This is a genomic window from Candidatus Electronema sp. PJ (genome assembly GCF_048287395.1).
GTDB lineage: Bacteria > Desulfobacterota > Desulfobulbia > Desulfobulbales > Desulfobulbaceae > Electronema.
Map to the genome: position 1 here is coordinate 1 of NZ_JBLWEO010000072.1, position 55,105 is coordinate 55,105.

The following is a 55,105-nucleotide window of genomic DNA, read 5'->3' on the forward strand; positions in this document are numbered from 1 at the left end:
ATCCACGCCAAGCGCAGATGTATTGAAAATACAGCATGTGAGCCATGATTATATGTTTCCATGCTCCCAGCTTAACCTAAGTTCCGCTGAAGCTGCCACCTGAAGGTGGGGGTTTTAACCCTCCCAAGTGAGGACAATAAGGTCAAATATGATTTTCAGATCTCTAGAAAGGCTCACAGCTTCGCTCTTCCTGCTGACCTTCAAGGACTTGAGGAATTCTCTTTTGCCGTGTGGTTGCGGGAAGACTATGGCGAAAGTAATACGTGTCAGCCTTTTTAACAAGGTAGGAAGCGGCCACTTTGTACCATCAGTTTGTACAAAAGCCCCGCAAATAGAAACAGGGCTTTGATATTTTTTAGTAATATCAAAGCCCTGCTATTTTGTTAAAATGGTGCCGAAGGTCGGACTCGAACCGACACGGGAATCCCCACTACCCCCTCAAGATAGCGTGTCTACCAATTCCACCACTTCGGCACACAAAGTCGTATGCGCGATTTTTTATTCTGCCTTTTTCTGCTGCTCGGAAGCCGCTGGCGTAGCGGCCTGAGTCTGTTGTTCTACCGCCGCTGGTGCGGCTTTCTGCTCAACAGGTGCAGCAGCTTTTTCAGCTGGAGGCGCGGCCTGCTCTTGCTTTAGAGCAGACGGCTCAACTGTTTTCTGAGCAGGTTCTACCGCCGGTTTCGCTTCAGTCTTCGCGGCTGGCTGCTCCGTCGGCATTGGGATCGTCACCGGGGCTTCCTTTTTCTCCGGTGCGACGGCTTCTTTCGCGGGCAGCTGGCTCATTACGGAGCCGGTGCTTTTGTGCGCGGAAAGATAGGCCAGCGTCACCGAAGTGGCCATGAAGACTATCGCGGAAATTGTCGTTATTTTGTTCAGCAGCGGCAGGGGGCCTTCGCTTCCGAAGAGCGTCTGGCTTGAGCCGCCGCCAAATGCCGCTCCGGCATCCGCTCCTTTACCATGCTGCAAGAGCACAATGGCAATCAGGAAGAAGCAGACGATAACGTGGATGATAATCAGCAGTGTTGTCATTGAAAATGGATAATCCGCTCAAAGGCCCCGGCGTTGAGCGATGCGCCGCCCACCAAAACCCCGTCGATGTCGGCTTGGGCCATGAGGCTGTCAACGTTTTCCGGTTTGACCGAGCCACCATACAGTATTCTGACGCGCTCGGCAAGTGTTTTTTCATACAAGCGGCTCAAAACAGCGCGGATGAAGGCGTGAACCTCCTGCGCTTGCTCCTTGCTGGCGGTTTTGCCGGTGCCTATGGCCCAGACCGGCTCGTAGGCGATGACCACACTGTCCATCTGCGCGGCAGTCACGTCAGCCAAGCCCTGCGCGAGCTGCTCTTCAACCACGGTGAAGGTGCTGCCCGCCTCGCGTTCGGCCAAAGTTTCGCCGATGCACAAAATAGGCAGCAGGCTGAATTGCAAGGCCGCCCGCAGCCGCCGGTTGATCATCGCGCTGCTTTCGCCGAAAACATGCCGCCGCTCGGAGTGGCCGATGATAACCATCTCCGCGCCTATATCCAAAAGCATCGGCGGCGAGATTTCGCCGGTGAAGGCCCCTTCTTTCTCCCAGCCCACGTTCTGGGCCGCGACCTTGACCGGCGAGCCAGCCACAGCCTCTTTAACTGCGGCCAAGGCGGTGAAGGGCGGGGCAATCATCACCTCGCGGTCAGACAGCCCTTTGCTGGCCGCAGCCACTGCCGAAGCCAAGGCAACGGCCTCAGCCTTGGTCAGATACATTTTCCAATTGCCTGCAATCAGCGGTGTTCTGGTCATCTTTTCCTCCGAAAGAACGGCGCAACGGCTGCCTGTTATTTTCAATTGCTGACAGCCTGTCTTTGCTGCCGAGAAACGTCCAGATGGACATTTTCGCTAAAAGAACTATGATATGGCATAACCGCGCCGCTGGCAACCGAAAACAAGCGGCAGCTCAAGAAGACTGTTCTGGAGACCGCCATGAGTCCCAGCTACGCCCATGCCGCCATCGCGGCCATGCTGCTTCCCCCGACGCAGCAGGCCTTGGAGCTGTACGAGAAAGCCCAGCAGGTCTATCTTCCCGCCGGAATTCAGTCAGTGTGGATTGTGCAGCCGCTGGCGCACACGATTGCCGTGCTGACCAGCGGCGCAGTGAAGCTGCATCACGACGGCATCCTTGAAGATCAGAACCTCAGCATTGACTTGCGGGTTATTTTTGAAGACTGAGCTGCCCAAGGTGCCTCAATTCCATTGAACTGGCTTGCGCAGCTCGGCTACTGAAACCGGCGGCGAAGGAAAATCACGGTGTTGCTCGGCAGGCTTTCGCCCGCGCTGTTGATGGCGATGATGCGGTATTCCAGCGTGTTGCCGTGCGGCTGGCCGGACAGCGCGACGCTCGTGCTGACCGCTGTGCCGATGATCTGCCATGGGATCCACACGCCGTTGTCCAATTTGCGGCGTTCGGCCTCATTCCACGCCAGCGGCCTGCTGCCTTGCCGTATTATACGAAGGAGCCTGCGCAGGAATTTTCCGCCAGGCGCAGCGGGTTCTGGCAGGCAATCTGTGCCTTGAAACATGCGCCTCGGCATACGCTCTGTATGCCGAGGCGCATACGAGGCATATGCCCAGGCGCATACGCACCGTATGAGGAAGCGCATACGCGGCAACCTGCGCTCGTCATGCAGCAGCGACGATTACCCCTGCCGCGCGGCCCGCACCCGTGCCAAGCCCTTGCGGTATTTCTCCAAGGAAGGATGGCCGATGTCCTTTGCAATCTGCCCGGCGCGTGCAATATATTCTTCCGCCTTAGCAAGTTCGCCCATATCTTCGTAGGTAAGGCCGAAGTTCCAACAGCGGTTAGCTTCTCCAGCCCTGTCACCCAGCTCCCGCGCTATCGCCAAGGCTTGTTCGTGATACTCCAACGCCTTGGCAGGGTTGCCATGCGCACGATAGATCGTAGCAATGTTGTTCAAGGTTGCGCCTTCCCCGATCTTATCGCCAACCTCCAGACTGACAGGCAGGCTCTGCTCAAAATACTGCAAGGCTTGCTCGTAATCTTTTTGGTCATAATAAAGCCTGCCGATATTATTCAGCGTCATGCCTTCTCCCGTCCGGTCGCTGATCTCCCGCGCTATGCTTAGGCTTTGCTCATACTGCTGTAAGGCCAGCTCGTGCTTGCCCTGCTGCCAGTAAATCATGGCCATGTTGTTCAGGGTTGTGCCTTTTTCCTTCCTGTCGCCGAGCTGCTGGTGTATCAGCAGGCTTTGCTCATACCAACATAACGCCTGCTCACGCTCCCCGCGCTTCTCGCAGGTGTAGCCAAGGTCGTTCAGGCACTCCCCTTCATCCTTGTGGTCGCCAGCCTGTTGGGCGGCAATCAGTCTCATGCTTAGGGCAGCCAGTTCCTCTGTCCACCAGCCTTGCCGCTCTAAATAGATGTCGACTGCCCTCACTAAGCCTTGCACCCTCTGCCACAGCCCACTTGCCAAGCAGCTCTCAATCAGCCGCAGGCAGTGCGCCCGCTCTTTATCCAAGCAGGCGTATCCGGTGAGTCCAGCCTCGCTCTGTGTCCGGCAGAAGTCTATATAATAGATGGCCAACCACGCAAGTCTCTCCCTGCTCAGTACCAGTTCGCTGCGGGCGTAGGTATGCACCAGCGCATGGCTTATCTGCCAGCGTTCCTCGCGCTTCTCCAGCAGGCCATAATTGACCAGCTCGTTCAGGGCGGCGCGGGCGCGGCGTTCGTCACTATCGAGAATGGCCGCTACCGGCTCGCGGGCTATCGGCGCAAAGGCCAAGCAGCCCGCCAAGCCCAGCGCAAGGCGGGCATCAGCACTCACCGCATCCACGCTGCGCCGCAGCAGCAAGGCCGCATTCTCCTCCTGATGCTGCCCGCCCGCCAGCTCCTTGAACGGCTCCTGCTCCAGCCACTGCAAGTAGTCCGCCGCGCTCTCGCCCGTCGTGCTGAGATACCGCCCCGCAATCCGCAGGGCAACCGGCCAGCCGCCCAGCAGCTTGCAGATGCCCTGCACGCCCGCGTCATCCGCCGCAACGCCGCTGTACAACCGGAAGACCTCCGCTGCGGGCTGCTCGTCCAGCGGCTTCAGGTCGAGGCGGTCAGCCTGCGCGTCGCTCCGCTTCCTGCTGGTGATCAGCACCCCGCACGTGCCGCGCAGATCAAGCACAGCCTTGAGGTTATCGGCCTCCTCCGTCCCATCAAGGATGAGCAAGGCCTGCTTGTTCGCCAGCAGACGGCTGGCAGCAGCAAAGCTGGTGTCCTGCTGCGCTTCGTCATAGCTGCGCACGATGTGGGTAATGGCCTCTTCTACAGAGTGCTTGCCGTAGAACGAGTAGAAGATGATGCCGTCCGGGAAGCGGTCAGGCACATCCTTGCCAGGAGCCAGCGTCCAGGCGGCCTGCGCGGCCAGAGCGGTCTTGCCCATGCCGCCCGGCCCGCACAGCGTGACTGCCTTGCCCGGCTGGAGCAAAGGCAGCAGCTCGTTCAGCACCTCATCCCTGCCTTTGAAGTGCTCGGCCTTGGGAGGACGTTGCAGCGGGATGCCTTGGGTGGTGTGGGAGTAGTGGTGGTGAATCGTTGCATGATCACCTATAACGCCGATATTGGCACCGCGTGCGTCAATATGCTTGGGCTGGTCGCTCATAGTGCTCCTCCCGTAGGGGCGGTTCGCGAACCGCCCCTACAATGCACGCTTATTTCCCACCCACAGTCTGATTCGCGATGCTGACGTGGTCGCCGATTACGCCCACGTTAGCCCCTCGCGCATCCACTTGGTACTTGGCCAGATTGAGGCGGCCTTGCGTGCCGCTCTCCTCTATGGCCTGAATCAATGCCTGTGCCGCCTGGAGCAATTTCTTGTTGCCTGTTGCGCCAGAATTCTTTAGGCTGGTAGCCAAGGCAGTTTGCCATCCCTCCGGCTCTTTTTCAATCATGGCTAAGGCCATCTCTCCGTCCGGCCTCTTGCGCTCAACAAACCACTGCTTCACCTTGGTTTTCAAGCCTTCATAAGCATCCTTGATGACTGCTTTCGCGGTTTCCGTAGCAGCAAACTGTGCCGCCCCTGCCAACAATGCTCCTGTGATCGGATCCATGCTGTGCTCCTTGCTCATGATGATTGTCTGAAAAAAAGGGCCACAGCGGACTGTGACCCTTGCCAGCACCCTGCACCTTAGGCAGAAATCACCTCAGGCTGGCCTCGGCAGACGGCTTGCTCTCGTTGGGCGGGCTGCTCTGGTCAAAGCTGCTGACCGAGTAGAAGACCTTGACCTCTTTCGCGGGCGGATTCTTGTCCTCGTAGAGATTGTACGGTGCCTTGACTTCGCCGAGCAGCTCCGGCTTGCCCTCACCAACGCGGCGATAGACCTTGTGCCCGGCCAAGTCCTTGTCCTCGCCCGCATCCCAGAACACCTTGACTGCGGACGCAGTGCGGGCAGCCGTGACATTGCTCGGCACTTGCGGCGGCGTGCGGTCAACTGCTGCGGCAGGGGCTGCCTCCTGCTTTGGTCTGGCTGACGGCTTCTCCCAGACAAAGGTGATCAGGTTGGAGTCGTCAGACTCGGACAGCCAGCCGGTGCGGCTGCGCAGCTTGAAGAAGTACTTGCGGCCCGGCTGCATCGGCGCGTCCTCCCAGCTTCCCTGGCGGCTGCCTTTGTTCGGCAGGCTGCCACCCGCCACAGTGATGGGCGCAGCAAAGGGAATCGGGCAGGTCTCGCAGTAGTCCTCCACAGGCACCTCGGCCCGGTAAAGCTGGAAGCTGTCCAGCTCAGTCAGCTTCTCGCCGGAAGCTGTGCGATCCGGGAACGTCCAGCGGAGCACCGCACCGTTGCCGGTCAGCTCATAGCTGAGGTCGGTCACAGGCCGTGGAATCATGGCCGACGGCGCGACCGGCAGGGTCTTGTAGCCGCAGCCAGTCAAGCCGCCGGTCAGGAGGAGCAGCGCAGCAGCCCCAAGGCTGCGCAAAACAGTCGTCATACTTTTCATCATGCTATCCCCAGTTGTTGTTCCGCACGCGCAAGGGCCTCAGCAACTCTGACCCCGGCGGTGCCGCCAGCAGAGACCCGGCTGTTGACCGAGCCTTCCACGGTAAGGACTGCAAACACATCGTCGTCAATCAGCGCGGAGAACTGGCGCATTTCAGCCAGACTCAGCTCAGTTAGCTCAATATTACGCTCTTGGCAGAAGGCAACAATTTCTCCCACCACCCGGTGTGCCTGCCGGAAGGGCAGGTTCTTCTTCACCAAGTAATCAGCCAAGTCTGTTGCGGTCATGAAGCCGCCGTGCGTGGCCTCCCGCATCCTTCCGCCGTTGAAGATGCTGTTAGCTAAAAGCTCGGCAGTGATGCTCAGGCTGGCCTTGACCGTGTCGAGCGCGTCAAAGAGCTGCTCCTTGTCCTCCTGCATGTCCCGGTTGTAGGTCATGGGCAGGCCCTTCATGGTCATCAGCAGAGAGACCAGTGCGCCCGCCACCCGACCGCTCTTGCCCCGGATCAGCTCAGGAATGTCCGGGTTCTTCTTTTGCGGCATGATCGAGGAGCCGGTGCAGTACTGGTCGCCGATGCTGATGAAGCCGAACTCCTTCGAGGCCCAGAGGACAAATTCCTCCGCCATCCTGCTCAGGTGAAGCTGCGTCACGCTCAAGCAGAAGAGGAACTCCAAGGCGAAGTCGCGGTCAGCGGTGGTGTCCATCGAGTTGGCCGTGACAGCCGGAAAGCCCAGCTCCTTGGCCACGAAATCCCGATCTATCGGCAGACCAGTGCCCGCCAAAGCCGCCGCGCCGAGCGGCAGCACATTGAGCCGCTTCAGACAGTCGGCCAGCCGTTCGCGGTCTCTGCCAAACATCTCCACATAGGCCAGCAGATGATGCGCCAGCAGCACCGGCTGCGCCCGCTGCATGTGGGTGTAGCCGGGCATGATCACGCCGAGATTGGCGCGGGCTTGGCGGACAAAGGCCCGCTGCACCTCAGCCAGCAGCTTGTCCAGCTCTGCCGCCTCATCACGCAGATAGAGGCGGATGTCAAGGGCCACCTGATCATTGCGGCTGCGGGCGGTGTGGAGCTTCTCGCCCGCAGCCCCGATCTTCTCAGTCAGAGCCTTTTCGATATTCATGTGAATATCTTCCAGCTCCACCCGGAACTGAAAGCGGCCCGCTCGGATGTCCTCCTCAATCTCGCTCAAGCCCGCGATGATCGCATCCCGCTCCTCGCCGCTGATCAAGCCCTGCTTGGCCAGCATTTTCGCATGAGCCTTGGAACCCATGATGTCATGCCGGTACAGCCGCCAGTCATAGCTGACCGATTCGGTGAAGCTCTCCACTGAGGCGGCGGTCTGCGCGGCAAAACGCCCGCCCCAGAGCTTGCCGGAGCACTGCTGCTTCGGGCAATGTGTCTGATCAGCCATTGCTATTTCCGGTTCAGGGCCTGTATCTGAAGGCGCATGGAGTTGAGCCGGATGAAGCCGCCCGCGTCGGCCTGATTATAGACCTGATCGGCCTCAAAGGTGGCGTGGGCCTCAGAGTAGAGCGAGTTGGCGGACTTGCGCCCGACCGGAATGCAATTTCCTTTATAGAGCTTGAGCCGCACCGTGCCGTTGACCGTGGCCTGGCTTTCATCCATCACGCCTTGCAGCAGCTTCATCTCCGGCGAGAACCAGAAGCCGTTGTAGATCAGCTTGGAGTATTCCGGCACGAGGCTGTCACGCAGACGCAGCACCTCGCGGTCAAGGGTGATGGTTTCCAAATCGCGGTGCGCGGCCCGGAGAATGGTGCCGCCGGGTGTCTCATACACGCCGCGCGACTTGATGCCGACAAAGCGGTTCTCCACCATGTCAAGACGGCCTATGCCGTTCGCGCCGCCGAGCTTGTTGAGCTTGGCCAGCAGAGCTGCTGGGGAAAGCCGCTCGCCGTCAACAGCCACCGGATTGCCCTGCTCGAACTCCAGCTCAATGTAGGTCGGGCGGTCAGGCGCGTTCTCCGGTGAGACCGAGAGCTTGAACATGGACTCTTCCGGCTCATTCCACGGGTCTTCGAGAATGCCGCCTTCAAAGCTGATATGCAGCAGGTTCTCGTCCGAACTGTAGGGGCTTTTCTTGGTGGTCGGCACCGGAATGCCGTGTGTTTCGGCGAACTCCATCAGCTTGGTGCGGGAGTTCAGCGTCCAGATACGCCACGGGGCGATGATCTTCAGCTTGGGATTGAGGGCCAGATAGGTCAGCTCGAAGCGCACCTGATCATTACCCTTGCCAGTTGCGCCGTGACTGACCGCATCCGCGCCTTCCTGCTGCGCAATGCGCACCTGCTCTTTGGCGATCAGCGGGCGGGCCAGCGAGGTGCCAAGCAGGTACGAGCCTTCGTAAATCGCATTGGCGCGGAAGGCGGGGAAGATGTAGTCGCGGGCAAATTCCTCGCGCAGGTCGGAGACAATCACCTTCTCCGCGCCGGTGGCCATGCCCTTTTTCCGCACTGCGTCCCAGTCCTCCTGCTGGCCCACGTCTGCCGAATAAGCGATGATCGGACAGCCGTACTCCTCTGCCAGCCACTTGAGAATAACTGAGGTGTCCAAGCCGCCTGAATAGGCGAGCACGATTTTGTTCACGTTCATGATCTTGTTTTGGTAAAGTAATTCAAACGAATTAGTCTGTCGCATAGAATATTAAAATGGTGCTGCTTAAGGGACAATATACCAGTCCTTAGCCAAGAAATCTTCCACAAGAAAAATGGCTGGGACATTATCCGTTTTGTATGTTTTTTTATTAAAACGATCTAACAACATCAATACCACGTATTGAGGCAAAATCACGGCCAACGATTCCAGTCTAGCAATGAGCTGGCGTTCAATATACAATGTTGAATTTGCGTCATGGACTAACTCATGTCTCAGCTCAAAGATTTGAGTAAAATCCTGCCACCAACTTGGAAACGCTGAAAGAGGAAACCCTTGCGTTACTGCTGACCTTGAGGGGACTCCATAAACACACTGTGTGTTTTCGATAAATGAGCGAAATCCGTCTGGCAAGAAGAAAGAATCAAAAATATTAGCGATTGATTCTGAACTCTGTAATGTCATTGTCTCTGCGACAAAGTCATAACGAGTAACACCTTGCTGTGATAGGTCGCCATCGGCTGGCAGTCGAAGACGATGCTCTTTAAGGATTCTATCAAAAAAAGCTACGTCATATTCAAGTGCAAACCGAAATACATCCCGAAAGAAAGTTTCCAGATGACTGGCAAGTGTAATTACATATTGATGAATGCTCGTTTGAATAGAAGCCTTATCATTCGCGTGAAGCCGAAGCACTTCGTGCATATGATGCACGATGGGATACAAACGAGAAAGATATTTAGTCCCGACCTCTCTGAGATCACCACGTGTACGTACTTTGGCTTTTATGTGTTCTATTTTTGGATTGCGAGCCATTGTCCATCAAATATCAACTTGTTAACATAGGAAAAAAGGTTTCCCATCCTTTATGCGGTATGATGGGAAACCTTTGCGGAGAAGACCGGAGGTCATGTGCAATGCGGCTCAAACTGTACCGCAGATCAAAGCCTCGAGAATAGCCTTGTGCATGTGCATCTTGTTCTCAGATTGATCAAAGACCACGCTCTGCGGCCCTTCCAGCACCTCTTCGGTGATTTCCTCATCCCGATGCGCAGGCAGACAGTGGAGGACGATAGCATCTTTTGCCGCTTGCGCCAGCAAGGCCGCGTTGAGTTGATAAGGACGGAACACAGCTAACCGCTTCTCCTTCTCCTTTTCCTTGCCCATTGAAGTCCAGACATCAATGTTGATCACATCTGCCCCTTGCACTGCCTCTGCTGGGTCACGCAACAAAGTGATGGGCTGCGCGGCGATCTTCCGGGCCGCCTCCAGGATCACTGGATCAGGATCATAGCCTGCTGGGCAAGCTAACGTCAAGGAGAAGCCCAGCACCGCAGCAGCCTGAATCCATGAATTGGCCATATTGTTGCCGTCCCCAAGCCAGACGATCTTCAGCTTTTTTGGATCGCCTTTCTTCTCAATCACCGTCATCAAGTCACTGAGGACTTGGCAAGGATGATGCAGATCAGTCAAGGCGTTGATCACTGGCACTTCTGAATAACGGGCCAGCTCTTCTACTACCTGCTGGCCGTATGTGCGTACTACCAAGGCATCGGCATAGCGACAAAGCACGCGGGCCATATCCTTCAGCGGTTCACCTCGATCCAACTGGGTTTCTCGCGCTTGCATAAAAATAACTTGACCGCCTAAGCCGTACATCGCTGCTTCAAAGGAGACCCGCGTGCGTGTTGAGGGCTTTTCAAACAACATACAGATGCTTTTACCAGCCAACTGCTGATGGCGAAGGCTGGAAGCGGTCTCTTTTTTCAATACTGCTGCCCGGTCAAGGAAGGAATGGAGCTGGGCCGGGGTAAAGTCTTGTAACGCTAACAAATGGTTGCTCATGATAGAAAGATCTCGATGTTCTGAAAACAGGCTACGCAGGGCCAGTGCCTTAACCCGCGCTAAGGCAGCGCAAGGCTGTGCAGCCGAAAAAACTATTGATATAAGAAAAAAAGCGGTTTTGCAAAGTAAATTTGCTTTTCATTGATCATTTCTTGTGCAAAGGGGAAAAGGAACAGGTTTTATTGTTCCAAACTCCTTAACCCCTTTTTCAGGCAGAAGAAGGAGGAAAGCGTGCCAATTAAGGCGATAAGAGCCAAGGTAGCAATGGAGAGTAGCACGCCGAACGGGTCAATTTCATAGCCGCGCAGCCAAAAACGCAGCAAACGATAGTTGCCCCTAAAGCCGATAACCAACATCAGCAGCTCCATTGCCAGACTGATGAACATGAAGAGGATCACGCCAAAGCTGCCCTGCACTGCTGCTCTGCTCTCGATCTTAAAGTCAGCATATATCGCGCCAAAGCCAAGAGCCAAAGCCAGTGCGCTCCAGGTAATCACCAAACTCATCCCGATAGAAACCCACCACATCGGGCCAGTGATCTGGAGTAAGGCATTCGAGGCAATGATTAAAAACAAACTGACCAGGGTAAATGGGAGACAATAAAAAAGATACTTGCAGAGGAGATATTTCGGCAAAGGTAGGGGCGAAGAACGGATCACCGCAAAGGCCGGGCCTTCTGCACCAATGGCAGGATAGACAAAGCGTGCTGCCAGCGAAGTAGCAAGAAAGCCAGCCAGCCCGATATTGGCAAAAGCAATCAGGTTGGTAAGATATTCTGTTGGCATGGGCGAGCGGTCAAGGGGCAGTGCCTTAAAGTTATACAGATACACCACGATTAACGCTCCGACCAGAAAGAGCTGCGACCACTCTGCTGAATCGCGAAGAAAGAGCTTGGCCTCTTTATGGAAGATGCGCAGCAAAGGCGAGGGCCGATACCCTCTGTCACCAAAGGTGCGCGAGCCACCAAATGACTCCTGGGCCTTACTCAAGCCGTTAAAGAAGAAACGTCGCATCAACTCTTCTCCGGCCCAAAACAGCATCAGCGGCGTGAGTAAGAGTAGCCCCATAGCGAGCCAATCTACCGTCTGATTTTGCAGATAACCACCCAGGAGCAGATTGGCCCAAGAAGGTGGCAACAAGGCAAAACCCGGTGTTTGCAAACTCGAAAGGTAATCAATGAAGTCAGGATATTTGTCTGGATCAACCAAATCCTCTGGCTTGAGCAAACGGATCACCAGATAGAGCAAAATACCAAAGAGCAGGGAGAGATAAACCACAATATCTTTGGTCTGCTTGGCAGGAAAGAGTTTGACAAGCAGGATGGTTGCGCCCAAGCCAATGCCACTGGCTGTTAAGGCCGTACTGAGAACCGTTATGGCCATGAGCAGATGATACAACCAATCGACTTTGAACACTGTCCCATAGGCTCCGAACACTGGCAAAGAGAAAATAACCATCATCCAGGAGGTATAGAGAACCGAGGTCACAAAACGCATTCGGAATAGCTGCTCTTCTTTAATTGGGGCACTGCACAGGATCTCATTATCCGAAGAAAGATACAAAGAAGACACCGCAGAGACCATTGAGGAAAAAATCAACATCGCGAACATGATCATCCAGGCCATGTCAAATATTCTCAAGCTGAGAATAATGCCTAATTCGCTCTGACTATGAAAATAACCAATCACCCGCAGGCTTACCAAATAGAGGGCTATGAAGAGCACTGCGCCAAAAACGAGGACCGCTGTGGTACGCAACGAACTCTGTTTGCCCCGGAAAAAGCGATTGCGGATACTATAGAAAAAAGGGTGAAAGAGGAGCATGATGTTTTGCCTCTAGGTTCGATTCTGGTTGCTTTGGTTTGCGGCGTGTTGAGCGCGTAATACTTCGTCTTTTCTTTTCTGCTTGGCCAGCTTCAACCGTGGCCTTGCTTGTGTGCAATGTCACGCGGGCTGTTTTCCCTGCCTCAAGTCACGCTTGCCGAGAGACAAAGGAAGCGTTCCGCGTCGTAAAGTAAGCGTGATTTGCCTCAAGTCACGCTTGCCGAGAGGCAAAGTAAGCGTGCCGCGTCATAAAGCAAGCGTGATTTGCCTCAAGTCACGCTTGCCGAGAGGCAAAGGAAGCGTGCCGCGTCGTAAAGCAAGCGTGCTTTGCCTCAAGTCACGCTTGCCGAGAGACAAAGTAAGCGTGCCGCGTCGCAAAGGAAGCGTGCTTTGCCTCAAGTCACGCTTGCCGAGAGACAAAGCAAGCGTGCCGCGTCGCAAAGTAAGCGTGATTTGCGACAGAGAAAGCCTGCTCTTAAGCAGTTAATGCGGGATTAACAAGTTGTAACAGCGCAATTTCTGGATAGCAATTGAAACGCACTGGATAAATGGTCCAACCTAGACCCCGGCTGATAAACAACTTTGTTTTTTCAGTGACAATCAAGCCGCTGGAATATTTCTTATTCTGAACTGGCAGTACCGGCGCACCAAAGAAAGGCAGCACTACTTGTCCGCCATGTGTATGGCCGCTCAAGACCAGTGCCACTGGTGTTTTGAAGCGGGTATCAACAGAATCGGGATTGTGCGAAAGCAGGATTCGGCATTCCTTATCATCGGTGCTGGCAAAAAGATGGTCGATCTTTAATTGATCTTCCCAATAATCACCTGCCCCGCCAAGCAGGATTCTTTCTTTGCCTTTGGTAATTGCTTTGCATTGGTGCCTGAGGTTTTGCCCGCTCCGTTCCAACCAGTACAGCGATCTGTTCGTATCTGCCCAATGATCATGATTGCCTAAGACAGAGAATACGCCGTGCTTTGCCTTTAATTGCATTAAGATTGGCCAGACTTGATCAATCTCCGTCGTGGTGTTCTTTGCATGGACATAATCGCCAGTGCACACTATGGCATCAGGACGAAGCAACATCGTTTCTGCCACTACATCTTGGATAAAGGAAGGAGAGACCAGCGGCCCGAAATGCAGATCGGTCAGATGGGCAAGGGTGAATCCGTGAAAGGAAGGCGGCAGATTGGCAATGGGAATGGTGTATCGGTTGACAACAACAATGTTTCGTTCAATAAAAACCGAATAAGTGCCTGCAAGTGCCGTAGCCAGGACATAACCAGTCGAGCGCAGGAAGGTTCTTCTGTTCATACCCAGTTATTGGCCTTTCAGGGCGGCAATTACGTGCTGCATTTCCCAGGCTCCGGTTAGCTCTAAGAAAATTTCTTCCAGATTGATGCCTTGCTCGGTCTTGCCTGCCTGGTTGCGCAGTTCCTCCATCGTGCCAACGATCCGCAAGGTGCCGTTGGTAATGATGGCGATGCGGCGGCAAAGTTCCTCTGCGATTTCTAAAGAGTGCGTGGAGAGAAAAATGGCTGTGCCTGCGGCTGCCTTTTGCTTAAACAACTCTTTGACGATTCGCGCTGACTTGGGATCAAGGCCAACCATCGGTTCGTCAATGATCATCAGCGGCTGATCCAGCATCAACACGGAAGTCATGATTAACTTTTGGCGCATTCCGTGGGAATAGCTTTCGATTAGATGATCTTGCCACGCGCTGAGGTCGAATAGCTCCAAATGTTTCTGTGATTCTGTCTTGAATCGCTGCACAGGCAGCTGATACAGGCTGGCAATGAACTTGAGGTATTCGCTGCCCGTGAGTTTCTCGAAGAGCCAAGGCCGGTCAGGGACGTATCCTGTGTCCTGCTTGCAGACAAGAGGCTGCTCAGACAAGGAATGGCCATTGATCAGCACGGAACCGCTGTCTGGTTGCAACAAGCCCGCCAGAATCTTGATCGTTGTGGTCTTGCCAGCTCCGTTTGGGCCAAGAAAACCGAAGATTTCCCCTGCGGCAACTTCCAAGCTGATCTTGTTCACAGCAGTGAAGTCGGCGAATGATTTACAGAGGTTGGTTATTTGGAGAATGGGGGGCATATATTTTCTTTTTTCCTCTTGGCAAAGATCAGATTGCGCTTTGAGCCGCATGAGCTAAAAAGGAAGAGCGTGACATGCCTCTTTTTTTTGCTGCCGCATCAATTTGATAAAGCATTTCTTCAGGAAATGTGACCGCAATACGCACTTTCTTCGGTTGCGCGACAGGAACATTGATGACCAGAAATGCCGCAGCATCACGATAGTCTGGATCAGCAACGATGTCCTCCATCTTTGACGGAGCTGGTATTTTTTCGCCAAACTCGATCATGGTGCGAATATGCCCTGCCAGAGCTTCAGTAGCCAGCACCCTAATCTCCTCAAGACTCGTTCCCGAAGAAATACAGCCTGGGAAATCTGGAAAGGACACGCCGAAATCACTTGCAAGATCCTTGTGAACCACAGCGATATATGCAGTCATGAATGGACTCCTTATGTGAATCGTATTCCAGCTTGCCGTTCAATGCTTTTAAGGGTTCCGACAGGAATATCTTTCTTCGGATGTGGAACCGTAACTATTCCAGCTCGTGCCGGATGATGAAAATGCCAATGGTCGCCTGTCGTGCGGATATGAATCCAACCTGCCTTTTTCAAGAGCTTGAGGATATTCCTGCTGTCCATCACATCAGGCGATGCTCATGCACGGGTTAGTTGATGAGAACTGACACCTTGTTCTATTGTCTCAGCCACCCATTTATTTAGGCGGGCAACTGAACCAATTATTTCTGGAGCGGCAAAATCTCAATCTCCAGCTTACCGAGTAATCCGCCGATGGCAATCTGTCCTTCCACATCAGCGCGGGTGAAACGGATGTGATACAGATCAGCAGGCAGCTGCTTGACGGTCGTATCAAGGCTGACCCATTGTCCGTCAAGGCAAACCTCGTTCCAGGCGTGATAATAGAAGGCGTTTTTCTGCAAAGTCACGCCAGCAGCTATTGCCGTTGGAATGCCTAGGCTTCTGCTTAAGGCGGCAAACAGAGCTGCATGTTCGTTACAGTCGCCGATACGGCTGGCTAAGGTGGTAACAGCATCTGGTAGGCCGATCACCGGCCTTTTTTCGAGGTTTTTATACACCCAATCTGTCAGCAACTTGACCTGTTTCGCCTGATCAAGCTCCTTACCCACGATCTCTTTGGCTTGAGCAAGGATTTTGGCATCATTGGCCTGGACATAACGGCTAGGCCGCAGATACTTCTCCTCAGCGCAGGCCGCATCCTGCTCGCCAACGGCGGTAGATGGCGGAAAAGTCTCTTGACTGATAAGCAGTTTGCCGTCCGCAAACTGTTGCCGTCCGCCATTCAGTTCTACCTCTGCCTCTTTGGGGAATTGCAGCCGATAGGCAGCCGAACGACTGTTCTCTGGTAGAAGGGGGCCGGAATACTTCACCGCCACTGCGGCGAGCAACTCATCGCCGCTGTCGATAACATCCATTGCTTTGAACTTTGGCTCTGCCTCAAAGACAAAACCCATAGGCGACTTCTCCTTGATGATCTTGCCTTCCTCATCCAGCCAGAAGCTGGTGTTCATTCCAGAGTAGGTTTCTGTAAACTCATGCAGATTATACACCCGTCCGCCGATAAGTTCCTTGTCCCGACCTTTGTAGGTGATGACTGATTCGCGCTGGCTCAGGGAAAACGGATCGAAAAAGGGCACCTTCAGCTTGTCGCCTTCTTTAGGCATCTTGGCGAGCAAATAAGCCCGCTGGTTGAGCGGCAGCAACGGCTTATCTGGCAGGGTGATGGAGTCTTTAATGACCGTTTGCCCTGTTTGTAAGGAGAAATGCACCGTGTTGCCTTCGGTCTTTCCTTCAGCCTTGGTGCTGTAAAAAAGTGAGGCAAAGGTAAACTGAAAACTCTGCAAGCGCATTGCGCTGTCCAGTTCGGCGTTCAGTTCCATGTTCACCGGTTGGACGGTGTTGATCACCTTGAGCTTCAGCGCAGCCTGCTGCCGAATATGAAAGCCGCCCTTATCAACAGGACGAAAATCTTCCATCACGTAGCCAATGCGCCTGCCATTAAGATGCACGCCGTAATACTGCTGATATCTTGCTTGCAGAACCAACGCAGCCTGCTCGCCGCTTTCCAGATGCGCGACAAAGAAATCCCGCCGCACCAAGAGCAGCAGCAAGAGGAGCCAGCAAAAAATAGCAGCTGTTTTAAAAAGACGGAAAGTCATGGCCAGGTGATGGATAAAGTTGCAGCGAGGATACAGAAGAAGCATACCGCAGAGCGGCATGGCCGTCAACCTGGCAGAAAGACGGCTGCGCTTGCGCTGCTCCACGTTGCTGGGCAATCTGCGCCCCGCGCTTTTCTCTGGGCAAAACGCGCAGACCGTTTACAATGCTGCCGCACCGCAATTCCTTCAGCTCCTCTCTTAGCAACCAGACTGAACAAGATGATCACCATCGGCCCAATCGTCCTGAGCAACCCTTTTCTTCTCGCGCCGCTTGCTGGCTACACTGATTTGCCCTTTCGCTTAGTTTGCCGGGAACAGGGAGCAGCTTTGACGGTCTCGGAAATGATCAGCTGTCACGGTCTGCTCTATGGCCAGAAACAAACATTCGCCATGCTCAAGACCGTGCCGGAAGAACGGCCCTGGTCAGTGCAGCTCTTTGGCAGTGAACCAGAGAGCATGGGCCGAGCAGCAGCTCTGGTCTCGGCCATGCCGGTTGATATCCTGGATATCAACATGGGCTGCCCAGTACCCAAGGTAGTAAAGAAAGGTTCTGGCTCTGCCTTGATGAAAGCAGCGAATTTGCAGCAGGCTGAGGCGATTATCAGGGCGGTAGTCAACAACACCGACCGGCCTGTGACGGTGAAATTCCGCAGCGGCTGGAATGATGCCTCGATCTGCGCCCCTGATTTTGCCCGGATGTGCGAGTCTGCCGGAGCTGCGGCAGTGACGATTCATGCCCGCACCTGGGCGCAGCAGTTTGGTGGCAAAGCTGATCGCCGCGTCATCGCTGCCGTGAAGCAGGCGGTCTCCATCCCGGTGATTGGCAACGGCGATATCCTCTGTTATGCAGACGGCCTAGCGATGATGAAGGAAACTGGCTGCGATGCCGTGATGATTGGCCGGGCTGCACTGGGTAATCCCTGGGTTTTCCAGCCCAGCGGCATTCCAGAAACGCTGGCTGGTCGGCTGCCAGTCATTCTGCGCTATCTGGAATTGGCTGACCAGCACCTGGATACCGAGCGACTCCACTTTCGCATCAAGAATCACGCCAGCCGCTTTCTCAGCGGCCTGCCTGGAGCCGCTGCAATCCGGCAAGAAATCATTGGCAGCGACAGTTTGGCAGAGATAGAAAAAGTGCTCAAGAAGAAGGCAATGCTTGCCTAACAATCTTGGCTGCTTTTTTTCCATAAGCCGCGTTTCCTTCAGCCACTGACTATGGTAGAGTAGGCTTATTGACCTTTTTTCAGGAGTACTTCTATGGCGATATTAGACAAGGTATTCAAGGCAGCGGTTGATCTCAAGGCATCGGACATTCACGTGCTCCCTGGCGAGCCATTCATGGTGCGGCGACTGGGTAAAATGATCCGGCTCAAAAGCCAAGCCCTCACTGATGCGAGTTGCCGCAAGGTAATTCTCGAAATTCTCACCCCAGAACAGCAGCACATCCTCCGCGACGAGCTGCAATTAGACTTTGCCTACGAGATTGACGGGCTGGGCCGCTTTCGTGGCAGTGCTATGTTCCATAACAACGGCATGAGCTGCATCTTCCGGGTCATTCCCAGCAAAATTCCCTCGTTCAAAGAGCTAGGCATCCCGGATGTGATGTATAAAATCCTGGAAAACCACCAAGGCATCATCCTTGTCACCGGCGCAACCGGCCACGGCAAGACCACCACCCTGGCCTCAATGATTGATCACATCAACAGCCATCATTCCCACCACATCCTCACCGTCGAAGACCCAATTGAGTTTATCCATCCCTTGAAAAAAGGGGCTGTGAATCAGCGGCAAATCAAGCGGGACACGATGGCATACGCTAATGCCCTGAAAGGAGCCTTGCGCCAAGACCCAGACGTGATTGTCATCGGCGAATTGCGCGATTTAGAGACGATCTCACTCGCCATTTCCGCGTCCGAAACCGGCCATTTGGTGATTGGCACCCTTTCCACCTCCAGCGCACCCAAGACCGTTGACCGAATCATCGACTCCTACCCCGCAGGCGAGCAGAACCAAATCCGGGCCATGCTCAGTGAGTCGCTGAAAGCGGTTTTCACCCAGCGGCTCCTTCCTGGTATCGACGGCACAACCATGCACATGGCCGCTGAAGTCCTAATCGGCAACCTATCCATCGGTAATCTGATCAAAGACAACAAGACCTTCCAGATTCGCTCCACCATGCAGATGGGTCGCTCGGTTGGCATGAAACTCATGGATGAGTCGATCATGGAGCTGCTCCAAGCAGGCAAGATTAGCTATCAAACTGCTTTGGCTAACGTCGATAAAAAAGAGCTGCTCAAGCCCTTTGCCCCGAAAGCCTAACTCGGCAGGGAGGTTGGCGACCAGTGTGAGTGTGTTGGTGAGGATTGGTCAGCGATTCCTTTCATATTCCAGGAGATTCCCTTCGTAAAAAAGGCGTTTTCACTCGTTGCAATGCTCCATTCAGATGTTTGTTTGGAGCATTCATACGTGTGAATTCTCTATTCAGACATGTAAATACTGCTAACAAACGAGTGAACGGAGCTTTCGGACATTGCAAAGCTCCTAGCAAACGTATAAATGCTCTGTTCAGACATGTAAATGCTGCTAATAGACGAGTGAATGGAGCTTTTGGACCTTGGAAAGCTCCTAGCAAACGTGTAAATTCTCCGTTCAGACATGTAAATGCTGATAACAGACGAGTGAACGGAGTATTTACACGTCTGAATGCTCCATTCACTCGTGTAAAAGCTGTTTTTGGACGTTGGAAAGCTGCTGCGCAAGGAGTGGATCTGCGCAATGGAGAAGAAGGAGGAAGCTGTGAATGAGATAAGCGTCTGGATGACCCAGTATCAGCAACCACTGCTGCTGGCTTGCGGCGGCCTGCTTGTTCTTGCCCTGCTGCTCCGGCAGGTGAAAAAGCGCGGAAGAATGCAGCACGTGGCTTTCCTCGCGCTTTTGCTGGTCATGTTTGTTGTAATTTACCCCGCCAAAGACGACCAGGGCATTTGGATTCCCGCAGCGATTACCATACTGGGTATTGCCGCCGTCGCAATCCAGAGCTGGCAGCCAGAATCCGGGTCAAATCCGGTGAAAGACAAGGCTGAAGGAATCGAGCTGCATGAACAGCGGCTGCGGATTGTTGAACAGCAGCTTTTGGCTTTGCAGGCATCGGGCGCGGTGATGGATGACAAAGGGCGGCATCTGCTGGAGCAGGAGCTAAAGGCCGTGCAGGGAAAACTGGCTAATCTCCAGAAGAGCTATGAGGAAAAACAGCGGCTGCTTGAGGAGACCAGCAAGAAGCTGGAGCAAGTGAAGGGCCTTTTGTCGGAAGAGCGGATCAAACAAGCGCAGGCCGAACTCCTGCAAGACAATCCCGCAGAGGCAGAGCAGGTTTTTGATGAAGTAGTGGACAAGGAGGGCAAGCAAGTTGCCCTTGCCGCCTACCAAAGCGGGCAGCTGGCTGAAGGCCGCGTGGATTTCGCCAAGGCCATGCGCATGTACAAGAAGGCGGTGACGCTGGAGGAGGACAACCCAGACTATTTGCTGGCGGCTGGGAAGATGGCCCGCAAGCTCGCGGAGTACAAGCAGGCGCAGGAATGGCTGGAGCGGCTGCTGGAACTGCGGGAGGCGGAGGGGAAAAATGATGCCGCGCTTGGCGACGCGCTGCACGAGCTGGCTTTGCTGCATAAAGACTTGGGGCAATACGCGGCAGCGGAACCGTTGTACCTGCGAGCGATTGCGGTGAAGGAACAGGCTCTTGGAAAAGAGCATCCTGATGTGGCGGATGTGCTGAATGGCTTGGCTGTGCTGTATTGGCGGGAAGGAAAATATGCTGAAGCGGAGCCGATGTATTTGCGTGCTCTTACCGTGAAGGAACAGGCTTTTGGCAAAGAGCATCTGAGCGTGGCGCAGACGTTGAATGACCTTGGCGTATTTCGTTCTGGGCAAGATTGTCTTGCCGAAGCGGAATCGCTACATCTACGCTCTCTTGAAATAAGAGAAAAACATCTCGGCAAAGAGCATCTTTATATAGCAGAAAGTCTTGGTAATCTTGCTACATTAAACAGGAAAAAAGAAAAATATATAGAAGCAGAGGAGTTGTATCTTCGCTCTCTTGCTATCAAGGAAGCTGTTCTTGGTAAAGAGCATCCAAGTGTAGCTGTAACTATAAACAATCTCGCTATACTGTATCGTCAGCAAAGAAAGTTCAAAGAATCTGAGTCCCTATTTCAGCGCGATCTGATAATAACTGAGAAAGCATTTGGCAAGGAGCATCCAGACGTTGCTGTCACTCTGAACACTCTCGCTGAACTTTACCGACTTCAAGGCAAATACGCAGAAGCAGAGCCGCTGCTTCATCGCGCTCTTCAAATTCGTGAGGACAAGCTCGGTAAAGACCATGCTAATGTGGCAACTACCCTGCGCATCATGGCCGATCTCTACCGCGACCAAGGACGATACGCGGAAGCAGAGCCGCTGTACCAACGCGCCCTGTCCATCTTGCAGGAAAAACTCCCTGCCGGGCATTCGCGCATCAGCGGCTGCCAGAAGGACTACGATGACCTGAAACGCAAGATGGCGGGGCAGTAAGGGCGTTTCGCAAAATGTCCCTGCGAGGCGGTTTGGCAGGTTTTGGCCCGGTTTTTGCTCGTTGCCCAGCTGCTGACAAAGGTTTGTAGCCAAGCCAGAACTCTTTGTTGCTTGGCAAAAGAAGGTTGTGGCCGAACAACAAAATGTTCTTGTTAAGCTACAAAGAGTTGTTGCCGAGTAACAACCTTCTCTTGCCGAGCCGCAACCTTTTGTCACTCAGCCAAACACGGCTTGTACTTGGTCACAATCTTTGTTCATCTTGCCAGACTTCGTTGTCAGCTGATTACAGCTGGTTACAACCTGGCACTCAAAATTGTTGGCCGAGGAAAAACCTCATTCAAGGCGGGACTCACCGGCTGCTAACCCCGCTGCCTGCTGGAGTAGCTCGTCTAACCTGTGTGGTGTTGACAAATATTCCCGACTTAGGCCGCATTCAGCCATCATACCGCAGAAGCGGAGGAATTCTTCCATCAAGCGAGTGCTCAACTTGTCCCGATGCTGGATGATCGAGAGCTGTCGCCGGGTGCTGATGCCCTCGATAGCCAGGCTTTTCAGCCAACCATGCTCGGTTTCTCGGCAGATGGTCAGTTCAGACAGGCAAGATGCGCCAACGCCTGCCTCCACTGCTTTTTTAATGGCCTCGGTATGCCCCATTCGCGTGACGACATTCAGTAGGGCCGCGTGATTACCCAACCTAGTCTTGAAAATCTCGGCTGTGCCTGAGCCTTCCTCGCGCAACACCCAGTTGGTTTTCTCCAAATCATCTGGGATACGGAAAACATCCTGGTCTGCCAAGGGATGAGAGGCACTGACGATGACTCGCAGTTCATCTACAAACCAAGGTGTCCGCTGCACGGCCTCGTCAGTCACGCTTCCTTCGACAAAACCGAGATCCATTATCCCTTGGGCCACTAATCGCTCTGCCTGTTGGGTATTGGCTACCAGCATATTGATCCGCACATCTGGGTGCATCCGCATAAACAGGCCGATTGGATAGGGCAGGACATAATTGCCAATGGAAGAACTGGCAATGATCTCCAACGAACCGGCCACGGATTCCTTATTTTCGATCAGCAGTGATTCGATATTTTTGACTTGGAAGGCGATCTTTTTCGCTAAGGGCAGGAGATAGCGGCCTCGGTCGTTGAGCAGCAGACTGCGGCCATGCCGATCAAAAAGCGGGCCTCCCAACTGGCTCTCCAGTTCTGCTAAAGCCATGCTGACCGCTGATTGGGTCAGGAACATCATCTTGCTGGCCTTGGTCACTTGGGTGGTCTCTGCCACCGCAATGAAAATTTCAAACTGCCTGAGGGTGATGGCCATGCTTACTCCTGTCGCCGCCTGCTTGGGCAGCTGATGTTTGCTGATTCTCTATGCCTGCTGCTGATGTTGTCTGGTATGTAGTTGCAATGCCCCCTTACTGTCAAGATAAAAAGCCGCTAGCAGCTCTGAAGATTATTTTTTCTCTGTGAGCGGCTATTCTACCAAGATACTGCACTCTAGCAACATGAGGTGAAAAAAACATTGCACGAGCAGGCGGCACTGTGTTTTAAGTTATACGAGGCGATATTCCGCAGCAAGTACCAACGATGGAGACCTGTTATGATTAGCCTGCTTACTCTCTATGCCAGTGCCGTCTTTCTCGGCGCACTCCACGCTTTTGAACCGGGCCACGGCAAAACCATGATTGCCGCTTATATGATTGGCACGAGAGGCCGGGCTTGGGACGGCGTGGTACTCGGTACTATCGTCACTGTCACGCATACCTTCAGCGTGATCCTGCTGGGTATCGCGGCCATGTTCCTGTCCAAGACCTATGCAGACGAGGTGCTGCACAATTGGCTTGGCCTGCTCTCAGCAGGACTGATCTTGCTTGCAGGCCTTTGGATGCTCCGGCAGCGGTTTTCCGATACCAACCACGGCCATCACCACCCGCATGACGAACACAACCACGCGCATCCGCACGAACACCCCCATGCTGACCCTGTTCAGCATGCGCACAGCCCAGCAGCTGTCCGACCAAAGAGCAAGCTGGAATTGCTTCTCCTGGGCATGTCTGGCGGCATCATTCCTTGCCCAGCAGCTATCGCCACACTGCTGGCCGCCCTTGCTGTTGGCAAGATCGGCCAAGGCCTGAGCGTTACCCTCTTCTTTAGCCTCGGCTTAGGCGGAGTGATGATCACTATTGGCGTGCTGCTCTCGCAAAGCCGCCATCTCGTCGGCAAGATCAGCGACAACCTGGAGCTTGCCCGGAAAATGGGCATTGCCAGCGCGGTACTGATCATCGTCCTCGGCTGCTATGCCTTGTTCCATTCGGTTAAAGATATCTGGTTCTGACGGGATCTCCCTGAAGAGAAAATAGCTGCATTGCATAAGTTGTTTTCTCGACTTGACTTTAAGTAATTTAATTGATCATTATGACTTGATTGCTATTTTAGTCATGATGATCAGGGGTGTTCATTATCATGTTTTAGGTATGGTAACGTATCTGTAATCAATTCTTCATTATGGATTTTTTTATGGCAACAATTTGCATAAAATTGCTTATGCAGGATATCTATTGCAGAAGGTTAGAATTTCCAGTCCCTGCTTCTGCTCTCCACGAAATCTCCTACCAGATATAATGCAAGTGACAAAATTTGTCACTTGTTCTTGAGAGATAAGAATCATTCTCTCTTTGCAACCATTACCGCTGTCTGCGTATTGATTTGATTATATTCAACAAAAACTGAAAAGTAATCTCGCTTAAAAAACTTGCAAACTGGCATAGATTATGCATATGACTTTTTATCCCGATACTATTCAGGAAAAGGCGGAATTTAACTATCCATGTGCATTATGTAAATTTAATAAAACCTATATAGGAAAATGAATAAAAAGAGATTGTTTTTAATATTTTTTGTATGCGAAATACTATACATGGTAGATTATACAGAGATAGAAGATATTTTTTGCTCTGTAAGTATAATACCGGATATGGCCGCCATCGCAGATGGGATGCATATACCAGAGAGAGAAAAAATAAAAAAAAACGATATAAATTTAGAGTTCAAGCAAGAGGAAATAAGAGAAGTTGAAGAATTTAATTCTATTAAAATAGAAAATTTTTTCGGGGACATTCAAATTAACAGCAATAAAGAAAAACATGCGATTGAAATATTAGCTGGAAACAGAACAATTCAATCAATAACAACAGTGGTTAGTGGTGGCCAACTATTGATTATTTTTAATAAAAAAATAAATACAGCAATGCCAGTAAACATATCAATTAATACTCGTAATATATTTTACCTAGATATTCAGAATAGCTCTGTAACTGTAAACATTAACCATGTTAACTCAAAAGAATTTACCTTCCTTGTAAAAGGAGCATCTTCTGTCTCGGCAGATGGGCATGTTGAAAATCTTTATATCTCAGCATTTGGAAGTGTCGATTTATATTTAAAAGAATTGAAATCTAATAAGTGTCGTATTGTTTTAAATGGGACTTCCGATGCTATCGTCAATGTTTCAGGATTGTTGACAGCAGAAATAAATGGAGCTAGCGATATAGTTTATTTTGGGAAGCCAGCTTCTGTCTCAAAAAAAATAAATGGAACTGGCGACATTTCCCCTATTTCTATAGAAATGTAAAAATTTACATAGTTTGGCAGATAATAACTTCTGCCAGATAACAAAAAACATACCTGGAGGAAAAAAGATGAAAAGGTCTATGACAGTTGCAACAGCCATCGTACTGATGAGTTCATGTGCCGCATTTGCATCCGATAATATCGGAGACGTGACCAACAAAGTCAATGCTGGTTATATAGGTTCAGCCGCATATAATTACGGCGGCTATGACTACGGGTTTGGCCCCGAGGCGGTTGCGGGCGGCGTATCTGTAAAAAATTCTTACAATATCGGTGATGTGACTAATAAAGTCGATGCTGGATGGATTTATGCATACGCGGAAGGCACTTCGGAGACAGAAGACGGGACAACAGCGGTTGCTGGCGGTGTTAGTGTCCGGGAGTCTAGTGATATCGGTGATATTTCCAACAAAGTTGCTGCTGGAGGTCTTGAAGCCTACGCAGGAGGAGATTGGGGCACAAGTGCTGTTGCAGGCGGTGTTGATATAAAGGGTTCTGGATCACATTATATCGGCGATGTGACCAATAATGCAAGTGCAGGATATATAGCAGCATCTGCTTGGGGCTATGGTGCCTCTGCGGCAGCTGGCGGCATTGGGCTTCGAGACGCTTGGTATGTGGGAGACGTGAGCAACAAAGTCAGCGCGGCAAATATCGTCGCCAGTGCGGTGGGGAGTAATGCCACAGCTGCGGCTGGTGGCATCAGCGTCACTGACTACGCTCAATACATCGGCGATATAACCAATAAGGTGACTGCTGGAGGAGATATTATAGCCTATGCATGGCCTGACGGCGCAACCGCAACTGCTGGTGGTGTTGTCGTTAAATCCTCTAATGGCGTGGGAAATATAACCAACAAGATTGACGCAGGAGGCAGTATCTATGCGGAGGCTAATGGCTTCAACTCAATAGCTGCCGCTGGCGGGGTTGACATTCAATATGCTTCTAATGTCGATGATGTGACAAACAGCGTCAGCGCAGGTGATATCTATGCTATAGCATCAGGTGACGGCATGACATCTGTTTCTGGCAGCGTGGTAGTTCGGTAGAGCAGAGCGGTACAACTAGTAGTGATTGCCAAGATTTCATCTTGGCAATCACTGCTATGAATGATTTAATCTTTTTATAAAAAAGTCGATGGTAAAAAATGAAAATATATTTTGTAGTGGCAGCTACATTGATATTCTTTGAATGTTCAATATGCCTTGCGTTAGATTTGGATGATGACATAGATATTGATGATTCTATAGAATCATACCATGAGATGGGAAAAATCCAAAAAAATGTCAACTACGTTGTTCGGAACGCTATCAGCAAAGCTTATGTCAGGATGAATTCTGACGACATGCTAATATATGATCCTGACAATTCGTCTGAGACTAACGCTGTTGGCAGCATAATAGTTGGTCCTGGAAGCAAGGTTCAAGGGGATATTATATTGATTGATCAGTCAAGAGGAAATAAATCAGCTGTATCAAGAAGATAATTTCGTGCAAGCAGAAACCCATAGCGTCTCTGGTTTACAGAGATGCTGCTTTTTTTATACTATGAAAAAAATAACCTATACAGTCTTGTTTGTTTTAATTTTTCTTTCAGGGTGCGCAAAGATTGACCCGCGTCATGTTGAAATCGAGATACCTTCTGGAACTCCAGAGTTGAAGGAAACTGAATTGAGTCAAGCACTCAAGAAACTCGGAATGATGACAGAGGTATACGGAGTTAAAGCGCGGGTAATGATTGACAAGATAAGCGACAACACTGGAAGCGCAGAACATACAAAAGCTGAGATTCCATACGATATTACTCAAATGACTGTCAGTGCCTTGAATCTTATAGGAGGCAATATCATATTCATTCCTTATCGACCAGATTTGATTGTAAACTTAAAAAATTTAGGGTTTAACAATCTTGAAAGAAAAATTAATCCTTCTGTAATTATAACTGGAGGAATCACAGAGTTTGACAGAGGATTAGAAACGCAGGAGGATTCAACAAATATCGGCTACGAAACAGATAAATTTGGAGAGAAGTCTCCATTCGGAATAGATCACATGCAGGGGGAAAAACGGAGTATTGCAAGCATAACCATTGATTATAATATGATAGACATTGAAACGATGAGTGGTCTGCCTGGAATACAAACAGCAAACACCATGCAGGTGCATAAAGGGATCGGCAAGAAAGAGCTTGGATTTACGCTCTTTGGTCCAACGCTTGGTTTAAAGGGGGAAATGAAAAAAGTTGAAGGAAGACATGCCGCCTTGCGTCTTCTTGTGCAGTCAAGTATGATTCAGATCATAGGGAAATATCTCGATCTTCCATACTGGAGATTGCTTCCAGGGGTTAAACCTGATCCTGTAGTTGAAATGTATATAAAAAAAGGCTGGCATTACCAAATGAACGAAGATGCACGTATAAAAAAGATACAAGAACTTTTATTTCTTCATGGGTATGAATATGTAGATAGAACAGGGGTAGTTGATAACTTGACAATAAGAGCGATAGATAATTTTTTAAAGAAAAAAAAAGTAATTATAAAATCTTTCAAAGAAATCTATTTTAGTTTATATAAAATGTTGTACTATTCAGTGCCACTAGATGATGCGGCTCTTAACAGAAGATATATTCTAATAATAAAAAACAAAACACCTCCCCTCCCCAAAATGGGCGGTGCATCAGACCAGCAGCACAGCAATGAAACCAAAAAATAAAAAAATAACTCATGAGATCGGTTTCGTATTGAACGGGCCAACGATTTTTTTATTCAACTGCGTAACTCCTAAGATGAACAGACAATCCCCAAAAGGGAAATGACAAGCATCTGTTCGTAGAACAACTTGGTAGAGGTTAGGCAACGCTTCTGTCGTTGCCTAACATAACGACTGAGGGAGAAACCTACTCTCCCTCCTCTTCGGCGGCCTTACCCCTCTTCTCTTTTGCCTCCTGTTCTATATGGTTGCTGCCAACTAACCACTCTTATTTGCCTGGCCACAAAAGGTTGTTGTTAAGCCGTAAAGAAGTTTGGCTCGGCAAGAGAAGGTTCTTGCCAAGCAACAAAAGGTATTGGCCGAACTCCTTTCTTGTTTAGCCACAAACGAGTTTGGCTCGACAAGAAAGGAGTTCGGCCAAGCAAGACTCCTTTGCGGCTTAACAAGAACCTTCTCTTGCCGAGCAACACAAGGCTATTGCTCGGCCACAACCTTCTTTGGTTAAGCAAGAACCTTCTTCTGTTCGGCAACACACCTCTGTCAGCAGCTTTAGCTCATCCTTAAACTCCCTTTAACCCTTTACTCTGAAAGGACAATCCCCATGCAGCAGGCAGAACTGCGCTTTATTGGTATTGTGCACGGCGACATCCTCCGCCTTGAGGATGCACCGCCCTTTTATGATGAGTCAGAGCACACTGGCACGCTGGAGATTTTCCCTACATACCAGGACGGGCTGCTTGGCATTGCGGCTGGCGATACCATCTTGGTGCTGTTCTGGCTGCATCTGGCAGAGCGCAGCATTCTCCAGGTCTATCCGCGAGGTGACAAAGCACGTGGTCTGCATGGCGTGTTTGCCACCCGCAGCCCAATGCGGCCTAACCCTATTGCGGTTTCCGAGCTGAAGGTACTGGCCGTGCAGGGGAATCGGGTGGAGGTTGCTGGCTTGGATATTCTGGACGGCACCCCTGTGCTGGATATCAAAAGACGAAGTAAACGGTAAGGCACTCTCCTTCTCTACCTTGTTAGCTCCTGCTGCATTTTCCTGTTGCTTTTCAGACAGTCAGCAGTAGAATGACCCCTTCTGATATCAAGACGGCATATTTTGCCGCAGCGGTTCACCAACGTAGAGTTCTCATCCAAGGAGGATGCAGCCATGAAGTACCTATTTGTCTTGCCCGCCGTTGTCTCTCTGGTGTGCAGTTTATCCCCAGCGCAGGCTCATGAACTGCCTGAAGGCGCAGCTCCTCTGGAGAAGTCCGAGCAGTGTGCAGCCTGTCACCCGGCGATTTTCAAGGAATGGCAGGAGTCCTTTCATGCCAAGTCATCGGTACATAAGGACTCAGCCCATAAAACCATGCACCAGGCCTTTGTTAAGGCCATGACGGCTAAGGGCAAGAAGGGCAACTATCACTGCGCCACCTGCCATGCGCCTATGTCTGATAACTTGAAGGCCCTGATGGAAGGAGATGCCGAGCCAGACAGCAGCAACTGGACGCAAGCCGAAGGTGTGGGCTGTACCTTCTGTCATCGGATCGAATCCATCGTAACCAAGAAGAGCTGTTATAATCAGTATAAACTCAATCCAGATGCTACCTACCAGACCAGTCGGCCAGCCAAAGCTGCACCCCACAAGACCGGCCAGAATGCCCTGTTTGCCAGCGGCCAAGTCTGCATGGGTTGCCATAGCCAGTATATCAACCCGCACGAAGTGCCGATCTGCATCATGACAGAGGAAGGCAAAGGCGACTGCCTCGTCTGTCACATGACCCAGGTCGAAGGCAGCCCGGCAGTAGGGTCAGCAGCTAAGACGCATCTTTCCCACCGGGTACTGGGTGGGCATGATCTGGAGATGCTGCAAAAGGCCGCAGAGCTAGAGGTGAAGATCGAGACCAAGGACAAGGAGCGCACCATTAGCGTGACCGTGAAGAACATCACCGAGCATACCTTCCCCTCGACCAACCCGATGCGGATGGCCTTTGTCAAAGTGCGGGCCAAGGATGCCAAGGGTACAGTGCTCTGGGAGAACTTTAAGCAGGATCCGCTACAGGAAGACAAACAGGCCGTGTTCTTCAAGGCGTTTAAGGCAGGTGACAAGGTGGGAGTACCGTCCTGGGAAGCTGAAGCCTTGGCCTTTGATACCCGACTGAAGACGGGCGAGACCCGCACCCTCACCTATCCGATCTACAGCCCAGCTGTCAGTGAGATCGAGGCCGAGCTTATCTACTTGCTCTTCCCTCCCAAGGCGATTGAGGGCTTTGGTATTCCCAAGGATGGGGTGAACGATAAGCGTTACTCAGTGGCCAAGAAGTCGGTGAAGATGTAACGAAGATGCTGTGACGGTTGGTCACAGCACGGTGCGGTCAAAAGTCGCACTCTAGTGCAACCAGCCGTTGCATTACTATGCAACCAACCGTTCGATTACTATGGAACCGGTTGCCTCACTACAGTGAGGCAACCTTGCTTAGGAGTGATAACGCTCAAACTGCACGGCGACTCTTGCGGAGGTAGGCTACCCAATAGACTGCGCCGACCTGCACTGCGCCGCCGACAATGTTCCCTAGGGTAGCCATGATGATATTGGTGATACAGCCGAAGCCTGAGATGAGGTTGTTGTCATCTAGGATAAGACCGTAGGGCAGGAAGAACCAGTTGGCAATGGAATGCTCAAAGCCAAGGGTGACGAAAGCAGCCACAGGCAGGAAGATGGCCATGATCTTGTCCATTACACTGCGGCCACCCATAGCCAGCCAGACCGCCAGACAGACTAGAGCATTGCAGAACATCCCCCGGAGGAAGGCCTCGATCAGAGTGAGGTGCGACTTGCCTGCCGCAATCTTGACGGCAGTCAGGCCGACTGCCCCATCACCGAGGTTATCTACGCCAGCCAGCACCACTAGCACCACCGTGATAACCGCGCCAACCACATTGCCGAGATAGGAGTAGCACCAGTTACGCAGGACGCTACTCGTGCTAATCTGGCCGCTGGCCCAAGCCATGGTCAGCAAGTTGTTGCCCGTGAATAACTCGGCCCCGCCCACTACCACCAGAATCAGCCCAAGACTGAAGCTCAAGCCACCCAGCAACCGGGTTATGCCAAAGCCCAGCTGGGAGTTGGTGATTACCACAGTATAAAAGAGCGAGCCGATGGCGATAAACGCGCCGGCCAGCATTGCCAGCACCAGCAGGGTTAGGGTATCAGCATGGGCTTTTCTGACTCCCATCCCCTCTATCTTACGGGCAATATCGTCGGGCGAATAGGCATCGCTAAGGCCGTGTCCGGTGTCCATGAATTCTCCTCCTTGTTGAGTTCTCTCCTGCCACTGGGCAGTCCTGATTCACCTAAGATGATGCAGCGATTCAGTTTCAATGATACCGCAAGGGACTCTAAAGAGGAAGGGCTTCTTACAGGCGTGGGGCTGCTGCGTTCGCTCCTTTCTTGCTCGCTGGCAAAGGAGTTGTACTCGGCAGAAGAGGAGTTTGAGCGAGCCGCAAAGGAATCTTGCCGATTAAGAAAGGAGTTGTACTCGGCAGAAGAGGAGTTTGGCTTGGCCAAACTTCTTTCTTGATGAGCCACAAAGGAGTTTGGCCGACTAACACTCCTTTGCAAGTCGGCAAAACTCCTCTCTTGCCAAGCCAAACTCCTTGGTTATCGAGCCAAAAAACTGCGTTTATAGCTCTGCGGCCTTCTTTAACGCCGTCAGCAGGACATCCCGGCGGTTGTCATCGAGTTTGACCGGAATGGGATAAACCAGCGTGCGGTTCATCAGCTCGCAAGAGGCGGGCAGGGCGGTTGGGGCGTAGATTACTCTGCGTTTACCGTGCGCGGCAAAGGGCCAGCCGTTGTTTGCCAAGGTTTTGCCGTCGATAAGATGCTCCCAGGAGGGGTAGAAATGCCAGGTGTTTTCGCCGAAATTGATTGCCCCGGCGTTGTGCTCGCGCAGCACCTGATTGACCTTGGCGGCTTGGGCCTTGTCTGGCAGCATAAAGGCGAAGAAGGTGGCGGAATCCCCCTGCTCATCGAGAATTTCGCGGAAGCTGACCCCGGCCAGCTTTGATGCGGCCTCCTTCAGGATCGCCTTATTCTTGCGCTGCTCGGCCACGATCATGTCCAGCTTCGCCAATTGCGCCAGACCAATCGCCCCCTGAATCTCCATCATCCGGTAGTTGAAGCCAATAAACCGCCGCCCTTCGCCGCCGCGCCCGCCAGGATTGGCAACGTGGTCATGCCCGTGATCGTGGTACTCTGAGCAGCTGCGCCACAGCTCCTCGTTGTTGGTAATGACCATGCCGCCCTCGCCAGTGGTCATGGTCTTGACCGGATCAAAGGAAAAGGTGCCGCAATGCCCGAAGGTACCGAGATGCTGGCCATACAAGCGCGCTCCGGCTGCCTGGGCAGTGTCTTCCAAGACTGGGATGCCGTGCTTGTCGGCAATCGCATTGATTTCCTTGATCCGCGCCTGCGCCCCAAGCATGTGCACCGGGATGATGGCCTTGGTTTTCGGCGTGATCTTCTTCTCCAAGTCCGCCGGGTCCATGTTCAGGGTCTGATCCACCTCGGTAAAAACCGGGATAGCTCCGATGTCTAAGATGGCCTCCCAGGTGGCAACAAAGGTGAAGCCCTGGGTGATGACTTCATCGCCAATGCCCACGCCGAGGGCGGCCAAGCCTACCTTAAGCGCGGCGGTGCCGGAAGTCACGGCCTGCGCATGAGCCGCGCCAGTATATTGAGCAAACGCCTGCTCAAATTCGCGCACCTTGTACACGCCCTTGCGCTGCGGCCCAAATTCATAACGGAACAGCACGCCGGTGTCGAACACCTCCAGAGCCTGCCGCTTTTCCTCTTCGCCAAAGACCTCAAAACCAGGCATAATCGTTCCTCGTGTTGTCTTATTTCAATCTGAAACCGTCACAGTTGCCGCTTGAAACGCCTCTCGGCACGCTTTCCGCGCCTCATTGTTCACTTGCCATGCCTCATGTCACGCTTGCAACGTCACGCGGCACGCATGAAACGTCACATTTCACACTTAACATACCTCTCGGCACGCTTTCTGCGCCTCATTGTTCGCTTGCTGTGCCTTATGTCACGCTTGAAACATCACGGGGCGATCGTGACATGGCTCGTTGCACGCTTGAAACTCCGCGTTGCGCGCTTAACATGCCTCTCGGCACGCTTCCTGTACCCTATTGCACGCTTGCAACGCCTCATTGCAAGCGTCAAATGCCCCATTGTCAGCAGGCGGCAGGGCATTCTCAACCGAAAAGAATCCGCTTGAATCACTGAAAGCCGCCTTTAATGTTTCAGAAGCGAATGCTCATATATCGAGCCGTTTCCGCACCTTATTGTTTTCGTCGCAGAGGAGAATGGTCGGCTCGAACCCGGCCAACTCGTTCTCCTCATATTGGCCATAGGTGACAATAATCACCAGATCGCCGACATGTCCCTTGCGGGCCGCCGCCCCGTTCAGGCCGATCACCCCGGAGCCAGCCTTGCCCCGGATGGCGTAGGTTTCAAATCGTTCGCCGTTGTTGATATTATAGACGTAGATCTGCTCGAACTGGATGATACCAGCGGCCTTCAGCAAATCTTCGTCAATGGTCATACTGCCGTCGTAGTTCAGATCCGCCTGAGTGACTGTCACCCGGTGGATCTTGGATTTAAGCATTGTGCGCTGCATAAAATGATGGTGAAAATAGAAGTTCTCGCTGATGCAACGAGAGAAGATTGATCAGTTCAGCTATATCTTGACGAAATACGGAATGATCAGCAAGATGAATCCGACAAGCAGCATTAGGTAGATATTCGAGATGAAATATGGGAACACGCACAGCACCATTCCAATGCAAAGAGGAACAAATGCCTGCTGTTTTTTTCCATAAATAAAATATCCAGAACCGATGGCTCCAAACATTATTCCCCAGAAGAGCTGCGCCGGAGTGCCCATGTTATTTCCTTGAGGAATTAATCAGCTCGCAAACACTTGAGCAAAATCAACGATTATTCCTTCAGCTTCAACAATATCTTCGTGAAACAGCTTCTGCTCGTTGCTGCTGACAACAAAAATGCTTCTGCCATACGGCTCCACTGTCCAGACTGTTTTGATCCCGGCCTTGACCAGCACCTTTGCTTTCTCCAACAATTCTTGAATACTTTGGCTGGAGGAAATCACTTCAATTGCCAAGACAGGCAGTTCTTTCATCCGCAGAATGTCTTCAAAGAAGTTCGGCTTAATCTTCTCTTTCTTAAAAACAGAAATGTCAGGTGTTAGCCCGTTTTCTATGTCCAGCGTCAATTCCGGCAATGGCTGCAATGATTCGTCGCGAAGAAGCTGACGTATGATTTGTGCGCAGATATAACTGTGATTGAGCGAAGGCATTTCTTGTACCTGATTTTCTGCAACCGCCTGCGTATCCTCAAGCATGATTACCACCGTAGCTGTCAGAATAATGCACGGCCAGCCAAATTGTCAGCCTATCCGGGTCTGTCCAAGCGACTTTATGTTTCTCGTGGGCAGGGATATACAGGAAATCTCCTTTGTTCAGCGTCACCTGCCTGCCGTCTGCAAACAAAATAGTTCCAGCTCCTTCTAAAACAAGCAACCACTCGTTGTCCTCTTGATCGTACCAGCCGGATGCGGGCGACGTATGCCCTTTGGAAACAATGCGCTCAATGCGGATGTTTTTGTCACGCAGCAGTTCTGAAAAGACTTCCGAGTCTAACTCAGCGGGCAGGGAAGCGAAGATATTTGTCATTACGCTGCGATAATCATTTCAGTAAAATTTATTTTTGAAAATGGCTTCATCAGTTAACTGTATTGACTGAGCAGCTTCGCGCAATAATTGTTCAAACTCTCGCCATGCTGTAAAGCACGTACAGCCAGCTTTTGGTGCAAGTCTTGCCCCACCTTCAAGAAGAACTCACCGCTGAACTTCTTCGCCGCCGTCGCTTCAGGTAAGGGAAGGCGGTCTTCCTGATGGATGGCAATCCATTCATCAACAGCCTGACAAAGTTCCTGATAGACAGAAGTTTCGTCGTCGCCATGAACACCGCCGTGCATGAGGCCGGGACAGCGTCCAATGTAGCATTGATCGTCCTCGCTCCACTCAACAATTTTCAAATACCTGTCCGCCAACTTTTTCATTTATTTTTCCACCTCTGCTGTCACCCTTTCCACATCTTTTTCCTGATAGGGCTTGGCATCATCGCCGCTCTTTCCTGACAAAGTGAGTTTGATGCCCTGCGGATGAATGAAGTTTCTGTGGCTACCCTTGCCGCCACGGTCAACGAATCCATGCCGTTGTAGTTCTTCAATCAGCTCTCTGATCTTCTTTGGCATGTTTCAGACCAGTACTTTGCCATTGTCAATCAGCCGCACCTTGCCGCCGATCTTCACCGCCAAGGCCAGCACTGTTTCCTCGTCAATCTCGGCGACTTCCTGCAAGGTATCTTGATGAACAAAGCTGATGTAATCCACCGTTGTTTCCGGGAAGGAATGGATGAAGTCCCGAAGCGCGGCAGTCAGCCGCTCCGCGCTGCGCTCGCCTTCGGCAGCCATTTTGCGGGCCAAGACGATGGCGCGGGAGAGACTGAGCGCGGCTTCCCGCTGCTGCGGCGCAAGATAGGTGTTGCGCGAACTCATCGCCAGACCGTCTGCCTCGCGGACTATCGGATGCGCAACTATCTCCACGCCCAGATTGAGATCGGCAGTCATCCGGCGGATGACTGCGAGCTGCTGCCAGTCCTTCTCGCCGAATATGGCCAGATCAGGTCGGACAATGCTGAAGAGCTTGCAGACCACCGTGGCCACCCCGGCGAAATGACCGGGACGGGACGCGCCGCAAAGCTGGCCGGTCAGCTCCGTGCCCACCATCACCGTGGTGTTGAAACCAGCGGGATACATGCCCACCGCTTCTGGGGCAAAGAGCACAGCCACGCCCGCTGCTTCGGCCATTGCGCAGTCTCGCTCGAAGTTCCTCGGATAAGCGGCTAAATCCTCCTGCGGGCCAAACTGGGTCGGATTAACAAAAAGACTCACCGCGACCTGATCGGCAAGCTGCCCAGCCCTACGCATCAGGCTGAGATGTCCTTCATGGAAAAAGCCCATCGTCGGTACCAAGCCGATACGTTGTCCCGATTTGGCCTGCTCCTTGGCCCACGCGGTCATTTCAGCGGGATGACGGATGATCCGCATATCACACCCTATTTTAGAGATCATTTGCGCAACTGGTGCGTCTCCACTAAAAACACCGCAAGGGTTGACGCTGCGCCCACTGCAAGTTTGGCGTGGCGTGATGTCAAACCGCCAGCAGTGCCAATTCTGCCATGCCCAGTACCATACTGATTGCGAAGCTCTGCAATCCCTTGAGTTATCGTGGCAAGATTGCTCAGAAGGCGTTTTATGGTGTCACTTGCTTTTGCTGCATCTGGAATATCGTTCGGTGTAAGCTGAAGCTCCTTGCTGGTGAGCTTTGCTAACTGAGGAAGGTCAGCGTTGTTTGGAAACTCAACAGACCTTGCCTGGAGAATGGTTTTACAACAGGTTTCTATAAGTTCCTTCGCCGTGCCGATAGCCAGCTCTGGATCGTTGACAACAGAGGACTCCATTCGCGTAATCTGCCGTGCAACATAGCTCGTATCAATTATTCCGTTCAGTACCTGCTTTACTGCTGCAATTCCGGGAACACCAATAACACCAACGGCTCGGCCAGTAAACACAGGCTTTCCAGACATTCGTGTTTTCACGACAAGCTGGTATCCATCATGTTGCAAGCAACTGTTGTAGAGCTGGCACAGTTTTTCTGCCTCTGTAACGTCCGGCCTGACCACAGGATGTATAGTCTCGCAGAGAAACCGCAGAAACAGTTCGTCATCACAACCCATCAAATTAAAGCGACTATCAGAGAATATCCAGTCGTCATCCCAATCAGTTGGATTGTTTATGCGATGCTGCCAGATATCGCCGGAAGCGTCTTTAAAACGCGAATCGAATGAAGGCAGCGAGCTGAGATCAAATAAACGGGCAAGAAATTCTTGCTCTTCCAATCGGCCAGCCCAGTTGATTTGCTCGACAATGATAGCGTCTGCTATATCTCGGCGTGTTATTTGTGTGATCTTCATCACATAACGATTACTTCAGCAGCCGATTCAGGCTGGCTTGGACAAGCTCCTGTTCAGGAAAACTGCGGCCTGCGCCTTCTTTCTTCTCCTTGCCCATTTCAGTCAAGCCCATGTATTGCTGATACATCTGCACGGCTTTGTCCTTGCTGCCCATCGCTTCATAAACCCGGCCTAAGCTGTCCAAGGCCATCGGCTCAAAGCCCTTGAAGCCTTTAAGCTGCTGATACGCCGCCTCTGCCTTGTCGAATTGCTTCTCCTGCTCATAGAGACCACCAAGATTGGCCAACAACAGGGGCTTAAGTGGGCTTTTCGCGGAAATCTTCGCCTCGATAGCAGTCAGTTTGGCAATTGCCTCTTTGGTCTTGCCTGCCTCTTGATCAAGATGGGCCAGGGCAATCTGGCTCCAGGTGCCAGCCGAAGCAGAACCGTAGTCTTCTGCTACCTTTTGCAGAGCGGCGGTCTTCTTCTGGACATCTTCAAGGGCAATCGCCTGATCATAGGCTACGGCAGATTTGTTTGCGTAATAATTACGATATGAGTTGTACAGAGAAGCGGCTGTAACAACTATCGCTACCGCGATGATTACCCGCCAAATCGTCTGCTGGTTCTTCTGTAAAAAGGTGATAACTTCAGGAGGCAGATGCAACTGGTCAAGCACGCCGATCTTGGGCTGATCTTCCAGTCTTACATGAAAAACGTTCTGGGGTTTATTGGCCATGCTTCTCTCTCAAACGGTAGATAGGGTTCTGGTGCTGCCGGGCAGCAGCCTCAAACTCCTGCTTGCAGGAATGAACGGATTATTATACCGTGCAGCCTGAAAAAGACATTAATCTTTTACAGTCTAGCCCCTCATTTTGCCGCTTATGCCCAGCAATCAGCATATCTTCAGCGTGGCCGAACTGGCTACCGCTATCCGCAGCGTCCTGGAGGGCTGCTTTGCCTTGGTCAGCGTGAGCGGAGAGATTTCCAATCTCCGTCAGCCTGCTTCGGCCCATCTCTACTTTACCCTTAAGGACAAGGATGCCCAGCTCAAGGCAGTGCTGTTCCGAATGCAGCGGCGGTATTTGGAACGGCAGCCTAAAGATGGCGATAGGGTGATCTGCCGGGGCAGGTTGTCGGTCTATGAGCAGCGCGGTGACTACCAGTTGATTGTCGAGAGCCTGGAGTTTCAGGGTGCTGGTAGCTTACATCTTGCCTTTGCGCAGCTGAAACACAGACTATCTGAAGAAGGGCTGTTTGCTGAGGAGAACAAGAAGCCGCTGCCGTCCTTGCCTGGCCACATTACCTTGGTGACTTCGCCAAGCGGAGCAGCAGCGCATGATTTCATCCGTGTGGCCCTCGACCGCTGCCCGCAGACGCGAATCAGCATCTATCCAGCCGCAGTGCAAGGCGAGAAAGCCGCAGGAGAACTGCGGGCAGCGATTGCGGAGATCAACCAGCAGGCAGAGCGTGGTCGGTTAGACACCGAAATCATCGTGTTGTGTCGAGGCGGCGGCTCGTTTGAGGACTTGGCCGCCTTTAATGACGAGCAATTGGCGAGGGAAATCCGACGATCAACCATTCCCGTGGTCAGTGCCGTGGGACATGAGATTGATTTTACCATTGCGGATTTCGCTGCTGACCTTCGCGCACCCACACCGAGCGCGGCAGCAGAGATGCTCCTGCCTGATAACGCTGCGCTAGCCGCGCGAACAGCAGAATTAGCCCGCAGACTACACAGAGCCATGAATGCCCTGCTGGCGGAACAACAGACTTGCCTAGCGCAGCTGGCGCAGCGGCTTCATCAGTACAGTCCAGGGCAACGATTAGAGTTGTATCAGCAAAAAACAGGAGAATTGCAGCGGCGGTTAGTACAGGCCATCAAGAGGTTGATCAGCGCAAAAGAGCAGGAGTTGGCGCAAGCAGCAGGGCTGCTGGATGTAGTCAGTCCACTGGCTACGTTAGGGCGTGGGTATGCGGTGGCCAGGAAGAAGAAGGGAGCGCAACCCATCATTACCGCAGGCGAACAGGTACAGCCTGGGGAAGAAATTGAGGTGCTCCTCTGGCAAGGGCGGTTGAGCTGTGTCATCGAGGCTGTTGAGTTATAGCCTCTGAATAGCGCATCACACTCATCGCCTTTCACTCAGCCGCTATTCTCCAGGAAAACATCGAGGGTGCTTTTTATAAAACCATTCTCTATGTCGTACCAAGAGCAAGCACTATGTCGTAGTACGAGCAAGCACTATGTTTTTTTCCGACATAGTACTTGGTCTTGGTACGGCATAGCACTTGGTTTTCCGATGAGCAAGCACTATGTTTTTTGCCGACATCGCTCTATGTTTTTTTCGGAGCACGGAATGCTGTCCTCTGCGCCCTGTTGGACAATCAGCATGGCAGCAATAATTAGCCCAACACCTGGCAGCACCTGGGCAGGCGGCAGCGATTGCCCATAGCCCCATTCAATCAGCATGATACAGGGCGGATACAGATAGCTGTAGGCCATGACCCGGGTTGGGCCAAGGCGCAGGGTGCAGAGTTGACTAAGGAAAAAGGTGATCATGGTGGAGAAGACCGCGAGATACACAATGCCTAGCCAGACTTGCAGCGGCACCTCGCGCCAAGGCACTACTGTAAGCTGTTGCCCAGAGAAAAGCAGCAGCCAAGCACAGCCTGTGACAAGGATCCAGAAGGTCATGACCGACATGGCTTCCTCGTGATGGAAGAGCTTGATCAAGGGCGTATAAAAAGCCATCAAGAGGCAGCTGAAGAAGAAAATCAGATCGCCAGAATGGAGATCAAAGGCCAGTAACTGCGCCCAGCTACCGTGAAACAGTACCCAGATCGCCCCAAGCGTCGCAGGGAGCAGGGCCAGTAGCCGATATCTGCCCAGCCGCTCGCGCAAGAGAACTGCGCTGTAGAGACTGGACAGTCCTGGTACCAAGGTGTAGATCACCCCAGTGTTGAGGGCCGTGGTGCTTTGCAGGGAGAGAAACATCAGCCAGAAAAAGCCAGTAAGGGTAAAGCTTATGCAGGCATAGCCAAAGAACTGTTTCCGGTTTGGCAGATGCAGGCCGTATTTCCAGGCAATAAAGGGGAGAAAAAGCAAGGCAGCTAAGGCAAAGCGCAGCAGGGTGAGCACGGCTGGATCCATGCCGTCAGCAATGGCCTTGCCTACGGTAAAGGAGGTTGAGACCAAGGCCGTGGTCAGCAGCATCAAGGCGTGGGTCTGCCAAAGTCTGCTCATGTTTGCCAGAGGCGCAACGCCTGCTGATACACCTGTGATTTGGGCAAATCTAAGGTTTCAGCAATCTGCCGCGCCGCATCTTTCAGGGAACTACCTTGATCACGGTGCCAAAGAATCAGCGCATCCAGGTTTTCAGGCCGCTCTTCCTGTTGCTTTTCCTCTGCACCGCTGATAATCAGCACTAATTCCCCGAGCACCTTACCCCGCATCCGTTCCAGCAGCTCAGAAAGCAACCCTGAAAGATGTTCCTCATGCAGCTTGGTCAATTCACGGAAAATCTGGGCCGGGCGGTCGCTTAAAATATCCAAGCAATCCTGCAAGGCCGCTTCGATTCGGTGCGGGGCTTCGTAAAAGATCAGCGCACAAGATAAGGGTTTGAGCGCGGTGAGCTGTTTGCGGCGTTCGCTTTTTTTGGCAGGGAGAAAACCGCCAAAGTAAAAGCTGGCATCCGCCAAACCTGCCACAGAAAGGGCAGTGGCCAAGGCAGACGGCCCAGGCACAGGCAGCACTACAATCCCAGCAGCCCGCGCTGCCCGCACAAGCACTGCGCCTGGATCAGAGAGGCCAGGCGTACCAGCATCGGAAACCAGAGCCACGTTGCTGCCAGCCAGTAACTGCTTGATGAGCCAGCCAGCTTTCTGCTGCTCATTGTCGCGGTGGCAGCTGATCAGTTTGGCATTGATGTTCAGGTGCGAGAGCAGCTTGCGCGTGTGTCTGGTGTCTTCGCAAGCAATGATATCAGCCGCAGCCAGCACCTCCCGCATCCGCAGACTGATGTCGCCGAGATTGCCAATGGGTGTGGCAACAATATGCAGGGTGCCGGGTTTCAGGTCAAGGGGTGTCATACACGCACTGTACGGGCAGCAGGCTCTGGTGTCAACAGCAGAACCGAGTTGGTGAAGAGTACTTTGGTGGGAGGAGGCTATGAATTCGTCTTTTTAGTTGCTTTTCATGAAAGAACAGTTTATAGCAACTCTATGGAGAAGTAGGCCGGATAACATAGGATATGAGGAGAGCGCAATGAGTGATGCAATACAGTCTATCACCGCAGAGGTTGCTGGCGGTATCGCGATCTACGCAATGCTTTCAGCGAATGCTTATAAGGAACAGCCAGGGCGGATTCGGTTTGATGTTGGTAAACTGGGATGGGTGCGGGTTGACTTAGATGGAGAGCGGACAGACGAGCCGACAAAGGAGCATAAGCTCTCTGGGCTGGCTTACGATATCTATGAACAAGTGGGAACCAATAAAGTTGTCTTTGCTTTTCGAGGTACAGATAACGTAATGGACTTTCCCTTGGCAAACTTCTCAGTGCCACCGTTCAATTTCCAATATCGGCAGGCGAGAAAAGTGGTAGGAAGGTATTTAAGCCAGAACAGCCAGAAAAATGTTATCGTTACTGGGCATTCATTAGGCGGAGGCTTGGCCTTAAGCGTTTCTGTCCATCATGGGGTTAAAGCCTTCACCTTTGATCCTTCACCGCGCATTTTTGACGGGCTTGGAGATATGCACGAGCCAGCAGAGCGAGTAGTTATTTATCAGGAAGGCGAAATACTCGAACTGTTCAGGAAACATTGGAAAAAGCTTTCTGATGTGGTTGAAAAAAAGAATATCTACAAGTGTAATTACCACGATGTGTTTGCAGATGAACTCAAACACAGCAAAGATGTGATAACAAAACACAGAAGTGACCTCCTGGCCAAAGGACTACTGATACACGGAGCCACAAAGAATCCCGCGTTGGCTGTGCTGTTGTAAACATAGCACCCGCTACAGGCCGAAGAAAACCTCCTGTAGCAATGAAAAAAGCCTGTGCAGCGGAGCAAAATCGTTCTGCAAGGGGAGAAAATGACCGTGCAGCAGGAGGAAGTCGTGCTGTAGCGGGAAGAACTTGTTCTGCACCGGCAGAAATGAGCCTGTAGCAGGAGGAAATGGCTCTGCAGCAGGAAAAAACCATTCTGCGGCGGGAGAAACTGATGCTACAGCACTGCTGCGTCGTTTCTGCCGCCTGCGCTCCCTTGTCTTCCGGGAACTCCCTTTCCCTAAACCGCAACAGGAGACTGCCATGCCTGCCCCGTATCAATCCATCGAAGATCGCTTGAGTCTCTATAAAACCAGCTTGGTCAATGCCAGCGAGGTGCCTGACTTGCAAAGTCGGCTGGCTCCGTATGGCTACACGCCGCTCAAGCTCGGCCAGATGCTCACCTTTCGCCAGGACGTGTTCGATCTTTATGTTGCCCAGAAGAGTGAGTACAGCGAGCAGCTCGCAGCAACCCAAGCCTTTGAGCAGGCTTGGGACGCGGCGCATACGGCTTACATACGCTTGGTTAAGCTGGGCCGCATCCTGTTCAAGGATGATTATGCGGTGTTTGTCAAACTTGGTCTCAACGAGGAGCGCAAACGCTCCTTTTCTGGCTGGTTGACTCAGGCCCGCCAGTTTTTCAGCAACCTTTTAGCGGATCCTGCTGCCGTCGCAAAGTTTGGCCTCTACAACACCCCGTCTAGCACAATCAACGAAGCCTTAGCTCTCGTTACCACTACAGAAGATCTCCATATCGCTAAGGCAAAAGAAAGCGGCGAAGCCCAGCAAGCCACGCTCAATCGTGATGGCGAGCTGGATATGCTCGACAAAGGCATGTCCGAATTCTATGCTATAGCCCGGCTGGCTTGCGAAGATGCTCCGCAGCTGTTAGAAATGCTGGGGATTGTGGTTGGCGAGTAACGCGGAGATATACAACCCCGAATCTGGGTTCGGGGTTGTTGGTTGCACTGCTTATCCCTACATCACCCCAAGATACCACCGCCACATAGCCAGAATTCCATCCTGAAAATAAAGCCACGACATGGCCGCTAACGAGAGGAAGGGGCCAAAAGGGATGCGGGTCTGGCTATCTTTCTTCTGCATAAGCAGCGACAGCCCGCCGATCACCGAGCCGGTCAACGAACTGGCAAACACCACGTAGAGCAGGCTCTGCCAACCAAGAAACGCCCCAATCATGGCCAGCAGCTTGATATCACCGCCGCCCATGCCCTCCTTGCCCGTCACCAGGGCATAGCCCATGGCCACGCCGTAGAGTATCCCGCCGCCAATCAGGATGCCCAGCCCAGCTTGCTGCCAGGTCACCAAGGGGTTGAAGAAGGAGCCGAGAAAGCCGAGCACAATTCCTGGCAAGCTGATCACATCCGGGATGATTTGATGATGCAGATCAATGAAGGTGATTGCCAGCAGTGCCGCAACAAAGAGGAAATAGAGGACAAAGGTAAAGGACGGGCCAAAGTGCCGGTAGAGCGCACCAGAAAGCACGGCCATACACAGCTCGACTACAGGATATTGGAGCGAGATTTCCGCCTTGCAGGTGCGGCACTTACCCCGCAGAGCCAGCCAGCTGAAGATCGGGATGTTGTCGAACCAGCGCAGTTTGGTGTTGCATTGCAGACAATGCGAGGCCGGGAAGATCAGAGATTGCTTTTCATCCGGCAGGCGGAAGATGACCACGTTAAGGAACGAGCCAACCAAGGCCCCGAAGATGAAACTGTAGATGAAATAGATCGTGTCCATCGCCCGCCTCCATGCAGCAGAGTGTTTTTGTTGAACCAAAAGCCTGTGCCGGGTATTATACCTGACTGATGGGCAAATGACCGCCCGATTTTGCCTCTCTTTCTTTTTCTGCCTTAGAAAAGGCAGATGCCGCCCTCTGGGGCGGGCATTACTATGCCCTACAGCGACTTTGATCTGAAAACCGTCAAGCAGAAACTCGGTGTGCACGTGCTTGAACAGGAGGGATTATTTGCTTCTGTTCCCTGCGCTGCGGTGCGTCCGGCCTTTCAAGAGATTCTGCATGAAAATATCCCGCTTGCCCGCGCTATCAACACCGAGAAGGCTCGTTCTGAGCTGATTATTGCCAATGTGCTGGTTGAAGTACGGAAAATCCTCAAGCACAGTATCAGTTTGTTTTCCGGCATCGAGTTTAATGTTGATAAAGAGAAGGGCTTAAACGGATTTTGCGATTTTATCATCAGTGCCTCAACAGAGCAACTCCTCTTAAACAGCCCAATCATTACTGTTGTTGAAGCTAAGAACGAAAACATCATCGGTGGACTTGGGCAGTGCATTGCTGAGATGTTTGCCGCCAAGCTTTTCAACCAAGCAGAGAATAATCAACATGCTGGCAAGGTTTACGGGGCTGTCACCACAGGCACTGCCTGGAGGTTTTTAAAAATGGAAACAGGCCAGGCTTGGCATTTCTTGCAGAAGGGTGAAGGCAAGGTGCTTATCGACTTGGATGAATACTTGATTGAGAATCCAGGCAAGATCATCGGCATTTTGCTTGACATGGCGACACGAAATGCCTGACTGTATTGAAATAAAGATGCCCCCCTTCCAGCAGCAAAGCCGCATCATCGCGAACGAGCAGCTCGCTGCCGATGTCTTCCGGCTCACCGTGCACACGCGCCAGATTGCGGCAGCTGCCGTACCCGGCCAATTTGTCATGGTCCGCGCTACAGAGAGCCTTGACCCGCTGTTGCGACGGCCTTTCTCTATTCACAGCCGTCATGCCGATGGCACGCTCAGTCTGCTCTTCAAGGTTGTGGGCAAGGGCACAGCCCTGCTGGCTAAGGCCAAGGTTGGCGATCTGCTTGACCTGCTTGGCCCACTGGGCAACGGCTTTAACCTTGTCAGCAACCAGCCGGTTTGCCTGATTGGTGGTGGCATGGGCATTGCGCCACTGCTCTTTCTCTCTCAGGAACTGCGCTGCCCGCAGCATCTTCTTCTCGGCGCGCGCAATCAAGCCGAGTTGGCCCCGTTAGCCGAGGCTTTTGCTGCTGTCAACGGCACCATGCAGCTGGCAACGGACGACGGCAGCCTTGGGCATCATGGTTTTGTCCCTGAGCTGCTCGATACTGTCCTGCCGCAGGTCAGTCAGGTCTGCACCTGCGGCCCCTGGGCGATGATGCGCAGCGTTGTGAGCAAATGCCAAGCCGCCAACGTGCCTTGTCAGGTGTCCATAGAGACGCACATGGCCTGCGGCATCGGGGCATGCTTGGGTTGCACGGTGCCGAGCGCAAGTGGGCCGTATGTTCATGTCTGCAAGGATGGGCCGGTCTTCAACGCAGAGGAGCTGCAATGGCAACGATGAATACCTTCCAGCCTGACCTGCGGGTGCAACTGGGTTCCTTGCAGCTGCGCAACCCGGTGCTGACTGCCTCTGGTACGTTTGGCTATGCTGAGGAGTTCAGCAGCTTCGTCAACCTCAATATGCTTGGCGGCATCATCGTCAAGGGCATCTCTTTGGAGCCGCGCGCAGGCAACCCGCCGCCTCGGATTGTCGAAACAGCCTGTGGGATGCTGAATGCTATTGGTCTGGAGAACGTAGGCGTGGCACGTTTCATCAGCGAGAAGATGCCGTACTTGCGCACGCTCACTGCGCCACTGATCGTCAATATCCTGGGTGACTCTGTAGAAGAGTATGGCGAACTGGCCCGCAGATTGGACGAGGTGCCAGGCATCAGTGCGCTGGAGCTGAACATCTCTTGTCCTAATGTGAAAAAAGGTGGGGTTGCCTTTGGTTCCTCCCCGGAGCTGGCCTTTGCCGTCACAGCGGCGACACGCAAGGCCACCAAGTTGCCGCTGATCGTCAAGCTCTCGCCTAACGTCACCGATATTACCGTCATGGCCAAGGCAGTCGAGGAGGCTGGCGCGGATGCAGTCTCTTTGATCAATACCCTGATTGGCATGGCCATTGACGCAGAACGTCGGAGGCCCCGCTTGGCCAACCTGATCGGCGGACTATCTGGCCCTGCTATCAAGCCCATTGCCCTGCGCATGGTCTGGCAGACTGCCCGCGCAGTCTCGATTCCCGTGATCGGTATTGGCGGTATCGGCACTGCCGAGGATGCGGTGGAATTCCTCCTCGCAGGCGCAAGTGCCGTGCAGGTGGGCACAGCTCATTTTTACGATCCTTCTGCCGCAGAACACATCATCGCAGGACTGGAGGAGTACCTACGACGGCAGGGCGAGGAGCGCGTGACCGACATCATCGGCGCGCTGGACACAGGAGGTAGCTGATGGAATTAGGTAAGATTTGCGTCTCTCTCACCGGCCCGGATGTGGCGACAATTCATGAGCAGGCGCAACAGGTGCTCGAACAGGCGGATGTGCTGGAGATTCGCCTCGACAGCATGGTTGTGCCAGAAGTGGCCAAGTGCTGCTTCATGCTGCGGAAGCCGCTCCTCTTCACCAACCGTCCGGTGTGGGAAGGGGGGAGATTTGCTGGGAACGAGGAAGAGCGGATCGCGCCGCTCCTGAAGGCAGTGCAGCTCGGGGCCGCCTATATCGACCTTGAGCTGCGGGCTGCGTTGGAGTGCCGCCATCGTCTGCTTGAGGTTATCCACAACGGGCCAACCCGGTTGATCATTTCCTGGCATGATTTTAAAGAAACTCCTGCACCGCTGGAGTTAAGCGAAATTCTCCGTCAAATGATTGCCAGCGGTGCGCATATTGGCAAGATTGTCACGATGGCGAATAACCCCAACGATGTACTGCACGTGCTTGCCCTCCAAGAACAGGCGCGGGCCGCCGGATTCTGTTTGAGCTGCTTCTGCATGGGTGAGAAAGGTCGGATTAGTCGATTGGCTGCACTTTATCTCGGCAGCTACATGACCTATGCCTGCTCGAGTGAGTCGCAGGCTGCTGCCCCTGGCCAGATCTCCGTCTGTCGCCTGCGAGGGCTAATTAGCCTGCTTGCTCCGACCGGAGCGTATTGCGCTTGCTGAGGGATAGGGGAAGGTGCTCTGTTGGTGCAAATAAAGAAGAAGTAAAAACAAGTCGGTGCGCAACTGTGGTGCGGAATGCAGTGTAAAGGCCATTTAAAACGACGAACAAAGCATGACATAGAAACGTATTACCCATGTTGCGTAAATTGATTTTGGGGCATTTTGTGCATCCTGTATTTGACAGCGGGCAAGCTCATTTGTGCTTTCGAGTTATCCTGATGAATTTACTGAATGATCCGAGAAAGAGCTTGCTGAAAGCCGCACGATCTGGTTAGCTTTAAAAGCGATAGGTAGTTCCACAGACCACTCTGCTACATGGACAGAAGCACGTTTCCTGCCGCCGCTAAAAGAGTGTGTAAAGGTGGGGAATGCGGTGGGGAGCAAAAAAGATGCTGGGTGTATAAAAGTACAGCTTCGCCTTGTTCTTTCTGCCTTTTTTCGATAGCAAGGCGGGTGATGAGTATCGGCTTACCCAGCCGTCCATTTGCCTCCTCATTCCTTTACCTGTCACCCTGTTTCCAATATCGTCAATCTTCCCTAATCTCTCAGCATTCTCTTCCAACTCAGTAAACAGGTGAACCGCTGTGACCCTTGTTGATGGTAAGACTGAGCTGTACGGCATCATCGGCAACCCGGTACGTCATTCCCTCAGCCCGGTTATGCAGAACGCTGCTTTCGCGGTCATGGGAATGAATAAGCTCTATGTGCCTATGGAGGCCCCTGATCTGCGCAATGCAATGATCGGCCTTCGCGCGCTCGGTTTCAAAGGAGTGAGCGTGACCGTACCGCACAAAGAGAACGTACTGGCCTTTCTCGATGAAATTGATCCGCTTGCAGAGAAGATGGGCGCAGTCAACACCCTGCTGCTTCGACAAGACAGCGTGGGTCAGACTATCGTCTGTGGCTTCAACACTGACTGGCTTGGTGCGAATGCAGCGTTAGCCGCAGAGCATCTTGATCTCCAGAAAAGCCGGGTGCTCATCGCTGGGGCAGGCGGTTCAGCTAAGGCAGTTGCCTTTGGCCTAGTACAAGCCGGAGCTGAAGTGGTGATCACCAACCGGACAACAGCAAATGGTGAGGCTTTGGCTTCCTGGCTTAACTGCGAGTTCATCCCTTTGGCTGATCTTGCGTGGCTGAATGCCGATGTGCTGATTAACACGACCTCAGTGGGCATGGAGCCTGACGCAGACGGGATAATCATTCCGCCGACCATGCTGTCGAAGTTTACCGTGGTGATGGATATTGTCTATGCCCCGCTCAATACCCGTTTGCTGCGCGAAGCCAAGGCCGCAGGTTGCCGCACCATTGACGGCCTGGCTATGCTCGTGTACCAAGGAGTCGAGCAGTTCAAAATCTGGACAGGCAAGACAGCACCAGAGCTGGTCATGCGCTCTGCTTTGGAAGAAGAGCTGCGCCGAAGAGCTGGCTGCTCCTCTGCGGGTAACTGCGGCGGTACAGATCCCAGTGCCTGTCGCAAGAAGCTGTAAAGGAGCAGACTGATTCCTATCAGTCTATCAGCGCATCGAGCATACTTCTTGGAGACATACGCTCGATGTTTTGCCATGACATGAGCGAGCAGTTCAGACGGCTTCCTCTGTCTCAAAGGAAATAGCATCTTGGCTAAATTCTGTACCGATAGTAATTGGATCTTCTGCCTGATAGAGGAGAGCAGTTTGGAGGAACTGGAGGCTATCATGCGGCATGGAAACAAATTGAATCGCCAGACCATCTTCGGTGCAGCGCACTGTAGAACCTTTGGCCTGGAACTTAATGGATGCGCCAGACGGCAAACGATGTTCCGCTTCCAAGATGCAGAGATCTCGCGGCTGCTGCGTAAAGCGACCCTTGATGTACATCCCACCTAAACTGAGGTTGCTGACGAGCTGCTGATCATATTGCTGTGCTCCGAAATCCAGCCGCACCGTGTGATTGGAGTTCACCCGCGTAAACCGACGAATACCTGTGTCTGTCATCTCTGCCACCTTGCCGAAAAGAGTTGTGAAGTACCACTGCCGTTGATTAAAGTATATCTTGTCCTTTGCTCGAATAACAAGGTAACGTAAATATCTTTTCCTGTTAAGGCCTTTGTGCGGCAAAAAACGGAACGGTTAGAGCAGACTTCAACAACTTGCCTTGCAGTGGCATGAGAGGACTCAGCCTTGACGCTGCTGGCTTGAAAAAAGCATTCCCGTGCTCGGAAAAAAGCCTCGAGCGATCTCATCAGAATCCCTCGCTCGACCTCGTACCAAGGCCTCGAGCGACCTCGGAAAAAGGGTCGAGCGAGGGCGTACTACGACATCGAGCGAGGCTTTGGTACGGCATCGAGCGAGGGATTCTGATGAGATCGCTCGAGGCTTTTCCAGGAGCAGCGGCTGAGTGTTCAGGACACTTGCGCCAGTAAGCACTCTGAGCAGAGTCGAAGAGTGCGATGCCAGAGCGACTTACCTAGCTCTGTCGGAGCGAACTCCCACAGAGCTAGGTTCATTTTTCATTTTAATAAGCATCTCTCACTCCCACCAATAGACTATGATCGAACTTCCCCCTCTTCATGATGCTCTTGACGCAGTTGTCCGGGTGCCTGGCTCGAAAAGCCTGACCCAGCGTGCCTTAATTGCCGCAGCGTTAGCTGAAGGTGAATCCACGTTGTTTGGCCCGCTTGCCAGCGAAGACACGCACTATACGATTACTGCCCTGCGCCAGATGGGCATTCAAGTGGATGATAGCAACCCATCTGCCTGGACTGTGCAAGGTTGTGCCGGCTGGATTCAAACCCCAGAGCAAGATATCTTCCTCGGTAATAACGGCACAGCGACGCGCTTTCTTACTTCTGTAGCTGCCCTTGGCCACGGGCGTTTCTGGATTACCGGCGGCGAAAGAATGATGCAGCGGCCAATTGAGCCGCTCATGGCTGCTCTCCAAGGCTGGAAGGTACAGATTAGTAGCGTAGAAGGTACAGGCTGTCCGCCCTTACTGATTGAGGCGGACGGGCTATATGGAGGCGAAACCGTGCTCCCCGAAGGTAAGTCCAGTCAGTATTTATCTTCACTCCTCCTTGTTGCCCCCTATGCTGACCGACCAGCCGAGTTGATCGTCAAGGGTGAAGTGCTTTCACGGCCTTATGTGGAGATGACTCTAGCAGTAATGGCTGACTTTGGTATTCGGGTTGAAACCGCACGCTCGCTGGTTCGCTTTCGTATTCCCAAAGGGAAGTATCAGGGAATCCGTTATGAAGTAGAAGGCGATGCCTCAGGAGCCTCTTACTTTTGGGCCGCAGCTGCCGTTACTGGCGGGCGGGTTACAGTTGCTAATGTACCGCCCTGCTCATTACAAGGCGACACTGGCTTAGTGCCCTTGCTGGCCCGTATGGGATGTGAAGTGAGCATGGAACAGAACGGCATCCGCGTGCAAGGGCCAGAGTGTTTGCAGGGCATTGAAGCAGATATGGGTGATATGCCAGATGTTGCTCCCACCCTAGCAGTGGTAGCTGCCTTTGCCCAAGGAACTACAGTGATCAACAACATCGCCCATCTCCGCATTAAAGAGTGTGATCGTTTGGCTGTAATGGTCAGTGAATTGCGCAAACTAGGTGTAGAGGTAGAAGAGGAGCCAGGCCGGATGCGCATTCATGGCCAAGGTGGCAAAGGCCTGCACGGAGCCAAGATCGCTACCCATGAGGATCATCGCATTGCCATGTGCTTTGCTGTGGCAGGGCTGAAGGTGGCGGGCGTGCAAATTAGCGGTGAAGCGTGTGTGAGTAAGTCGTTCCCGGATTTCTGGGAGCGGTGGCAGGCCATGCGGGGACAACTCCAAACAGCGTGTGTCTGAAAGACAAACTCGCTGCGGCCAGATACAAGCTAGGCGTTGCTCTAGCCATCATCACGGACTGGCTGTTAATCGCGAGCGGGCTGCTCCTCATCTTAATTGCCCTATTCAGAATAGACGTGCTCCTGGCAAAGTATTTCCTGCTCTGCTGCGGGGCACTGTTCAGTGTCTTTGGCTGTTGGTTCCGGCAGAGACGACTGCGCAGGTAGTGGTAAAGCGGAATGTTACTCTGTGGGCAGGGGCACTTTCAAGGTAGAATGCAGCTCATTCTGCGAGAAGCGCTTGAGTAGGAGCTGAATGAGATAGAAGCCGAAGTGTGGGTTCTGATAGTAGAGTTGCCGGATGTGCTTGTCCGTCATGGAGAGCAGCTCCACATCTGTCTTGCAGCGAAGCGTAGCCCGCCGCACTTGCTCACTCGCAAACACCCCCATCTCACCAAAGATCTCACCAGGCCGGATCGCCGCATCCAGCTCGTCTACAGAGAGATGGCCAGATTTGAGCAGGTAAATCTTTTCTGCCCGATCACCTTTGTGGAACACAATGTCGCCTTCCTTGAAGAGTTCTTTGGTCATGTGGGGAATCATGAACTCAAAAGACATGTCACCCTCTGATGCCTTACGTACCTGCTTGATCAAACGAAGCATCTGCACCAAGCGGAGGCAATTCATCGGCAGCAGGGCAACGTGCAGGATGAAAATCGGCAGAATATGGGCGTGAGAGGTATAAACGATAAAGACGATATTGCTGATGATACCAATAATCCGCAGCGGAATCATGTTCTTCATATAGAATGTCGAGAACATCAGCGACACGGCCAAGTAGCCAAGAAGATCAACCCAATTAACATTCATGATAGAGGCAGCCTTGAGCTTAGAAGTATGAGAGAAAACCTCACATTATGCGCCTTGAATCCATATTAATGGGCTTGCCCAGCGATTACAACCAGAATATTGCTTAACTAACTCTCATGAACCAGATCAATGCCCTAGCCCTGTTTTCCGGCGGCTTAGACTCCATTCTCGCCTGCCGGGTGGTTGCGGCGCAAGGTATTCGCGTGCAGGCCGTGAAATTTGTTACACCCTTTTTCGGCCATAACCTGCTGGCTGACCAGGAGAGTTTCCGGCAAGAAACCCGGCGTAAATATGGTATTGAGGCTGAGTTGCTTGATTTGAGCGAGGGCTATATTGAGCTATTACGTCAACCAGCACATGGCTTTGGCAAGAACTTCAATCCCTGCATTGATTGCAAGATTCTTATGCTGCGTCGTGCCCGCGAGTTGATGGTCGAGCGCGGGGCTTCCTTCCTGATTACCGGGGAAGTACGCGGCCAACGGCCTATGTCGCAGCACCTTGACACCCTGCATCTGATTGAAAAAGAGGCGGGCTGTCAGAATATTCTCCTCCGCCCTTTGTCCGCTCGCTTGCTGCCTCCTACTCTGGCTGAACAACAGGGCTTGGTGCAGCGAGAGCAGCTGTACGGCTTTGCTGGCCGAGGCCGTAAAGGACAACTTGCTCTTGCCAGGGAGCTGGGGATTAGCGATTTTCCTGCGCCTGCTGGTGGCTGCGTGCTTACAGATCCCATCTTGGCTGCCCGGATTCAACGCTTTTATGCTGGACTCTTTGCTATTAGACCAGAAGACATCACCGTGGCAGACATTCGCTTGCTGTTATTAGGCCGCCAGTTCCGACTACCTGGTGGTCACTGGCTGGTGTTAGGCCGCAACGAGCAGGAGAATAACTGCATTGCCGCGCTGCGAGGGCCAGACGACTGGTTGCTTTTTATGCCTGAGCGTTCTGGACCTTTGGCTTTACTGCGGCGGGCCAGCGAAGCTGCCCAGATCAGCGCAGAGTTACCTACCTTAGCAGCTGGGCTGGTAGTCCGTTATGGGCAGAAAATCAACGGCAGCCTTTTACCTGGCAATGTACTGCTGGAACGCGACCAAACTAAAACCATGCTTACCAGCATAAATCCGCTGCCAGATACTTTGGTGCAAGAATGGGTGGTCTAACACCTTGACCTTTCCTGCCTTTTTTCCTTAGACCTCTTGCAGAGGTCAATAAGCAGGTTTCTTTTGTTGCGAGATTTCTTGCATAACTAGCAAGAAAAACTCCTTTCTTGCTCGCTTGCAAAGGAGTTATACTCGGCAGAAAAGGAGTCTGGCCGAGTAGGAAAGGAGTGTTGCTTGGCCAGAAAGGAGTTCTGCCGACTAAGAAAGGAGTTTTAATCGGCCAAACTCCTCTGCTATTCGGCAAGACTCCTTTGCGGCTTACCAGGAAAGCAGTTTGGCCAAGCCGAACTCCTCTTATAGCGATTACAACTCCTCTTTTACCAAGCCAAACTCCTCGGCAAACAGGCCCTAATCAGCCTCTGCTAAAAGCAGAGCCAAGTGCGCCACCCTGATTTTCTCCCCCTGGCGGACTAACTCTTGTTGATATTGGAGTAAACAGCCAGAACAGGTTGAGGTAATACTGGCTGGTTTTCCTGCCAGAGCTTGGCAACTGCAACGGGCAAAAACTTTCGCGGCAGTTGCTGGGTAGGCGACATGAAATAAGCCGCCTTGCCCGCAACAGCAGGGGCCAGCATCTGGTTCGACAATTTCCAAACCCCTTTTTCGCAGCAGACGACGCGGATTTTCCATGCCACCCGGAGTAAAGCGAAGATGGCACGGGTCGTGATAAAAGACGCGCTGCTTCTGTGTCTTCCCAGTTATCTGCGGTAAATATTCAGCAAAAAAGGCGGTAAATTCCCGAACACGATAGGCAAAAGCCTGGGCGCGTTGTTGCCAAGGATCTTTATCCGCAAACAGGCTGGGATAACTGCGCAGATGACTGGAACAGGAGGCACAGGAGGTCAGAATAGCACCAGTCCCAGTAAAGGCAGCAATATTCCGTTGTGCCTGGACGCGGGCCTGCGCCAAATTACCTGAACTCCAAGTTGCCAAGCCGCAACAGCTTTGCGCCGCAGGAATCTGGGCAGTCAGACCGCATTGATGCAGCAGTTTTTCGGTGGCTGTGGCGATAGAAGGCTGGACATGACGGGCCAAGCAACCGACAAAATAGGTAAGACCTCTGTCGTCTGGCTGGAGTTTACTCTCAGGCAGCAGCGGCAAAGCTGCCCGCTGCTCTTCCAACAAACCGAGCCGTAAGCGTAACCCTGAATTTGTCGGCAAGGCTAGAAGATGCTTCAAACTAATACCTGCCCTAACTAAACCCTCCAGCAGCAAAGGATGGGCCAGCACCGTATCTGTAGCTGCTTGCCGCAGGCTGGCGGCTGGCCTTTGCCAGAGCGGGAAATGGCTGCGGGCCTCGACGATTAATTTGGTAATCGGCAATTGGCGCGGACACACCTGCTCGCAGGCACCACAAAGCAGACAGCAGGCAAAAATATCCGCCAGTATGGAACTTGGCCTAGCCTGGTCTCCTTGAGTTAATAAATACATCCTGCCTCTGGCTGTCAGCGACTCGCGGCCTTCAGCTCTAAAAACCGGACAAACTGGCGCACACGCCCCGCATTTGGCACAATCTGCTGCCAGATTTTCGCTGTTGTTTTCCACAGTTGTTTTCCCTATATGCTCATTGCGCATGTCTGCCGACTTTCCGCTCCTTGACCATAAGCTACACATCGCTGAAATCAGGCAGGCCATGTCAGACAGACATGGCAGTGCATGTTAGAGTGACATGCTATGCCTGGTCTCTTAGGTGTGCTACCGCAGCTTTTTTTGCTCTGACGTACTGAGATTATTTTTGCCAAAGGCGCAGGAAATAGCACCGAAAATGTACTGAATGTCCAGGCAGGAACCTGCTGGCCAGGGAGATGGGCAGAAAGGAAAAGGGCAGGGGAGAACCCTGCCCTTGGTGTCAGAATGATAGCGAAAAGATGAGGGTTACATTACATCCCGGCGGCCTTGCGCAGTTCTTCGGCCTTGTCGGTGCGTTCCCAGGTGAAGTCGGGCAGCTCACGGCCAAAGTGGCCATAAGCAGCTGTTTGCCGGTAGATGGGGCGGAGTAAGTTGAGCTGCTGGATAATGGCCTTGGGCCGGAGATCAAAAGTCTCACTCACCAGCTGGGTTAAGCGTTCTTCCGAGATCTTGCCTGTACCAAAGGTGTTGACGTTGATGGACACAGGCCGGGAGATGCCAATAGCATAGGCAACCTGCACTTCAACTGTCGAAGCTAGGCCAGCAGCAACAATGTTCTTGGCCACATAACGACCCATGTAGGAGGATGAACGATCTACTTTCGAGGGATCCTTGCCAGAGAAGGCACCACCCCCATGCGAACCTCGGCCACCATAGGAATCAACTATAATCTTACGGCCTGTGACCCCGCAGTCACCCACTGGCCCGCCTATCACAAAGCGGCCTGTTGGGTTAATAAAGAACTTGGTGTTGCTATCAATCATCTCAGCCGGGAGTATAGGCTTGATGATCTCCTCCATAATCCCTTCCTTGAGGTCAGCATAGGCAATGTCCGGGCTGTGTTGACTGGACAAGACCACGGCCTCAATGCGCTTGGCCACTTTTTTTTCATATTCAATCGTGACCTGACTTTTAGCATCAGGTCGCAACCAGGGCAATACGCCGTTTTTGCGCACTTCAGCTTGTCGTTTGACCAATCTGTGCGCATAGGTGATGGGCATGGGCATTAGTACCTCGGTCTCATCACAAGCATAGCCGAACATCAAGCCTTGATCGCCAGCACCCTGCTCTAAATCCAGGCCAGAGCCTTCGTTG

59 protein-coding genes and 1 tRNA gene (1 of these 60 cut by a window edge) are annotated in these 55,105 nt (G+C 52.5%); 24 read left to right on the forward strand and 36 right to left on the reverse strand.

All coding sequences use genetic code 11. The features are described 5' to 3' along the window. Positions 1-389: 389 nt before the first annotated feature. From ACNKIB_RS11805 to tpiA, 3 genes are all read right to left on the reverse strand, one after another. Positions 390-474, reverse strand: a tRNA-Leu gene (locus ACNKIB_RS11805). Positions 475-498: 24 nt separating this feature from the next. Then, positions 499-1,029: a preprotein translocase subunit SecG gene (gene secG, locus ACNKIB_RS11810; RefSeq protein ID WP_417910763.1), complete on the reverse strand. Its 531-nt coding sequence runs from the start codon at positions 1,027-1,029 to the stop codon at positions 499-501. Further along, positions 1,026-1,781, reverse strand: coding sequence for a triose-phosphate isomerase (gene tpiA / locus ACNKIB_RS11815; RefSeq protein WP_417910764.1), 756 nt, complete (start codon positions 1,779-1,781; stop codon positions 1,026-1,028). Before tpiA ends, secG begins: the two co-directional genes overlap by 4 nt. 180 nt (positions 1,782-1,961) lie before the next feature. Between tpiA and ACNKIB_RS11820 the strand changes: the two genes are divergently transcribed. After that, complete coding sequence (locus ACNKIB_RS11820) at positions 1,962-2,207, forward strand: hypothetical protein (protein ID WP_417910765.1); 246 nt, start codon at positions 1,962-1,964, stop codon at positions 2,205-2,207. A gap of 47 nt (positions 2,208-2,254) precedes the next feature. Here the strand turns inward: ACNKIB_RS11820 and ACNKIB_RS11825 are convergent, their stop codons facing one another. The 14 genes from ACNKIB_RS11825 to ACNKIB_RS11890 form a co-directional block, all read right to left on the reverse strand. Beyond that, entirely contained in the window at positions 2,255-2,557 is a 303-nt protein-coding gene (locus ACNKIB_RS11825) for a hypothetical protein (protein WP_417910766.1), read from the reverse strand. 117 nt (positions 2,558-2,674) lie between these two features. Beyond that, on the reverse strand, positions 2,675-4,642 hold the full coding sequence (locus ACNKIB_RS11830) for a tetratricopeptide repeat protein (RefSeq protein ID WP_417910767.1): 1,968 nt from the start codon (positions 4,640-4,642) through the stop codon (positions 2,675-2,677). Positions 4,643-4,691: 49 nt separating this feature from the next. Beyond that, complete coding sequence (locus ACNKIB_RS11835) at positions 4,692-5,090, reverse strand: hypothetical protein (RefSeq protein WP_417910768.1); 399 nt, start codon at positions 5,088-5,090, stop codon at positions 4,692-4,694. Positions 5,091-5,178: 88 nt separating this feature from the next. After that, positions 5,179-5,970, reverse strand: coding sequence for a hypothetical protein (locus tag ACNKIB_RS11840; protein WP_417910769.1), 792 nt, complete (start codon positions 5,968-5,970; stop codon positions 5,179-5,181). An 8-nt stretch (positions 5,971-5,978) separates the two neighbouring features. Further along, positions 5,979-7,394 carry an argininosuccinate lyase gene (gene argH / locus ACNKIB_RS11845; RefSeq protein WP_417910770.1) on the reverse strand — a complete coding sequence of 472 codons (1,416 nt, stop codon included), beginning with the start codon at positions 7,392-7,394 and terminating at the stop codon, positions 5,979-5,981. Between the two features lie 2 nt (positions 7,395-7,396). After that, complete coding sequence (locus ACNKIB_RS11850) at positions 7,397-8,593, reverse strand: argininosuccinate synthase (protein ID WP_417910771.1); 1,197 nt, start codon at positions 8,591-8,593, stop codon at positions 7,397-7,399. A gap of 66 nt (positions 8,594-8,659) precedes the next feature. Next, positions 8,660-9,409 (reverse strand): hypothetical protein, encoded by a 750-nt coding sequence (locus ACNKIB_RS11855; RefSeq protein WP_417910772.1) that lies wholly within the window; start codon positions 9,407-9,409, stop codon positions 8,660-8,662. A gap of 108 nt (positions 9,410-9,517) precedes the next feature. Next, positions 9,518-10,438 (reverse strand): ornithine carbamoyltransferase, encoded by a 921-nt coding sequence (gene argF / locus ACNKIB_RS11860; protein ID WP_417910773.1) that lies wholly within the window; start codon positions 10,436-10,438, stop codon positions 9,518-9,520. Positions 10,439-10,617: 179 nt separating this feature from the next. Next, positions 10,618-12,261: a putative ABC transporter permease subunit gene (locus ACNKIB_RS11865; protein WP_417910774.1), complete on the reverse strand. Its 1,644-nt coding sequence runs from the start codon at positions 12,259-12,261 to the stop codon at positions 10,618-10,620. Between the two features lie 475 nt (positions 12,262-12,736). Beyond that, positions 12,737-13,573, reverse strand: coding sequence for a metallophosphoesterase (locus ACNKIB_RS11870; RefSeq protein ID WP_417910775.1), 837 nt, complete (start codon positions 13,571-13,573; stop codon positions 12,737-12,739). Between the two features lie 6 nt (positions 13,574-13,579). Continuing rightward, positions 13,580-14,356: an ABC transporter ATP-binding protein gene (locus tag ACNKIB_RS11875; protein ID WP_417910776.1), complete on the reverse strand. Its 777-nt coding sequence runs from the start codon at positions 14,354-14,356 to the stop codon at positions 13,580-13,582. Positions 14,357-14,384: 28 nt separating this feature from the next. Then, positions 14,385-14,774, reverse strand: coding sequence for a type II toxin-antitoxin system HicB family antitoxin (locus ACNKIB_RS11880; RefSeq protein WP_417910777.1), 390 nt, complete (start codon positions 14,772-14,774; stop codon positions 14,385-14,387). A gap of 11 nt (positions 14,775-14,785) precedes the next feature. Next, positions 14,786-14,974 (reverse strand): type II toxin-antitoxin system HicA family toxin, encoded by a 189-nt coding sequence (locus tag ACNKIB_RS11885; protein ID WP_417910778.1) that lies wholly within the window; start codon positions 14,972-14,974, stop codon positions 14,786-14,788. Positions 14,975-15,072: 98 nt separating this feature from the next. Next, a complete protein-coding gene (locus ACNKIB_RS11890) occupies positions 15,073-16,482 on the reverse strand; it encodes a transglutaminase-like domain-containing protein (RefSeq protein WP_417910779.1) in 1,410 nt (469 codons plus the stop codon). On the opposite strand from ACNKIB_RS11890, the gene dusB reads away from it, so the two are divergent. The 3 genes from dusB to ACNKIB_RS11905 all read left to right on the forward strand — a co-directional run bounded on the left by dusB (position 16,441) and on the right by ACNKIB_RS11905 (position 21,099). Continuing rightward, on the forward strand, positions 16,441-17,694 hold the full coding sequence (dusB, locus tag ACNKIB_RS11895; protein ID WP_417910780.1) for a tRNA dihydrouridine synthase DusB: 1,254 nt from the start codon (positions 16,441-16,443) through the stop codon (positions 17,692-17,694). The two genes, ACNKIB_RS11890 and dusB, sit on opposite strands and share 42 nt — an antisense overlap. 93 nt (positions 17,695-17,787) lie before the next feature. Beyond that, a complete protein-coding gene (locus ACNKIB_RS11900) occupies positions 17,788-18,849 on the forward strand; it encodes a type IV pilus twitching motility protein PilT (RefSeq protein ID WP_417910781.1) in 1,062 nt (353 codons plus the stop codon). A gap of 477 nt (positions 18,850-19,326) precedes the next feature. Next, positions 19,327-21,099, forward strand: a complete 1,773-nt coding sequence (locus tag ACNKIB_RS11905) for a tetratricopeptide repeat protein (protein WP_417910782.1) — start codon at positions 19,327-19,329, stop codon at positions 21,097-21,099. 333 nt (positions 21,100-21,432) lie between these two features. On the opposite strand, the gene ACNKIB_RS11910 is transcribed toward ACNKIB_RS11905, so the two are convergent. After that, complete coding sequence (locus tag ACNKIB_RS11910) at positions 21,433-22,422, reverse strand: LysR substrate-binding domain-containing protein (RefSeq protein ID WP_417910783.1); 990 nt, start codon at positions 22,420-22,422, stop codon at positions 21,433-21,435. A 279-nt stretch (positions 22,423-22,701) separates the two neighbouring features. On the opposite strand from ACNKIB_RS11910, the gene ACNKIB_RS11915 reads away from it, so the two are divergent. The 8 genes from ACNKIB_RS11915 to ACNKIB_RS11950 all read left to right on the forward strand — a co-directional run bounded on the left by ACNKIB_RS11915 (position 22,702) and on the right by ACNKIB_RS11950 (position 29,762). After that, positions 22,702-23,436, forward strand: coding sequence for a sulfite exporter TauE/SafE family protein (locus tag ACNKIB_RS11915; RefSeq protein ID WP_417910784.1), 735 nt, complete (start codon positions 22,702-22,704; stop codon positions 23,434-23,436). 531 nt (positions 23,437-23,967) lie between these two features. Further along, positions 23,968-24,732, forward strand: coding sequence for a GIN domain-containing protein (locus ACNKIB_RS11920; RefSeq protein WP_417910785.1), 765 nt, complete (start codon positions 23,968-23,970; stop codon positions 24,730-24,732). Between the two features lie 67 nt (positions 24,733-24,799). Beyond that, on the forward strand, positions 24,800-25,780 hold the full coding sequence (locus ACNKIB_RS11925; RefSeq protein ID WP_417910786.1) for a hypothetical protein: 981 nt from the start codon (positions 24,800-24,802) through the stop codon (positions 25,778-25,780). Positions 25,781-25,878: 98 nt separating this feature from the next. After that, positions 25,879-26,217: a hypothetical protein gene (locus tag ACNKIB_RS11930; RefSeq protein ID WP_417910787.1), complete on the forward strand. Its 339-nt coding sequence runs from the start codon at positions 25,879-25,881 to the stop codon at positions 26,215-26,217. Beyond that, positions 26,174-27,442, forward strand: coding sequence for a hypothetical protein (locus ACNKIB_RS11935; RefSeq protein ID WP_417910788.1), 1,269 nt, complete (start codon positions 26,174-26,176; stop codon positions 27,440-27,442). The genes ACNKIB_RS11930 and ACNKIB_RS11935 overlap by 44 nt, the downstream gene beginning before the upstream one ends. A gap of 310 nt (positions 27,443-27,752) precedes the next feature. After that, positions 27,753-27,944: a hypothetical protein gene (locus tag ACNKIB_RS11940; protein WP_417910789.1), complete on the forward strand. Its 192-nt coding sequence runs from the start codon at positions 27,753-27,755 to the stop codon at positions 27,942-27,944. Positions 27,945-28,040: 96 nt separating this feature from the next. After that, a complete protein-coding gene (tsaA, locus tag ACNKIB_RS11945) occupies positions 28,041-28,439 on the forward strand; it encodes a tRNA (N6-threonylcarbamoyladenosine(37)-N6)-methyltransferase TrmO (protein WP_417910790.1) in 399 nt (132 codons plus the stop codon). A gap of 153 nt (positions 28,440-28,592) precedes the next feature. Further along, positions 28,593-29,762: a multiheme c-type cytochrome gene (locus tag ACNKIB_RS11950; RefSeq protein ID WP_417910791.1), complete on the forward strand. Its 1,170-nt coding sequence runs from the start codon at positions 28,593-28,595 to the stop codon at positions 29,760-29,762. 154 nt (positions 29,763-29,916) lie between these two features. Here the strand turns inward: ACNKIB_RS11950 and ACNKIB_RS11955 are convergent, their stop codons facing one another. Next, positions 29,917-30,726 carry a formate/nitrite transporter family protein gene (locus tag ACNKIB_RS11955; RefSeq protein ID WP_417910792.1) on the reverse strand — a complete coding sequence of 270 codons (810 nt, stop codon included), beginning with the start codon at positions 30,724-30,726 and terminating at the stop codon, positions 29,917-29,919. A gap of 12 nt (positions 30,727-30,738) precedes the next feature. Between ACNKIB_RS11955 and ACNKIB_RS11960 the strand changes: the two genes are divergently transcribed. Then, complete coding sequence (locus tag ACNKIB_RS11960) at positions 30,739-31,005, forward strand: hypothetical protein (protein WP_417910793.1); 267 nt, start codon at positions 30,739-30,741, stop codon at positions 31,003-31,005. A 102-nt stretch (positions 31,006-31,107) separates the two neighbouring features. Here ACNKIB_RS11960 and ACNKIB_RS11965 read toward each other — a convergent pair whose 3' ends face one another. From ACNKIB_RS11965 to ACNKIB_RS12010, 10 genes are all read right to left on the reverse strand, one after another. Further along, a complete protein-coding gene (locus tag ACNKIB_RS11965) occupies positions 31,108-32,307 on the reverse strand; it encodes a DegT/DnrJ/EryC1/StrS family aminotransferase (RefSeq protein ID WP_417910794.1) in 1,200 nt (399 codons plus the stop codon). A 444-nt stretch (positions 32,308-32,751) separates the two neighbouring features. Then, on the reverse strand, positions 32,752-33,114 hold the full coding sequence (gene panD / locus ACNKIB_RS11970) for an aspartate 1-decarboxylase (protein ID WP_417910795.1): 363 nt from the start codon (positions 33,112-33,114) through the stop codon (positions 32,752-32,754). Positions 33,115-33,174: 60 nt separating this feature from the next. After that, positions 33,175-33,381: a hypothetical protein gene (locus ACNKIB_RS11975; protein WP_417910796.1), complete on the reverse strand. Its 207-nt coding sequence runs from the start codon at positions 33,379-33,381 to the stop codon at positions 33,175-33,177. 21 nt (positions 33,382-33,402) lie between these two features. Next, the gene (locus tag ACNKIB_RS11980; protein WP_417910797.1) at positions 33,403-33,858 is read right to left on the reverse strand and encodes a Uma2 family endonuclease; all 456 of its coding nucleotides are present in this window, start codon (positions 33,856-33,858) and stop codon (positions 33,403-33,405) included. Further along, positions 33,851-34,189 carry a cupin domain-containing protein gene (locus tag ACNKIB_RS11985; RefSeq protein WP_417910798.1) on the reverse strand — a complete coding sequence of 113 codons (339 nt, stop codon included), beginning with the start codon at positions 34,187-34,189 and terminating at the stop codon, positions 33,851-33,853. The genes ACNKIB_RS11980 and ACNKIB_RS11985 overlap by 8 nt, the downstream gene beginning before the upstream one ends. A gap of 53 nt (positions 34,190-34,242) precedes the next feature. Then, positions 34,243-34,578 carry a type II toxin-antitoxin system HicB family antitoxin gene (locus ACNKIB_RS11990; protein WP_417910799.1) on the reverse strand — a complete coding sequence of 112 codons (336 nt, stop codon included), beginning with the start codon at positions 34,576-34,578 and terminating at the stop codon, positions 34,243-34,245. Further along, positions 34,579-34,773, reverse strand: a complete 195-nt coding sequence (locus ACNKIB_RS11995) for a type II toxin-antitoxin system HicA family toxin (RefSeq protein ID WP_417910800.1) — start codon at positions 34,771-34,773, stop codon at positions 34,579-34,581. Between the two features lie 3 nt (positions 34,774-34,776). Then, positions 34,777-35,628, reverse strand: a complete 852-nt coding sequence (gene panC, locus ACNKIB_RS12000) for a pantoate--beta-alanine ligase (RefSeq protein WP_417910831.1) — start codon at positions 35,626-35,628, stop codon at positions 34,777-34,779. Positions 35,629-35,648: 20 nt separating this feature from the next. Then, a complete protein-coding gene (locus tag ACNKIB_RS12005; RefSeq protein WP_417910801.1) occupies positions 35,649-36,554 on the reverse strand; it encodes an abortive infection family protein in 906 nt (301 codons plus the stop codon). A gap of 10 nt (positions 36,555-36,564) precedes the next feature. Continuing rightward, the gene (locus tag ACNKIB_RS12010; RefSeq protein WP_417910802.1) at positions 36,565-37,272 is read right to left on the reverse strand and encodes a YfgM family protein; all 708 of its coding nucleotides are present in this window, start codon (positions 37,270-37,272) and stop codon (positions 36,565-36,567) included. A gap of 145 nt (positions 37,273-37,417) precedes the next feature. Here ACNKIB_RS12010 and xseA point away from each other — a divergent pair, with 145 nt between their 5' ends. Further along, complete coding sequence (gene xseA / locus ACNKIB_RS12015) at positions 37,418-38,641, forward strand: exodeoxyribonuclease VII large subunit (protein ID WP_417910803.1); 1,224 nt, start codon at positions 37,418-37,420, stop codon at positions 38,639-38,641. 203 nt (positions 38,642-38,844) lie between these two features. On the opposite strand, the gene ACNKIB_RS12020 is transcribed toward xseA, so the two are convergent. Together ACNKIB_RS12020 and rsmI are read right to left on the reverse strand one after the other, a co-directional pair. Further along, positions 38,845-39,777, reverse strand: a complete 933-nt coding sequence (locus ACNKIB_RS12020) for a DMT family transporter (RefSeq protein WP_417910804.1) — start codon at positions 39,775-39,777, stop codon at positions 38,845-38,847. Next, positions 39,774-40,622: a 16S rRNA (cytidine(1402)-2'-O)-methyltransferase gene (rsmI, locus tag ACNKIB_RS12025; protein ID WP_417910805.1), complete on the reverse strand. Its 849-nt coding sequence runs from the start codon at positions 40,620-40,622 to the stop codon at positions 39,774-39,776. The genes ACNKIB_RS12020 and rsmI overlap by 4 nt, the downstream gene beginning before the upstream one ends. Positions 40,623-40,728: 106 nt before the next feature. On the opposite strand from rsmI, the gene ACNKIB_RS12030 reads away from it, so the two are divergent. Both ACNKIB_RS12030 and ACNKIB_RS12035 read left to right on the forward strand, forming a co-directional pair. Beyond that, positions 40,729-41,535: a lipase family protein gene (locus ACNKIB_RS12030; RefSeq protein ID WP_417910806.1), complete on the forward strand. Its 807-nt coding sequence runs from the start codon at positions 40,729-40,731 to the stop codon at positions 41,533-41,535. A gap of 307 nt (positions 41,536-41,842) precedes the next feature. After that, positions 41,843-42,499 (forward strand): hypothetical protein, encoded by a 657-nt coding sequence (locus tag ACNKIB_RS12035; RefSeq protein ID WP_417910807.1) that lies wholly within the window; start codon positions 41,843-41,845, stop codon positions 42,497-42,499. Positions 42,500-42,556: 57 nt separating this feature from the next. Here the strand turns inward: ACNKIB_RS12035 and ACNKIB_RS12040 are convergent, their stop codons facing one another. Further along, positions 42,557-43,336, reverse strand: a complete 780-nt coding sequence (locus ACNKIB_RS12040; protein WP_417910808.1) for a prepilin peptidase — start codon at positions 43,334-43,336, stop codon at positions 42,557-42,559. A gap of 153 nt (positions 43,337-43,489) precedes the next feature. Between ACNKIB_RS12040 and ACNKIB_RS12045 the strand changes: the two genes are divergently transcribed. From ACNKIB_RS12045 to ACNKIB_RS12065, 5 genes are all read left to right on the forward strand, one after another. Next, positions 43,490-44,131: a hypothetical protein gene (locus ACNKIB_RS12045; protein WP_417910832.1), complete on the forward strand. Its 642-nt coding sequence runs from the start codon at positions 43,490-43,492 to the stop codon at positions 44,129-44,131. Further along, positions 44,124-44,915: a dihydroorotate dehydrogenase electron transfer subunit gene (locus ACNKIB_RS12050; protein WP_417910809.1), complete on the forward strand. Its 792-nt coding sequence runs from the start codon at positions 44,124-44,126 to the stop codon at positions 44,913-44,915. The genes ACNKIB_RS12045 and ACNKIB_RS12050 overlap by 8 nt, the downstream gene beginning before the upstream one ends. Further along, positions 44,912-45,844, forward strand: coding sequence for a dihydroorotate dehydrogenase (locus ACNKIB_RS12055; protein ID WP_417910833.1), 933 nt, complete (start codon positions 44,912-44,914; stop codon positions 45,842-45,844). The genes ACNKIB_RS12050 and ACNKIB_RS12055 overlap by 4 nt, the downstream gene beginning before the upstream one ends. Next, positions 45,844-46,551 carry a type I 3-dehydroquinate dehydratase gene (aroD, locus tag ACNKIB_RS12060; protein WP_417910810.1) on the forward strand — a complete coding sequence of 236 codons (708 nt, stop codon included), beginning with the start codon at positions 45,844-45,846 and terminating at the stop codon, positions 46,549-46,551. The genes ACNKIB_RS12055 and aroD overlap by 1 nt, the downstream gene beginning before the upstream one ends. Before the next feature lie 584 nt (positions 46,552-47,135). Then, positions 47,136-48,038, forward strand: coding sequence for a shikimate dehydrogenase (locus ACNKIB_RS12065; protein WP_417910811.1), 903 nt, complete (start codon positions 47,136-47,138; stop codon positions 48,036-48,038). A 93-nt stretch (positions 48,039-48,131) separates the two neighbouring features. Here ACNKIB_RS12065 and ACNKIB_RS12070 read toward each other — a convergent pair whose 3' ends face one another. Next, positions 48,132-48,524, reverse strand: a complete 393-nt coding sequence (locus ACNKIB_RS12070; RefSeq protein ID WP_417910812.1) for a PilZ domain-containing protein — start codon at positions 48,522-48,524, stop codon at positions 48,132-48,134. Between the two features lie 553 nt (positions 48,525-49,077). Here ACNKIB_RS12070 and aroA point away from each other — a divergent pair. Next, the gene (aroA, locus tag ACNKIB_RS12075; RefSeq protein ID WP_417910813.1) at positions 49,078-50,376 is read left to right on the forward strand and encodes a 3-phosphoshikimate 1-carboxyvinyltransferase; all 1,299 of its coding nucleotides are present in this window, start codon (positions 49,078-49,080) and stop codon (positions 50,374-50,376) included. After that, positions 50,367-50,582 carry a hypothetical protein gene (locus tag ACNKIB_RS12080; protein ID WP_417910814.1) on the forward strand — a complete coding sequence of 72 codons (216 nt, stop codon included), beginning with the start codon at positions 50,367-50,369 and terminating at the stop codon, positions 50,580-50,582. The genes aroA and ACNKIB_RS12080 overlap by 10 nt, the downstream gene beginning before the upstream one ends. Before the next feature lie 15 nt (positions 50,583-50,597). Here the strand turns inward: ACNKIB_RS12080 and ACNKIB_RS12085 are convergent, their stop codons facing one another. Next, on the reverse strand, positions 50,598-51,224 hold the full coding sequence (locus tag ACNKIB_RS12085) for a Crp/Fnr family transcriptional regulator (protein WP_417910815.1): 627 nt from the start codon (positions 51,222-51,224) through the stop codon (positions 50,598-50,600). A 116-nt stretch (positions 51,225-51,340) separates the two neighbouring features. On the opposite strand from ACNKIB_RS12085, the gene ACNKIB_RS12090 reads away from it, so the two are divergent. Beyond that, positions 51,341-52,381, forward strand: coding sequence for a thiamine biosynthesis protein (locus ACNKIB_RS12090; protein ID WP_417910816.1), 1,041 nt, complete (start codon positions 51,341-51,343; stop codon positions 52,379-52,381). A 348-nt stretch (positions 52,382-52,729) separates the two neighbouring features. Here ACNKIB_RS12090 and ACNKIB_RS12095 read toward each other — a convergent pair whose 3' ends face one another. Further along, entirely contained in the window at positions 52,730-53,956 is a 1,227-nt protein-coding gene (locus ACNKIB_RS12095) for a (Fe-S)-binding protein (RefSeq protein ID WP_417910817.1), read from the reverse strand. Positions 53,957-54,261: 305 nt separating this feature from the next. Beyond that, on the reverse strand, positions 54,262-55,105 hold the 3' portion of the coding sequence (gene metK / locus ACNKIB_RS12100; protein WP_417910818.1) for a methionine adenosyltransferase. The gene runs 320 nt beyond the window's last position; the window shows 844 of its 1,164 coding nt (coding positions 321-1,164); its start codon lies beyond the right edge, outside the window; the stop codon is at positions 54,262-54,264.

What these genes read in the sequence shown, in the direction of transcription:
- ACNKIB_RS11975 (WP_417910796.1), bottom strand. Translation starts at nt 33,381, where the DNA reads ATGGGCACTCCGGCGCAGCTCTTCTGGGGAATAATGTTTGGAGCCATC.
- argF (WP_417910773.1), bottom strand. Translation starts at nt 10,438, where the DNA reads ATGAGCAACCATTTGTTAGCGTTACAAGACTTTACCCCGGCCCAGCTC.
- ACNKIB_RS12005 (WP_417910801.1), bottom strand. Translation starts at nt 36,554, where the DNA reads ATGAAGATCACACAAATAACACGCCGAGATATAGCAGACGCTATCATT.
- ACNKIB_RS12090 (WP_417910816.1), top strand. Translation starts at nt 51,341, where the DNA reads ATGAACCAGATCAATGCCCTAGCCCTGTTTTCCGGCGGCTTAGACTCC.
- ACNKIB_RS12050 (WP_417910809.1), top strand. Translation starts at nt 44,124, where the DNA reads ATGCCTGACTGTATTGAAATAAAGATGCCCCCCTTCCAGCAGCAAAGC.
- ACNKIB_RS11855 (WP_417910772.1), bottom strand. Translation starts at nt 9,409, where the DNA reads ATGGCTCGCAATCCAAAAATAGAACACATAAAAGCCAAAGTACGTACA.
- ACNKIB_RS12055 (WP_417910833.1), top strand. Translation starts at nt 44,912, where the DNA reads ATGAATACCTTCCAGCCTGACCTGCGGGTGCAACTGGGTTCCTTGCAG.
- ACNKIB_RS11875 (WP_417910776.1), bottom strand. Translation starts at nt 14,356, where the DNA reads ATGCCCCCCATTCTCCAAATAACCAACCTCTGTAAATCATTCGCCGAC.
- ACNKIB_RS11850 (WP_417910771.1), bottom strand. Translation starts at nt 8,593, where the DNA reads ATGAACGTGAACAAAATCGTGCTCGCCTATTCAGGCGGCTTGGACACC.
- aroD (WP_417910810.1), top strand. Translation starts at nt 45,844, where the DNA reads ATGGAATTAGGTAAGATTTGCGTCTCTCTCACCGGCCCGGATGTGGCG.
- ACNKIB_RS12085 (WP_417910815.1), bottom strand. Translation starts at nt 51,224, where the DNA reads ATGAATGTTAATTGGGTTGATCTTCTTGGCTACTTGGCCGTGTCGCTG.
- ACNKIB_RS11910 (WP_417910783.1), bottom strand. Translation starts at nt 22,422, where the DNA reads ATGGCCATCACCCTCAGGCAGTTTGAAATTTTCATTGCGGTGGCAGAG.
- ACNKIB_RS12095 (WP_417910817.1), bottom strand. Translation starts at nt 53,956, where the DNA reads ATGCGCAATGAGCATATAGGGAAAACAACTGTGGAAAACAACAGCGAA.
- dusB (WP_417910780.1), top strand. Translation starts at nt 16,441, where the DNA reads ATGCGCGACAAAGAAATCCCGCCGCACCAAGAGCAGCAGCAAGAGGAG.
- ACNKIB_RS11980 (WP_417910797.1), bottom strand. Translation starts at nt 33,858, where the DNA reads ATGCTTGAGGATACGCAGGCGGTTGCAGAAAATCAGGTACAAGAAATG.
- ACNKIB_RS11920 (WP_417910785.1), top strand. Translation starts at nt 23,968, where the DNA reads ATGAATAAAAAGAGATTGTTTTTAATATTTTTTGTATGCGAAATACTA.
- ACNKIB_RS11965 (WP_417910794.1), bottom strand. Translation starts at nt 32,307, where the DNA reads ATGCCTGGTTTTGAGGTCTTTGGCGAAGAGGAAAAGCGGCAGGCTCTG.
- ACNKIB_RS12010 (WP_417910802.1), bottom strand. Translation starts at nt 37,272, where the DNA reads ATGGCCAATAAACCCCAGAACGTTTTTCATGTAAGACTGGAAGATCAG.
- tsaA (WP_417910790.1), top strand. Translation starts at nt 28,041, where the DNA reads ATGCAGCAGGCAGAACTGCGCTTTATTGGTATTGTGCACGGCGACATC.
- ACNKIB_RS11820 (WP_417910765.1), top strand. Translation starts at nt 1,962, where the DNA reads ATGAGTCCCAGCTACGCCCATGCCGCCATCGCGGCCATGCTGCTTCCC.
- argH (WP_417910770.1), bottom strand. Translation starts at nt 7,394, where the DNA reads ATGGCTGATCAGACACATTGCCCGAAGCAGCAGTGCTCCGGCAAGCTC.
- rsmI (WP_417910805.1), bottom strand. Translation starts at nt 40,622, where the DNA reads ATGACACCCCTTGACCTGAAACCCGGCACCCTGCATATTGTTGCCACA.
- ACNKIB_RS11825 (WP_417910766.1), bottom strand. Translation starts at nt 2,557, where the DNA reads ATGTTTCAAGGCACAGATTGCCTGCCAGAACCCGCTGCGCCTGGCGGA.
- secG (WP_417910763.1), bottom strand. Translation starts at nt 1,029, where the DNA reads ATGACAACACTGCTGATTATCATCCACGTTATCGTCTGCTTCTTCCTG.
- xseA (WP_417910803.1), top strand. Translation starts at nt 37,418, where the DNA reads ATGCCCAGCAATCAGCATATCTTCAGCGTGGCCGAACTGGCTACCGCT.
- ACNKIB_RS12045 (WP_417910832.1), top strand. Translation starts at nt 43,490, where the DNA reads ATGCCCTACAGCGACTTTGATCTGAAAACCGTCAAGCAGAAACTCGGT.
- ACNKIB_RS11925 (WP_417910786.1), top strand. Translation starts at nt 24,800, where the DNA reads ATGAAAAGGTCTATGACAGTTGCAACAGCCATCGTACTGATGAGTTCA.
- ACNKIB_RS11985 (WP_417910798.1), bottom strand. Translation starts at nt 34,189, where the DNA reads ATGACAAATATCTTCGCTTCCCTGCCCGCTGAGTTAGACTCGGAAGTC.
- ACNKIB_RS11870 (WP_417910775.1), bottom strand. Translation starts at nt 13,573, where the DNA reads ATGAACAGAAGAACCTTCCTGCGCTCGACTGGTTATGTCCTGGCTACG.
- ACNKIB_RS11865 (WP_417910774.1), bottom strand. Translation starts at nt 12,261, where the DNA reads ATGCTCCTCTTTCACCCTTTTTTCTATAGTATCCGCAATCGCTTTTTC.
- ACNKIB_RS11990 (WP_417910799.1), bottom strand. Translation starts at nt 34,578, where the DNA reads ATGAAAAAGTTGGCGGACAGGTATTTGAAAATTGTTGAGTGGAGCGAG.
- ACNKIB_RS12070 (WP_417910812.1), bottom strand. Translation starts at nt 48,524, where the DNA reads ATGACAGACACAGGTATTCGTCGGTTTACGCGGGTGAACTCCAATCAC.
- tpiA (WP_417910764.1), bottom strand. Translation starts at nt 1,781, where the DNA reads ATGACCAGAACACCGCTGATTGCAGGCAATTGGAAAATGTATCTGACC.
- ACNKIB_RS11930 (WP_417910787.1), top strand. Translation starts at nt 25,879, where the DNA reads ATGAAAATATATTTTGTAGTGGCAGCTACATTGATATTCTTTGAATGT.
- ACNKIB_RS11915 (WP_417910784.1), top strand. Translation starts at nt 22,702, where the DNA reads ATGATTAGCCTGCTTACTCTCTATGCCAGTGCCGTCTTTCTCGGCGCA.
- ACNKIB_RS11835 (WP_417910768.1), bottom strand. Translation starts at nt 5,090, where the DNA reads ATGGATCCGATCACAGGAGCATTGTTGGCAGGGGCGGCACAGTTTGCT.
- ACNKIB_RS11995 (WP_417910800.1), bottom strand. Translation starts at nt 34,773, where the DNA reads ATGCCAAAGAAGATCAGAGAGCTGATTGAAGAACTACAACGGCATGGA.
- panC (WP_417910831.1), bottom strand. Translation starts at nt 35,628, where the DNA reads ATGCGGATCATCCGTCATCCCGCTGAAATGACCGCGTGGGCCAAGGAG.
- ACNKIB_RS12040 (WP_417910808.1), bottom strand. Translation starts at nt 43,336, where the DNA reads ATGGACACGATCTATTTCATCTACAGTTTCATCTTCGGGGCCTTGGTT.
- ACNKIB_RS11950 (WP_417910791.1), top strand. Translation starts at nt 28,593, where the DNA reads ATGAAGTACCTATTTGTCTTGCCCGCCGTTGTCTCTCTGGTGTGCAGT.
- ACNKIB_RS12035 (WP_417910807.1), top strand. Translation starts at nt 41,843, where the DNA reads ATGCCTGCCCCGTATCAATCCATCGAAGATCGCTTGAGTCTCTATAAA.
- ACNKIB_RS11900 (WP_417910781.1), top strand. Translation starts at nt 17,788, where the DNA reads ATGGCGATATTAGACAAGGTATTCAAGGCAGCGGTTGATCTCAAGGCA.
- ACNKIB_RS11885 (WP_417910778.1), bottom strand. Translation starts at nt 14,974, where the DNA reads ATGGACAGCAGGAATATCCTCAAGCTCTTGAAAAAGGCAGGTTGGATT.
- panD (WP_417910795.1), bottom strand. Translation starts at nt 33,114, where the DNA reads ATGCAGCGCACAATGCTTAAATCCAAGATCCACCGGGTGACAGTCACT.
- ACNKIB_RS11955 (WP_417910792.1), bottom strand. Translation starts at nt 30,726, where the DNA reads ATGGACACCGGACACGGCCTTAGCGATGCCTATTCGCCCGACGATATT.
- aroA (WP_417910813.1), top strand. Translation starts at nt 49,078, where the DNA reads ATGATCGAACTTCCCCCTCTTCATGATGCTCTTGACGCAGTTGTCCGG.
- ACNKIB_RS12020 (WP_417910804.1), bottom strand. Translation starts at nt 39,777, where the DNA reads ATGAGCAGACTTTGGCAGACCCACGCCTTGATGCTGCTGACCACGGCC.
- ACNKIB_RS11880 (WP_417910777.1), bottom strand. Translation starts at nt 14,774, where the DNA reads ATGACTGCATATATCGCTGTGGTTCACAAGGATCTTGCAAGTGATTTC.
- ACNKIB_RS12030 (WP_417910806.1), top strand. Translation starts at nt 40,729, where the DNA reads ATGAAAGAACAGTTTATAGCAACTCTATGGAGAAGTAGGCCGGATAAC.
- ACNKIB_RS11840 (WP_417910769.1), bottom strand. Translation starts at nt 5,970, where the DNA reads ATGACGACTGTTTTGCGCAGCCTTGGGGCTGCTGCGCTGCTCCTCCTG.
- ACNKIB_RS11830 (WP_417910767.1), bottom strand. Translation starts at nt 4,642, where the DNA reads ATGAGCGACCAGCCCAAGCATATTGACGCACGCGGTGCCAATATCGGC.